This is a genomic window from Paraburkholderia dipogonis (genome assembly GCF_042680985.1).
Classification (GTDB): domain Bacteria; phylum Pseudomonadota; class Gammaproteobacteria; order Burkholderiales; family Burkholderiaceae; genus Paraburkholderia; species Paraburkholderia phytofirmans.
Genome location: NZ_JBHUFR010000011.1, coordinates 288,357 through 344,632, shown reverse-complemented (window position 1 = coordinate 344,632; position 56,276 = coordinate 288,357). Strand labels below are relative to the sequence as shown.

Here is a 56,276-nt window from a genome sequence, read left to right as displayed (position 1 = left end):
CCGCCCCGGCGTAAAATGACGCCCTGCCTCGTCAGCTTGTCAGCTCGCCTCCTTCACGAGTCGACGCTTCACAGGCTCACATTCAACGCCCCACTCAACGCACCGGTCTCACGATGTTCAATCCCAGCCGCGACGAAGTCCGTCTCTTCTTCACCGACACCTGGCGCAAGCAGCGCAAAGGCGAAATTCTGACGCCGCTGGAGGCCATTGCCGCCGACTGGATCGTCGAACATCCCGAATACCACGCCGACCTGACCGACGGCGACGCCGCCCAGGCTCAGGATTACTCGCCCGAACGCGGCCAGACCAACCCGTTTCTGCATCTGTCGATGCATCTGGCGATCACCGAACAGTTGTCGATCGACCAGCCGCCCGGCATTCGCGCGGCGCATGAACGGCTCGCCGCGCGCCTCGGCTCGACCCACGAGGCGCAGCACGCGATCATGGACTGCCTCGGCGAAACCATCTGGGAAGCGCAGCGCACGGGTACGCCGCCGGACACGGAGGCGTATCTGCAACGCATCGAGCGGCGCGCCACGCGCGACTGAGACCGGCGTCGCGCGCACACACGCGAGCCGGGCAAAGACCGCGCCTCCAAAAGCACAACACCCCGCCAAAGCGGGGTGTCGTTCAATCAGAAATCGGCGCGAAGGATGTGCGACGCGCTTACTTCTTCTGCACCAGATCGCCGTTCAGCGATTCGACATAAGCCGCGATGTCTTTCATATCGCTTTGCGACAGGCTTTGCACCTGCGCCTGCATGATCGCGTTATTGCGACCGAAATGCGGGTTGCCATTACCCATCTGATACTGACGCAGCGCGAAGTAGACGTAATCCGAATGCTGGCCCGCGAGCTTCGGATATTCCGGGCTCACCGGCTTGTTCAGGTTCACGCCGTGGCAGGCCGCGCAGTTGTGGCTTTCGGACAGCACCTTGCCGTTGCCGGCGTCGGCCGCGTGCGCGAGGTTCGCTGCAACCAGACCGATCACTGCCGCCGACGCGCATGCAGCCTTGAACACCGTGTGGAGTGCCTGTTGTGGCTTATTCATGAATTCTCCTATCCCGCGAATTTATTTGCCGAGTGACTGGATGGACGAGCCGCAGCCGGTCACTTGTCGGGATTGCTCTTCGAAGAGGAATTTTGCGCTGCGTAGTAGGCCGCGATGTCGGCGATATCCTGATCCGACAGCGACGCGGTGATGGCGCGCATGGTTTCGAAATGGCGGTCGCCCTTCTTGTAGCCATGCAGGGCGTTCTCGAGGTACGCCTGGTTCTGCCCGCCGAGCATCGGCACGCGGTAGACCTCAGGGTAAGCCGTGCGGTATTCAGGGATGCCGTGGCAGCCAATACACATCGCGACCTTGCCTTGGCCCGCCTTCGCGTTGCCGACGACATCCGCTGCCTGCGCACTGGCCGTATAGCCCGCGAGCACCGACAGCGCTGCGATCACGACGTTTTTGCCAACGAATTTATTCATAGCATGTAACCTGGCTTGAGGGGAAACGGGCGACCAAGAGGCAACGGCCCGCGCCGTTATTCTTATAGGGTAGCCACGCAGGCCAAAAAAATCGGGCTAATTGTACCGCGACGCCGCGCCGAACGTCCACCGCGCGGGGCCGCGGCGCTTCCGGCCGCCGCAAAGCCACGGCTAGCGCCGCTTTGCCCCGCCGCGCCCGGTCCGCAAGGCATGGCGGCCGCCGTCGCATCCGGGCCGCTCGCGCAGGTTGCACCGTTCGACTCCACGGCCGGCACGGCAACCGACGCCGCATTCACCCGCTCGCGCCCGGCGGGCCCGCCCACCGAGCCCGCCGGGCGAGCCTCCGGCCCGTTCGCCGATGCCGCATGCGCACTCGCTGCACGCCACGGCACCGCGGATGACACCTTACGCGAGGCGGTTTCAGGCCAACAGGTCTTCTGACTTATACTGGGTTTTTTCCCGAAAAAAGAGCATCTCGCCATGCGTTTCGAAGGCTCATCGCAGTACGTCGCCACCGACGACCTCAAGCTCGCGGTCAACGCCGCGATGACGCTCAAGCGCCCGCTGCTGATCAAGGGCGAACCCGGCACGGGCAAAACCATGCTTGCCGAAGAAGTCGCCGCCGCGCTCGGCATGCCGCTCCTGCAGTGGCACATCAAGTCCACCACCAAGGCGCAGCAGGGTCTGTACGAGTACGACGCGGTCTCGCGCCTGCGCGATTCGCAGCTCGGCGACGAGCGCGTCAAGGACATCCGCAATTACATCGTCAAGGGCGTGCTGTGGCAGGCGTTCGAGTCGGACCAGCAAACCGTGCTGCTGATCGACGAGATCGACAAGGCCGACATCGAATTTCCGAACGATTTGCTGCGTGAACTCGACCGCATGGAGTTCTACGTGTACGAGACGCACGAGCTGATCCGCGCGAAGCAGCGCCCGCTCGTGATCATCACGTCGAACAACGAGAAAGAGCTGCCGGACGCGTTCCTGCGCCGCTGCTTCTTTCACTACATCAAGTTCCCCGATCCGGTCACCATGCAGCAGATCGTCGAGGTGCACTATCCGGGCATCAAGAAGGAACTGCTCGCGGCTGCCATGCAAAGCTTTTTCGAACTGCGCAACGTCGCCGGATTGAAGAAGAAGCCGTCCACCTCGGAACTGCTCGACTGGCTCAAGCTGCTGCTCGCCGAAGACATTCCGCCCGAAGCGCTGCGCTCGTCCGACCAGAAGCAGATCATTCCGCCGCTGCATGGCGCGCTGCTGAAAAACGAGCAGGACGTGAGCCTGTTCGAGCGGCTGATCTTCATGAACCGCAATAACCGTTGATCGAGCGCTGATTGAGCGTTGATTGGGCGCTCAACAAACGTTCAATGAGCGCGTATTGATCGTGACCAGGAGCCGGAGGGTCGCGAAGCCACCGCAGAAACGCGCGCCGCCCCGACCAACCGCCGCCGCAGAGGACCCAGCATGCTGATCGACTTCTTCTACTCGCTGCGCGCCGCCAAACTGCCGGTGTCGGTGAAGGAATACCTGACGCTGCTCGAGGCGCTCAAGGCCAACGTGATCGCGCCGTCGCTCGACGAGTTCTACTATCTTGCGCGCATCACGCTGGTCAAGGACGAGCAGTATTTCGACAAGTTCGATCAGGCGTTCGGCGCGTATTTCAAAGGCGTCGCGCAAGCCTCCGAGCTCGCTTTCGACGTCCCCCTCGACTGGCTGAAGAAGAAGCTGCAGCGCGATCTGTCGCCCGAAGAAAAAGCGCAGATCGAAGCGATGGGCGGCCTCGACAAGCTCATGGAGCGCCTGAAGGAACTGTTCGACGAACAGAAGGAGCGCCACGAAGGCGGCAGCAAGTGGATCGGCACAGGCGGCACGTCGCCGTTTGGCAATGGCGGCTACAACCCGGAAGGCGTGCGCATCGGCGGCGATGCGTCAGGCAAGCGCACTGCCGTCAAGGTCTGGGAAGCGCGCGCCTATCGCGATTACGACGACCAGGTGGAAATCGGCACGCGCAACATCAAGATCGCGTTGCGGCGCTTGCGCCGGTTCGCCCGCGAAGGCGCCGCCGAAGAGCTCGATCTGCCCGACACGATCCGCAGCACCGCCGCGAACGCCGGCTGGCTCGATCTGAAGATGGTGCCCGAGCGGCACAACAAGGTGAAAGTGTTGATGCTGCTCGACGTGGGCGGCTCGATGGATGACCACATCAAGCGCACCGAAGAGCTGTTCTCCGCCGCCAAAGCCGAGTTCAAGCACCTGGAGTTCTACTACTTCCACAACTGCGTGTACGACTTCCTGTGGAAGAACAACCGCCGCCGTCACGCCGAGCGCATGCCGACGTGGGACGTGCTGCACAAATTCACGTCGGACTACAAGCTGATCTTCGTCGGCGACGCGACCATGAGCCCGTACGAAGTGCTGCAACCGGGCGGCTCGGTGGAGTACAACAACGCCGAAGCGGGCGCAGTATGGCTGCGCCGCCTCGCCGATCATTTCCCGCATCACGCGTGGCTCAATCCCGAACCGGAAGGCTTGTGGGCGTACCGGCAGTCGGTCAGCGCGATCCGCGAAGTGCTCGGCCATCGCATGTACCCGCTCACGCTTGCCGGCCTTGAGGCCGCCATGCGCGTGCTGAGCAAGTAGTCAGTCCGGGTTTGACCTTCGTTTTACCCTCGTTTTACCTTTAACGATAAGAAGCAACTGCATGAGCCCGTCTTCCACGCCCGATTTGTCCCCTGCCGTCACGCCGCCCGGGCGCCTCAATCCGTTTGCCGACACTTCGCTGTCCGCCATCGTCGCCGGTTTCGTCGCGATGATGACCGGCTACACCAGTTCGCTCGTGCTGATGTTCCAGGCGGGCCAGGCCGCGCATCTATCCGGCGCGCAGATTTCGTCGTGGATCTGGGCCTTGTCGATCGGCATGGCCGTCTGCACGATCGGCCTGTCGCTGCGCTTTCGCGCGCCGATCGTGATCGCCTGGTCGACGCCCGGCGCCGCGCTGCTGGTGTCCTCGTTGCCGCATGTGGCGTATGCGGAGGCGATCGGCGCGTTTATCGTCTGCGCGCTGCTGCTCACGCTGGTCGGCCTGACCGGCTGGTTCGACACGCTCATGAAGAAGATTCCCGCGGGCATCGCCTCGGCCTTGCTGGCGGGCATCCTGTTCGAGATCGGCATCGAGATATTCCGCGCCGCGCAATTCCAGACCGCGCTCGTGCTGACCATGTTCTTCACCTATCTGATCGTCAAACGGCTCGCGCCGCGCTACGCGATCGTCACGACGCTGATCGTCGGCTCGGCGGCTGCCGGCGGGCTCGGGCTGCTCGACTTCAGCCGCTTTCACGTCGCGCTGGCGCATCCGGTGTTCACGATGCCGGTGTTTTCGGTGGCGGCAAGCGTCAGCATCGGGATCCCGCTTTTTGTCGTGGCAATGGCCTCGCAGAACGTGCCAGGCATCGCTGTACTGCGCGCGGACGGTTACACCACGCCCTCGGCGCCGCTGATTTCGACCACCGGCATCGCCTCGCTGCTGCTCGCGCCGTTCGGCTCGCACGGCATCAATCTTGCGGCCATCACCGCGGCGATCTGTACCGGCCCCGAAGCGCACGAAAACCGCAACAAGCGCTATATGGCCGCGGTGTGGTGCGGCATCTTCTACCTGATCGCCGGGATTTTCGGCGCGACGATCGCCGCGCTGTTCGCGGCCTTGCCGAAGGCGCTGGTGGTGTCGGTCGCCGCGCTGGCGTTGTTCGGCTCGATCATGAGCGGGCTCGCCAATGCCATGCAGGACCTGAAGCAGCGCGAGGCGGCGCTGGTCACGTTCATGGTGACGGCTTCGGGGCTGACTTTGCTGTCGATCGGCTCAGCTTTCTGGGGGCTGGTGGCGGGTGTGCTGACGCAAGTGGTGTTGAATGCGCGGCGCGCTTGATGCGATTGCTGCGCGAGGCGGCGGCCCGGTGTTCTAGTGGCGGGTAACCGGCCGCGCTGACGCAAATGGTAAGAGCGCGCCCCATGCCTGACGGCCCTTCAACGCGAAGCAGCCACGCGCGGTCCCGCCGCCGATTGCCGTCAAAATCAATCGGCAAAAACCGCTCGGCAGAATCGATCGGCGCCGGATCAATCGATGGAAAATGCCGTCTGAAATTGGTGTGAACCGATCGACTTGGGCAAGTGTCAACACTGCATTAGCCGATCCGCCATAGAATAGAAGCATCCGGCAGCGCTTTCCGTCAAAATTCCCCAGCAGAATGACGGGCAGCGCTGCAGCGTGACCCGCGGCCGCCGGATCTGGTTTGCGTTTCAAGCCGGCGGCAACCTCATTTCTCCCGAACCACGGCGCGCACGCGCCCTGAAGGCCCGAACATGACAACCGCACTCGATCAACTCAAGCAATACACCACCGTCGTGGCCGATACCGGCGACTTCCAGCAGCTCGCCCAGTACAAGCCGCAGGACGCGACCACCAATCCGTCGCTGATTCTGAAAGCGGTGCAGAAAGACGATTACAAGCCGCTGCTCGAAAAGACCGTCAAGGCGCACGCGTCGAAGCCGGTCGGCGCGATTATCGACCAGTTGTTGATTGCCTTCGGCACCGAAATTCTCAAGATCATTCCGGGCCGCGTATCGACAGAAGTGGACGCGCGCCTCTCGTTCGACACCGAAGCGTCGATCGCCAAGGGCCGCGAACTGATCTCGCTGTATAAGGAGCACGGCATCGGCCGCGAACGCGTGCTGATCAAGCTGGCCTCCACGTGGGAAGGTGTCCGCGCGGCGGAAGTGCTGCAGAAGGAAGGGATTCACTGCAACATGACGCTGCTGTTCTCGCTCGCTCAGGCGGCGGCCTGCGCTGAAGCTGGCGCGCAGTTGATCTCGCCGTTCGTCGGGCGGATTTACGACTGGTACAAGAAGAATGCCGGCAGCGCGTGGGATGAAGCGAAAGATGGCGGCGCTAATGATCCGGGCGTTAAATCGGTGCGCCGCATTTACGCGTATTACAAGAAGTTCGGCTACAAGACCGAGGTGATGGGCGCGAGTTTTCGCACGCCGGGGCAGATTCTCGAACTGGCTGGGTGCGATCTGCTGACTATCAGTCCGGATTTGCTGCAGAAGCTGAGTGAGAGCACGGAGAAGGTGGAGCGCAAGCTGTCGCCGGATAGCTCCAAAGATGCGGATATTGAACGCGTGCCGGTTGATGAAGCGTCGTTCCGGTTTCTTGTTAATGATGAGGCTATGGCGACTGAGAAGCTCGCTGAAGGGATTCGTGCGTTTGCTGCTGATGCGGTTAAGTTGGAGAAGTTGATCGAGGCATTGCGGTAAGAGTCGCTTGCGCTGCTTCTAGCCGCTGCGCCACATACACGGCCCTGGACTCCACGGTTCAGGGCCGTGTGCCGTTTACTCACCTGCGGCACGTGTTTGCTGCTGCATTTGAACCGCGTCGCGCGCCGTCGCGTCTACGACATTTAGTCACAATTGCCGCCTGATCGACGACTAGAATCTTTTGCAAGGGCATTTCTCGGTGGTCTATTGGCGTCGCCCCTGTGCGGGGCGGCACCTACTTTCTTTGCCGCGGCAAAGAAAGTAGGCAAAGAAAGCCGCTTTGCACCGCCAGCTCTTAAGCGGGCACCTCGCGCAGTTGCGGTAGTGGTGTATCTGGAATCTGTGTTCTCGCACATTCCGCGTTCGTGACAAGGCACTCATTCTTCCGGCGGCGCTGCGCGCGCCGACGCGGTACTTCTTCAACCCGTGGGCTCTTGCGGGATGTCGCGCTGCTCACACCTTCCGGAGACGATCATGGTCGTTCAACCTTACGTATTTTTCAACGGACGTTGCGAGGAAGCGCTCGACTATTACTGCGCTAAGCTCGGCGCGCAAGTCACCTTCAAGATGCGCTATAAGGAGGCGCCGCCCGATCCGCAAAATCAGCCGCGACCCGGTCTCGAAGAAAAAATCATGCACGCCAATGTGCGCATGGGCTCGACCGACTGGATGGCCTCCGACGGTCATTGCGATCCCGCCGCCACCATGAACGGCTTCAGCCTCTCACTAACCGCCGACGACGACGCGTCCGCCAAACAGTTCTTCAATGCCCTTGCCGACGGCGGCCAGGTAACGCTCCCGTTTCAACCTACCTTCTGGAGCAAAGGCTTCGGCATGGTGGTCGACCGCTTCGGTCTCATGTGGATGGTCACAGTGCCCGACAGTTGAGCGCCACGGCACAGCGGACCACAATGAGCGTGCACACCAGCGGCGGTTGCTGCCATTGGGGCGCTCGCGGCAGCGCTGCGGTATTCGTGACGGTGGCGGCGATTGCGCTCGTCGCCACTCTCAATTCGGCCAGCCCGCCGCGCCGCCCAGGAGCGGGAGCCGACCCATCAAGCCTTCAACAAAGGCCACGCGCGCCGTTCGATGTTCCAGTTCGGCTCGGTTTCCAGTAACCGCTCGCGCAGTCGGTCCACCTGTTCGGCAAGCCGCTGCCCGAGCCAGTAAGGTCCCTGAAATTCGGGCGGCAGCTTCAGCGCCGCGTCGCCGTGCCTCTGCGCCAGCGCCGACGCGGACGGAATACCAAAGTGCGTCGCCCGGCCAAAGCGCAGCCCGCGCGCCATCGCCAGCAGAATCGCGCGCACGCTGCGCACCTCGGCGCCGCATTGCTCGGCGTACGCGGCGCGCGCCGCGGCGTCGGCGTGCATCAGCGGACCGGTGGCGAGCAACTCCAGCGAACTGAGCACCGAGCGGTGCAGCCGCTGAATCTCCTCGAGCTTCGATTGCGGCACCTCGATTTCCTTCGCCACCGAAGGCATCAGCGAGCGCAATTGCACAAGCCGCTTGTTGATCGCCAGAAAGCGCCTGACCTGCTCTTCCTCGCTGATCGTCTCTCCTTCCAGGAGCCGCGTGTAGATGCGCGCGCATTCGCGCAGATTGATTGCGAGCCCGTAGCGCCATGAATAGGTGGCATGCAGCGGCAACGCGAACGAAAACGCCAGCGCGATCACGATGCCGATCAGCACGTTCGCCGTGCGCCACAAGCCGACGTCGATCTGGTTATCGCCGTGGCCCGCGACGATGCACATGGTGATCGCCGTCAGGAGCCCGATATAGCCCGAGGAGCCGATCGCGAACCACGCGCAGATGCCCGCGACGATCGACATCAGCACATAAGTGAGCGGCGGCGAGTCGGTCAGGTTCTGCAGCACGATCAGCGCGAGTCCGATCGATGCCCCGAGCAGCGTGCCCGCCGCCCGCTCCGCCGCCTTCTTGCGGATATTGCCGTGATGCTGCAAGCCGCCGATCACCACCAGCAAAGTGACCGACGACCAGATGCCGTGCGGAATGTCGATGCCGGTGGTCGCCAGAATCGACACCAGCATGGCCAGCCCGACACGCAGACTGTGCAGCACCTTGGCGTGGCGATAGCGGTAGTAAGGCGACGTCACCGCGCGGATCATCCGGCTGAGCGCCGAGCGGCGTGGAATCACGGTGCGGGAATCGGCAGAAGCCATGGCGGCGCGCTCGATACGGTGAAGGACGGTTCCGCTATCCTGCCCTGGAGTGCCTCATCAAGACAAACGCCCGCACATTCTGGTGTGCGGGCGTCGCGGTTTTCAGGCTGTCGCACCACGTGGAGCGGCACGACATGAAGCAGCGATGATCAGCCTTCGACCACGTCCAGATAGTCTTCCGGACGGGTACGGTCTTCGGCGTGCTGCATGCCGAAGGCACGCACCAGAAGACTCACCACCACCGACACCACCAGGTTGACGATCAGCGACCACACTGCGGCGTAGCCCGGAATCGCCATGCCGAACAGATGGATCGTGAAGATCGAGCCGGCCAGCTTCAGCGAAATCGCCATCCACGTGCCAGTCGCAATGCCGACCGCCCAGCCGGCCAGCAGGCCGCGGTAGTCGAGCACACGCGTGTACAGGCCCAGCACGATCGCCGGCAGCGTCTGGATGATCCAGATCCCGCCGAGCAGCTGCAACTGGATCGCGTACGTGAGCGGCAGGCCGAGAATGAACGCCACCGCGCCGACCTTGACGATCAGCGAGACCAGCTTGGCGACATTGGTCTCTTGCTCATGCGTCATGCTGCGATTGACGAACTCCTTGTGGATGTTGCGCGTGTACAGGTTAGCGGCCGCGATCGACATGATCGCCGCCGGCACCAGCGCGCCGATGCCGATCGCCGCGAACGCCACGCCGACGAACCACGACGGGAAGTAATGCAGGAACAGCGCCGGCACCGCGAAGTTCGGGCCGAACGCCTTGAAGTACGGCGCGAATTCCGGCATGTCCTTCACGCCCGAAGCCAAGGCCATGAAGCCGAGCAGCGCGAGCAGGCCGAGCACCAGCGAGTAAGCCGGCAGCATCGCCATATTGCGGCGGATCGTGTTACCCGACTTCGACGACAGCACCGCTGTGATCGAGTGCGGATACAGGAACAGCGCGAGCGCCGAACCCACCGCGAGCGTCGCGTACGCGCTGTAGCCGTTCAGGCTCGAGACGTCCGGCGCCTTCAGCAGCAGCTTGGCGGGCGGCACCACGCTGAAGATATGACCGAAGCCGCCCAGTTGCGGCGGAATCACGATGACCGCGGCGAAGATCGTGATGTAGATCAGCACGTCCTTGACCACCGCGATCATGGCCGGCGCGCGCAAACCCGAGGTGTACGTGTAGGCCGCCAGGATCGCGAACGCGATGATCAGCGGCAGGTCGCCGACAAAGCCCTTGGTGTCGAAACCGAGCGCGCCGATCACCACTTCGATACCGACCAGTTGCAACGCGATGTACGGCATGGTCGCGACGATGCCGGTCACGGCGATCGCCAGAGCGAGCATCCGGCTGCCATAGCGCGCCGACACGAAGTCCGCCGACGTCACATAGCCCTGACGTTTGGCGATGCTCCACAGTTTCGGGAACACCACGAACGCGAACGGATAGATCAGGATCGTGTACGGCAGCGCGAAGAAACCCGTTGCGCCCGCACCGAACACCAGCGCCGGCACGGCGATGAAGGTGTACGCGGTGTACAGGTCGCCGCCCAGCAGGAACCACGTGACGATGGTGCCGAAGCGCCGGCCGCCGAGGCCCCACTCTTCCAGATGCGCGAGATCGCCGCGCCGCCAGTGGGCCGCGATAAAGCCGAGAATCGTGACGCCGATGAAAAACAGAACGAAGACGAAAGTTGCTATGGCGTTCATTATCGTGCGCCCCCCTGCGGACGGCCATTGGAACGCGAGCGCGTCTTGGTCTTGAAGTACACGAGCGCTGTGATGACTGCGCTGATCAGCACCCACAGGAGCTGATACCAGTAGAAGAACGGAAAGTCGAACAGCACCGGTTCGACCTTGTTATATGACGGCACCCAGATCATCGCGATCCAGGGCAACAGCAGCAACCAGAGCCAGTGCTTGCTGGCCTTGTTCGCGTCGGCGTCGTGAGCCATGACGTCTCCTCTTCCCTATTATTGAAATGTTGGCCCGTGTTTGACGGGTGGTGGATCCCACAGCGGATGGCCACGGGCGCCCCGAAAGCTTCGAAAGAGTATAGGAGCGGCGAGATCGCGGTCAAGCAGGGACGACCCCAGCACGAACGTGCTTTCAGCGTCGGCGCGAAGGTGTTTCAGCAGGAGGCGTTCAAGCGCTGTGGCGAGGCGCATCGGGGCGTACCGCTTGGGTCTGACAGACTGGCCCGCTTCGCGAGGAAGAGGACCGGCTGTTCAATGCGCGATGGATAAAGGCGGCGAACGTCGCGTGGGCGCAACGGCGCGTGGCGCGTCGGCGACGACATTCAGTCCATGAACTGCTTTGGATCGGGCCGGCTTGCGCGGCCCGATCGCATGAGTCGTTGCAATCAGATCGAGAACGAGTCGCCGTTCTGCCCGGTCGATTCCTGCAGACCCTTGATCCACTTACGCGCGGGCAGACCGAGTTCGGCTTCGATCAGTTTGGCGCGTGCTTGCAGCGCCGTGAACGGCACCTCGAGCGCCGGACCCGAGAACGCGATCGCGATGCGGTTGCCGTCGTGCACTTCCGGCAGCGCGACCACGCGGCCGTCGAAGGCTTCGTTCAGACGCTTCATGTTGCGCACGAAGCTCGGGTGATCGCCGAACAGATTCACCGTCGCCACGCCCGCGTCGGTCAGGCACGCGCGCACCGCGCGATAGAAGCCGACGCTGTCGAGCACCGGACCGCGCGCGGTTGCGTCATAGACGTCGATTTGCAACGCGCCGATCGTGCCGTGGTTGGCGCGATCATTGACGAAGTCCCACGCATCCATTTCGTGCACCGTGAGACGGGCATCGTCGTGCGGCAGCTCGAACATCGTGCGCGCGGCCACCACGACCGCCGGGTTCACTTCCACCGCCTCGACCTTCGCGCGCTTCAGGAAGCGGTGCGCGAACTTGGTCAGCGCCGCGGCGCCCAGACCGAGTTGGACGATGCGCCTGGGCGTTTCGATAAACAGCAGCCAGGCCATCATCTGTTGCGCGTATTCGAGTTCGATGTGATCCGGCTTGCGCAGACGCATCGCGCCTTGCACCCACTCCGTGCCGAAATGCAGGAAGCGCACGCCGCCCTCTTCCGAGAAAGTGACCGGCGCAAAACGCGGCTTGCGCGGCGCTTCGATTTGCGGCGCGTCGTGCAGATCGTCGTCGTGCGAAACGCGCGTTTTGTTGCGCGTGGCGTTCTGCGATTTGTGCGGTTTTTGTTTCCCACCGGCGGCGTCAGCGTCGCGGTTGCGGAAGGCACGCGCTTCAGCGGAAGCGCGCTTGATCAAGTTCGTCATGTAAGGATGTCGCGCCAAAGACGCAATTTTTGGTCGAACGAGAGCATAGCATTCGCCGGACTGGACGAAGGCAATACGAGGGTGGCGTAGCCTGCCGCGCCGATCACCGGCGCAAAGCGGCCCGCCGTCTTGCCGTTGAAGCAGACTTTCGCGAGCTTCGGCGCGTGCGCGCGCAACGAAGCGAAATCGTTCGGGCTGGCATTGCGGATCGCGGCGTCGAGACTGCCTTCGCGCGTGCAGGCGGCGAGCACGTCCCATACGCCGATGCCATGCGCGAGCACGCGGCGCAAGCGCTCCTCGTACGTGAGTTCGGCGAGCGGTTCGTCGAGCACGGCGCCGAGCAGGCGCCAGAACTGGTTGCGCGGATGCGCGTAGTACTGCGTCGCGGCAAGCGATGCCTCGCCGGGAAAACTGCCGAGAATCAGCGTATGCGTATCCGCGGCGGCGACCGGTGGAAAACCGCGCAGCATCAGCGGCTCCGTTCGTCGGGCGCGCGCGCGGCGGGATGCGCGCGCGATGCGGTGTGTTCGAGCGCACGGCCGTGTTCGCGCACCCGCGGATGCGCGAGCCACTCGTCCGATCGGCTCGCGCCTGACAAGCTCGCCAGATGTATCCATAACGCCGGCAACATGCATTCAGTGACCATCAGCGGCGCGCCGTGGCGCTCGAACACCGAGCGGCGCGCGACCAGCGCGTGCGGCGGCAACCCTTCGATTTCACGCGCGGCCAGACGATAGAGCGCATGCCGCGCGCTCAACCTGCGGCTCACCAGCGACGACCGCGCCACACTGCTATCGCTATACAGCAACTCCGCCAGTGGCCGCGTGCGCAGTCGCCGTATGGCCTGCCACACCCCGGCGCTCGCCGCGAGCGGCGCGACACTATGCGCCGCCACGAACGGCACGCCGTCGACCGATAGCGAGACTTCCCGAACCCAGACCGGCGCACGCGGCACAAGGCCGAGCGCGGCGCTCTCGTCGGCCCACGGCAGCGCGACGCCTTCGTGCGTGACGCGTACCGCGACGGCGCCGAGCGCACGCAGATGCGCGGTCAGTGAACCGCCGCGGGTCAGCCAGTCTTTCTGGGCGGCGGTGAAGCCGGGTAAGGGCGCGACGCGCCAGTGGGCGTCGGCGGCATCGAAACGGATGGACATGGTGTCGGATTATAACGGCGCGGCTGTCGGACCATTCGCCAACGCGCAGGTCTCGCCCTTCAGCGGATTTCATCGACTACGACAGCGGTGGTGAAGCACTTCCACTGGCGCGTCGATTTCAGATAGTTCCGATTCTCCGCGGCTCGCGTCGCGCGATAAAAACTCCGTGCTTTGCAAAGCCGGCCGCTGCGATCAACGGCGCGCCACATGAACGAACAGTCAAGGAAAAGACATGAAGATGAGGAACATTCTGAGCACAACCGCATGCGCGATCTCGGTCCTGCTGGTGACAGGTTGCGCGGCGCAACTGAACCGCGATACGGAGACATCGCTGAACAAGGCTGTCGGTATCGAGGTGGCGCCGGTCGCCGGCGGTGTCGCGGTCAAGCTGCCCGAAACCGCCCTGTTCGATTTCAACAAATCCGACGTGCGCAGCGACGCGGCCGCGGTCATCGATCGTTCGGCCGTGCTGCTCAAGCGCAGCAAGAAACCGATTGTCGTCGAAGGCTACACCGACAATGTCGGCACGCTCGACTACAACCAGCAGTTGTCCGAAGCGCGCGCGAGCGCGGCGGGTTACGCACTCGTGGCGCGCGGCATCGCCATGGACCGCATTCGCACCAAGGGCAACGCGTACAACAATCCGGTGGCGAGCAACGATACGCCCGAAGGCCGCGCGCTGAACCGTCGCACCGAGATCGTCGTGCGCGGCGAGACGATGGATACGTTGATGGGCAAGAAGTAATCGACCGCCATTTCGCGACCGCCTTCAACCGAAAAACTGGGCGCGTGTGAGGCGCCCGGTTTTCATCCAGCGACAAAATCGCGCAATGCTCTTGCGACCTCGTCGAGCACCGTATCCCAACGCCCCAACTCGTGCTGTCTGAACAGTCGCGCGGACGGATACCACGGACTATCGTCGCGCGCCGTCAGCCAGCGCCAGTCGGTGAACGTCGGCACCAGCACCCAGACCGGCGTGCCGCATGCGCCGGCCAGATGGGCGACCGCCGTGTCCACCGTAATCACCAGATCGAGCGACTGCACGATCGCCAGCGTGTCGGCAAACGTGTCGATCTCCGGCCCGAGGCTGTGCATTCCGGTATCCGCATACGACGCCACTGCTTCGTTCTGTGTCTCACCCTTTTGCAGCGCGAACCAGTGCACGCCGGTCTGTTGCAAAACCGGCAGCCATTGGCGCAATGGAATCGACCGATACCGATCGAGCTCGTACGCCGGATTACCGGCCCAGACAATGCCGACGCGTTTTCCGGGCGCTTCGCGTGCATCGGCTGCACAGATTGTGTCGAGCCGGCTCCGCCAGCTTTGTACCTGCGCGGGTTCCGCTCGCAGATACGACGTCGCGAGCGGCAACATCGGCAGGTCCAGCTTCATCGGCTCCGGCATGCTCAGCATGCGGCACCAGTAGTCGTACGGTCCGGGCGGCGCGGTCGTCCACGCGGCACGCACGCCGGCCGCGCTTCGCGCCACTTCGCCAAGCGGAGCTTCGACCCAGACGTCGACCTGTGCGCCGCGCTTATTCAACCAGTCGGCCATACACAAGAACTGCAGTTGATCGCCCAGCCCCTGCTCGCCGACGAGCAGAAAGCGGCGGCCCGTCACCCGTTCGCCTTGCCATTCCGGATAAGCCGGGCGAACCAGGTCGTGATTTTCCGGCAGGGCTTCATGCCACCGATATTGCTTCCAGCCGTTTTCGTAGTCGCCGGCGCGCAGTTGTGCGGCTGCGAGGTTGAATTGCATCAGCGGATGATCGGGCATCAGCCGCGCGGCTTCGACGGCATGCGCATGCATGGCCGGGAAGTCGCCCAGCATGTTGAACGCAAACGACGCGTTGTGATGTAGCCAGCCGTTGCGCGGATCGACGCCGAGCGCTTCGATGGCGACGCTGATCGCATCGCTGAAACGCTCCGCGTTGTTCAATGCGAAGGTCACCTGTTGCAACGCGGATGCGTCCGAGGCGAAACGAACGCGCAGTTCGGCGAGCACGCTGTCGATCCCCTCGCCGCGCTGTGCTCTCGACATCGCGGTAATCAGGTCGAGCGCGTCCGGCAGATGCGCCGGGTCGAGCGCCCATGCACGCAGCCAGTAGTCAGCTGCGTCCTGATAGCGTTCGAGCTCGGTACTGATTCGTGCGAGCGAGCGAACGGCGTGATGCAACGTCGGTTCGAGCTGAAGCGCTTTGAGGTAGTGGCCGCGCGCTTCGACGAGACGCTTCGACAGCGTCAGGCAATCGCCCAGATTCCGATGCAGGCTCACGGTGCCGCCACCGAGGCCCACCGCGCGATGATAGAACGCTTCGGCGGCGATCAGCTCGCCGTCCAGCGCGGCGATCAAACCGCGATGCTCCCAGATGTCCGCGCGCTCGGGCGCGACGTGCAACGCCTGATCGAAGTGCTCGCGCGAACGGTCGGGCCGATCGACGCAAAACATGGCGAGGCCGAGCCGATGCAGCGCGTGTACGTTGTGCGGCTGTTCGGCGAGAACGCGCTGGTAGTCGGCAATTGCTTCGTGATGACGCCCCGCGGCGAAGCAGGTGTCGGCATGTGCGGCAATGGCGCCGAGATCGTTGGAAACGCTGGTGGGGAATGGGAATTCGTGTTCGTGCATCAAAGTCGATCAGTTGCGTGAGTTGCTCTGAACCTTGCGTGGTGTGGTGTGCGCCGCTCAGGCCGTCTGGTGCGGCACGAGCATCGTCTTCAGACGCGCGGCCACCCGCTCGACCACCGGCGCCCATTGCGCAGGCTGCGGCTGCCGGAACAGTTCGACCGAGTCGTACCAGGGCTGCGCCTCTTCGTTGCCCCACGACCAGTGGGAGACGTGATCGAGCATGGCCAGCACGCGATGCCCTAACGCGCCGCCAAGATGCAACGGCGCGCTGTCGATCGTCACCAGCGCGTTCAGCGCGGTGAGATGCGCCGCTACGTCGTCGAAGCCGTCTTTGTAATCGCCGGTCAGATCGCACAGGCGATATCCTTGCGCGGCGAGCACGGTCACATCGGCATGGCGTCCGGGCGTAAGCGGATGGAAGACGACATCTTGAAGCGCCAGCAGCGGCGCCAGCGCGGCAAGCGGAATCGACCGCTTGGCGTCGCGCCGATGCGTCGGGCTGCCCGACCAGACGAGACCGACGTGCCACCTCGCAGCCGGTGCGTGCGCGCTGATCCGTTCGCGCCAGGCCGCAGCCTTCGTTGTATCGGCCTGCAGGTAGGGCGAGCCGCGCACCTGCTCCGGCTCGAGACCGAGCACGAGCGGCAGGCTCATGAGCGGCAACGCGTAATCCGGCGAGCCGAGCGGGCCTTCTTCGATCGACACGCAATTCGCATAGAAACGCGCAAACAGCGGTTGCAGCGCCCGACGCACGGCAAGCACCAGCCGTCCGCCTTCGTCATGCACACGCGCCGCCAGCTGAGGGACGAAGCGCACCATCTGGATGTCGTCGCCGCTGCCCTGTTCGCTGTGCACGACCAGGGTCTTGCCGGCGAGCGCTTCGCCACACCAGCGCGGGCACAAACGTGTCATTACGCTGACGACGTTGTTCTGCTCGCGGTCTTCGCGCGCGAGGCGCGCCTCGAAACGCGGCCACGCGCTCGACCAATCGCCGCGCCGCAGTTCCAGGTCCGCCAGATCGACCGCTGCCTGCACCGCTGACGGATCGATCGCGAGCGCCGCTTGCAGCGCGGCTTCGCTGTCCGCATAGCGCGCCTGCTCGTTCAGATACATGCCGACAGCCGCCAGCGCGTCTGCATTGCCGGGCGCGACGGCGTCCACGGCGCGCATGGTGACCTCCGCCGCGGCTGCGTCGTTGCACTGCCATTGCGCGTGACTGAGTTGCCACGCCATCTCCGCATCGGCGGAATTGCGCGCAAGACTTTCGCGGCAGATACGCTCGACCATCGGCCAATCGCGCATCTCCCGCAACGCCAGCACGAGTTGCAACGGCAACGCCGGATCGATCGCGGGATCGAGCGCATACGCCCGCGACAGCGCCGCGCGCCGCTCGTCCCGCGCACTCGCCTCCGGCAGCGCCGCCAACGCGATCGACAACCACCACGGCGCGCGCGCGTCCTGCGGCGCTCGACGCTCGTAAGCTCGCAAGATTCGCGCGGCTGCCGAGTGGGCGCCACACGTGCCGATCAGCCACGCGACCCAGTCGATCGTCGTCTCGACCGGCTGCGCGGCCACCGCCCGCTCGCTGTTGCGCTGCGCAGCGCCGGCGTAGCCGAGGGCATCGGCGAACAGCGCGACCCGCGCATGGCGCGCTCCGTTCGCGCACGCTTGCGCCTGCGACGCGCTGTGATACGCCTCTTCGAAACGCCCTGCGCTCGCGCACAGGTCGGCGTGCAACTGCGGCGTCCCGCCTGCCACGGCGAATTCGACCGCGCGACGCGCGGCGGCATCGAAACCTTGCTCACGCAAGATGGACCACAGGAGATGAACGGAATCGAGAGGTACTGCCAGAGCGGAATCGGACATGGGAATTCAGAGCGTTGTTGTTGTCATGCGCGAAGGCGTAATTACAAAAATCGGACCCGGTGCTTTCAATGCTTAGAGCATTGGAAATAATGCTTCAGGCCTCCGAATAAAATTCGCGCGAGCATAAGACAAAACCGCGCTTTTACATCTCATAAATTAATCTCAATTTAATATCATTGATTCTATTTATTTAGTTAACCATAATTAATTTTAATCGACTACGAGCAACGCCCATTAGTCGACCAGATCGATCAACTACAACATGGAGCAAGCTTTGAACACTGGAAAATCGAAGAAAACATCCGACAGCATCGCTCATCTGGCTGCGGTCGTTTTACGGCGCGCGGGCGTCGCGCAACTGGAGAAAGAACTGGCGGGCTCGGCGCTGGCGCAACACCACACGTCGAAACAGACCAGCAAGGCGATCGGCAGTCTCGCCGCCAAAGTGCTAGCCGATCACACTTCATGTCACGAGGCGAAGGAATTGGCCGGTAGCGTGCTCTCGCAAGTGCGTCATCTGGAGGGGCCGGCGCCGGCGCGTTAAGCGCTCGGCCGGAAGCGGCGAAGCGGAGCGGCCGCGCTTCGCTGAGTCATGCCGCCGCGCGCTAAAAGGCAAAAAAAATGCGCTGCCGAAGCAGCGCATTTTCAACCTCGAGCGTCAGAACGACGCCGTGGCATCAAGCTCGACCCGCGCTCAGTTCGCGCGCGCAAGCAGCAGCGCATTGGTGCGCTTCACGAAGCTCGCCGGATCGTCCAGCGCGCCACCTTCGGCGAGCAATGCCTGATCGAACAGCAGATGGCACCAGTCGTCGAAGTTCGCGCTGTCCGCGTGCAGGCCCTTCACCAGTGCGTGCTCCGGATTCACTTCGAGAATCGGATGGAACGCCGGCGCCGTCTGGCCGGCGGCCTTGAGCATGCGCTGCAGATAGCCGCTCATTTCGCCGTCGTCGGCAACGAGGCAGGACGGCGAATCGGTCAGGCGGAACGTGAGACGCACGTCCTTGGCCTTGTCCTTCAGCGCTTCCTTCATCTTCTCGACAAGCGGCTTGAACTCTTCGCCGACCTTCTCTTGCGCCTGTTTTTCTTCGTCGTTCAACGCGCCCAGATCGAGATCGCCGCGCGCCACGCTTTGCAGCGGCTTGCCTTCGAATTCGTTCAGGAACGACAGGATCCACTCGTCCACGCGATCGGTCAGCAGCAGCACTTCCACGCCCTTCTTGCGGAACACTTCGAGGTGCGGGCTGTGGGTCGCCGCCTGCCAGGTGTCGGCGGTCACGTAGTAGATCTTGGTCTGCTCGGGCTTCATGCGCGCGACGTAGTCGGCCAGCGACACGGTTTGCTCGGCCGTCTCCGTATGCGTCGACGCAAAACGCACGAGCTTCGCGATCCGCTCGCGGTTGGCAAAGTCTTCGCCGATGCCTTCCTTCAGCACCTGGCCGAATTCCTTCCAGAAACCGGCGTACTTTTCCTTGTCGGCCTCGTTATCCGAGTTGGCCAGCTCTTCGAGCATGGACAGCGAACGCTTGGTCACGCCTTCGCGGATCGCCTTCACGTCGCGGCTTTCCTGCAGAATTTCGCGCGACACGTTCAGCGGCAAATCCGCCGAATCGACCACGCCCTTCACGAAGCGCAGATACGCAGGCAGCAGTTGCTCGGCGTCGTCCATGATGAACACGCGCTTCACGTACAGCTTCAGGCCGCCGCGATAATCGCGATTGAACATGTCGAACGGCGCGTGGGTCGGCACGTACAGCAACTGCGTGTACTCGCTGCGGCCTTCCACACGGTTATGCGTCCACGTGAGCGGATCCTGATGGTCGTGCGAGAGGTGCTGATAGAACTGCTTGTACTGCTCGTCGGTAATCTCGTTCTTCGAGCGCGTCCACAGCGCGCTGGCCTGATTGACGGTCTCGTCCTCGTCCTTCGTGACCATCTCGCTCTTTTCCGCGTCCCACTCTTCTTTCTGCATCAGGATCGGCAGCGCGACGTGGTCGGAGTACTTCTGGATGATCGACTTCAGACGGTGCGACGACAGCAGCTCATCTTCATCCGCACGCAGATGCAGCGTGATGGTCGTGCCGCGCGCGGCGCGCTCGATCTGCTCGACGGCGAAATCGCCTTCGCCCGCGCTTTCCCAGCGCACGCCTTCAGAGGCCGGCAGGCCGGCGCGGCGCGTCTCGACCGTGATCTTGTCCGCGACGATGAAGCCCGAATAAAAGCCCACGCCGAACTGGCCGATCAGCGCCGCATCTTTCTGCTGGTCGCCGGAGAGCTTGCCGAAGAATTCCTTGGTGCCCGAGCGGGCGATCGTGCCGAGGTTCGCGATCGCTTCGTCGCGGCTCATGCCGATGCCGTTGTCGTCGAGTGTGATGGTGCGCGCGGCCTTGTCGTACGACACGCGAATCCGCAAGTTCGGATCGTTTTCGTACAGCGCATTGTTTTCGATCGCTTCGAAGCGCAGCTTGTCGGCCGCGTCGGAGGCGTTCGAAATCAGCTCGCGCAGGAAAATTTCCTTGTTGCTGTACAGCGAATGAATCATCAGGTGCAGAAGCTGTTTCACTTCTGCCTGAAAGCTCATGGTTTCTTGTGCCATGGTCGGACTTCCTCTCTGTTGCGAATGGGGGTTCAAGGCGGGCGCGGCGTCGTGCGTTGCGGTTCGCCGGCGACGTCGGCTTGCCGTCGGCGTGCCGCTGGGCCGAAGCGTCTGACGCCGGATGCGTAGCCCGCCGGATTGTCCGCCTAATTGGGGGCAAGCCGGCGCGGTTTCAAGAGGCGCGGCGCGCCACGCTGTCGAGATAACGGCACAAAAAGGTGGCCAGTTCCGGATCGCCGCAATTGGAAATATTGAAGCGCATCCAGGTGGTCGACGATTGCTGCGGAGAAAACAGGCTGCCGGGCGTCAGCAGAAAGCCGGCTTCGTGGCCGGCGGCCGCGAGCGCGTCGGCGTCGACGCCCGTGTCGGCCCACAAAAACATGCCGGCCATGGGTGTCAGGAACAGCTTCAGGCCGGTCTTCTCCAGCATCCGCGCGGACTTCTCGCGCACGCCGTCGAGCCGCACGCGCAGCCGTTCGACATGCCGCCGGTAGTGGCCTTCGGTCAGAATCTTGTACAGCACACGCTCGTTCAGTTCCGGACTTGTCATGCCAACCAGCATTTTCTGGTCGCTGACCGCCCTCGCCACTTCGGGCGCGCAGGCAATGAAACCCACGCGCAGATTCGGCGCGAGCGTCTTCGAAAAACTGCCGAGATAGATCACGCGTTTCAACTGGTCGAGACTCGCGAGGCGCGTGCCCGGATAGCTCGGCGGACACAGATCGCCGTAAATATCATCCTCGACGACGATGAAATCGTACGCTTCGGCCAGGCGCAGAATACGGAACGCCTGGGCCGCCGTGAGCGACGTGCCGGTGGGGTTCTGCAGCACCGAATTGATCACCAGCATTTTCGGCCGCCACGTCTGCACGAGCGACTCGAGCGCGTCGAGATCCGGGCCGTCCGGCGTGTACGGCATGCCGACGAGCCGCGCGCCCTGCGACGCGAAACGCCCGAACATCTGAAACCACGCCGGATCGCCGACGATCACCGCATCGCCCGGCTTGACATAGATGCGCGAGATCAGGTCGATGGCCTGCGTGATGCCGGACACCATCACGATCTGATCCGGCGACGCACCGATCTCCAGTTCTTCGAGCCGCGTCTGCAATTGCTGACGCAGCGGCAGAAAACCCTGCGGCGTGCCGATGCCGAGCATCTGCGCGCCGCTTTGCCGGCCGAGCGTGCGCAGCGCATTGGTGATCAGGTCGCCGTCGAGCCAGCGCGCCGGCAGATAACCGAGCCCAGGACTGCGCTCGGGACGCGCGCCGGTGTGCAGCATATTGCGCAGCAGCCAGACCACATCGATCGTGGCAGGCGCCGGCGCCGCCGCGGTGAGCGGATGAATCTCGGCGCTAGCACTGGCCGCGCCGCCCAGCCGTTCGCGCACATAGAACCCGGAGCCGCGCCGCGACTCCAGAAAACCCTGCGCCACCAGCCGTTCGTACGCCTCGACCACCGTGAAGCGCGACACGCCCTTGTCGAGCGCCAGCTTGCGGATCGACGGCATGCGCATGCCGGGGCGGAACACACGCTCCTCGATACGGCGGCGCGCCCACTGGACGAGCTGCTCGACCAGCGTTAGCGAAGCGGTGTCATGCGGGGTGGGAATCTGGGCAAGCGGGACGGACATGGCGGGCTCCAACTGTACCGAACAGTATCGAATTGATTGTACCGTTACTGTGCCGGTCGGCGTCGCTACATTCGAGAGAAGTAACGGATGGGATGGCGGCACGGCGACTCTCAGCACGCCCCACGCGCTCTCCGGCAAAACCCTGCCGAACACCATCCGGATGGCCCGCCGATCCGGCAAACGGTTATGCTTACGGCCCCGGCAGCGTTCCCGCGACACCCGGCCCGTCCCCGGTTCACCGCAGAAAACCCGCAGAAAACCGTTCATCGCTCCGTCATGACTGCTCATCCGCTCCGCCTCGATCACCTCGTGATTTCCGCCCGCACCCTCGACGAGGGCACGCAGTACGTCGCCGATACGCTCGGCGTCGCACCGGCCGGCGGCGGCGCGCATGCGCTGATGCGCACGCATAACCGCCTGCTGAACCTGTGGGGCGGCGTGTATCTGGAAGTGATTGCGGTCGATCCGCAAGCCGCAGCCGTTGACAACGCGCCGGCCGACGGCAGCGCGCCGCGCCCCCGCCTGTTCGCGCTCGACGACCCGGCAACACACGCGCGGCTCGAAAACGGGCCGTATCTGTCGCACTGGGTCGCCCGGGTCGAGCGGCCGAAACACCTGCCGACATGGCAGGCGCAATATCCGCAGCGCATTCCCCCAGTCGTGCCGATGACGCGCGGCGATTTCACGTGGGGCCTGACCGTGCCGGACGACGGCGCGTTCCCCGCCTGGCAAGGCATCGGCGACGGCGTGCTGCCCTCGCTGATTCAGTGGGACACGACGAAGCATCCGTCCACATCCTTGCCGGAAACGGAGGTTTCGCTGAAAGCCTTGAAAGGCGCGCACCCGCAAGCCGACACGGTCGCGGCGCAACTGCGCTGGCTCGGCGCGGCGCATCTGATCGAGTTGCAGCCCACCGAAGGCGCGCCGGCGCTCGTCGCCGAGTTCGAAACACCCAACGGTCTACGGACCCTTAAATAAGCAGCGCGCGCGGGTCGCCGACTCGCGCGATAATCGAAGTTTTGACCGGTTCCAGTACTAGCAGAGGAGACCATGGACCAAAGCGACCTGAAAGCCCCCACGTGGCAATTGTCCGAACGCGCACGCAAGCTCACTAGCTCGGCGATTCGCGAGATTCTGAAGGTCACGGAGCGGCCCGAAGTCATTTCGTTCGCGGGTGGCTTGCCCTCGCCGGCTACGTTCCCGGCCGAACGCATGCGCGCCGCGTCGGACCGCATTCTGCGCGACGAGCCCGCTGCGGCGCTGCAATACAGCGCAACCGAAGGTTTCCTGCCGCTGCGTGAATGGGTCGCGAAGCGCTATTCGGTGAACGGCGCGCAGATCCGTCCGACTCAGGTGCTGATCACCACCGGCTCGCAACAGGCGCTCGACCTACTCGGCAAGGTGCTGGTGTGCCCGGACAGCCCGGTGCTGGTCGAAACGCCGACCTACCTCGGCGCGCTGCAATCGTTCTCGATGTACGAGCCGCGTTACGTGCAAGTGCCGACCGACGAACACGGCCTCGTCCCCGAAGGCCTCACGCCCGAGCTGACGGCCGGCGCCCGCCTCTTGTACGCGCAGCCGAATTTCCAGAATCCGACGGGCCGCCGCTTGCCGATCGAACGCCGCCGCGCGCTCGCCGCGTTCGCGAAGACCGCGCCGTTCCCGGTGATCGAAGACGACCCGTACGGCGCGCTCGACTACGCCGGCGAACCGTTGCCCACCATGCTGTCGATGGCGCCGGACCACATCGTCCATCTCGGTTCGTTCTCGAAGGTGCTGGCGCCGGGCCTGCGGGTCGGCTACATCATCGCGCCCGAAGAGTTGATTTTCAAACTCGTGCAGGCCAAGCAAGCGACCGATCTGCACACGCCGAGCTTCACGCAGCGCATCGTGTACGAAGTGATCAAGGACGGCTTCCTCGACACGCATGTGCCGACCATCCGCGAACTGTATCGCGATCAATGCGCGGCCATGCTGGCTTCGCTCGAACGTTACATGCCCGAAGGCGTAAGCTGGAATCGCCCGGAAGGCGGCATGTTCGTGTGGGTGAATCTGCCCGCGCAGATCGACACCATGAAGCTGCTGGAAGAAGCGGTTGCGCAGAACGTCGCGTTCGTGCCGGGCGGTCCGTTCTTCGCGAACGAAGCGCAACACAACACGCTGCGGCTGTCGTTCGTGACGGTGCCGCCGGCCAGGATCGACGAAGGCGTGTCGCGTCTCGGCGCTCTGATCCGCGCGAAGATCTGAAGTCTGCCGCGCGCTGATTGTGTGTTTCATGCGCGCGGTCTGCATGATTTCGCCCGACCGCATCCACCGAATTCCACTACTGATCAAGGACACACCATGGCTCAAACGAATGTCTACGACAAGCTCAAGGAAATGGGCATCGAACTGCCGACCGCCGGCGCGCCGGCTGCCGCGTATGTGATGAGCGCACAAAGCGGCAACACGGTGTATCTCTCCGGACACATCGCCAAGAAGGACGGCAAGGTGTGGAGCGGCAAGCTCGGCGCCACCCTCACCACCGAGGAAGGCAAAGCCGCCGCACGCTCGATCGCCATCGACCTGCTCGCCACGCTGCACGCGCATGTGGGCGATCTGAACCGCGTTACGCGCATCGTCAAGCTGATGAGTCTCGTCAATTCGACGCTCGAGTTCACCGAACAGCATCTGGTCACCAACGGCGCGTCCGAACTGGTCGCCGACGTGTTCGGCGAACGCGGCAAGCATGCGCGCTCGGCATTCGGCGTCGCGCAGATTCCGCTCGGCGCGTGCGTCGAGATCGAGATGATCGCCGAAGTCGAGTAACGCAATAGAGCAGTAACGCAGTCGAAGCCGCCGGTTCGTCCGGCGCAGCGAGACAGGAACGCGTCGCGAGGTGTCAGCCACCCGCGGCGCGTTTTGCATTTGTGCAAAGGTAGATCGTTACGTCGTCAACGGATAGAATCCGCCAACCCTATCCATTCGTTTGATTCGCTGGACCGCGCCCGATGCCCGCCCACACTGTCCGTTTCAAACAAGTCGACGTATTCACGGCGGTGCCGTTCAAAGGCAATCCGCTTGCCGTCGTGTTCGATGCCGACGCACTCGATGCGACACAGATGCAGGCCATCGCTCACTGGACCAACCTGTCCGAAACGACGTTCCTGTTGAAGCCGACCGACCCGGCCGCCGACTACCGCGTGCGCATCTTCAGCACGCATGGCGAAATGCCGTTCGCGGGTCATCCAACGCTCGGCACGGCACACGCGTTGCTCGAAAGCGGTTATCAGCCGAAGCAGGCCGGCAAGCTCGTGCAGCAATGCGGCGTCGGACTCGAGGCGCTGCCGGGAGCGGACGGCGCGTGGGCCTTCGCCGCGCCGCCCGCGCGCGTCACGCCGCTTGCCGAGGATCGCTACGCGGCACTCTCTTCGGCTTTGCGTAGCGACGCGATCGATTTCAGCACGACGCCCTGCGCGGTCGACAATGGTGCGCCGTGGCTCGTGGTGCGCGTCAACTCCGCGCGTGAATGCCTCGCGTTAGCACCCGACGACGCCGCGCTCGCCGACCTCGTGCATTCGGTGGGCACGCACGGCCTCGCTGTTTACGGTCCGCACGAGGCCGGTGGCCCGGCCACCTTCGAGGTGCGCTGCCTGATGGCCGGCGGCAATTTCGGCGTCGGTGAAGATCCGGTCACGGGCAGCGCCAATGCCGCGCTTGCAGGCCTTCTGAGCGCCCAGCAATTGCGCCCGGGCACGCACTATTCAGCCCGTCAAGGCACCGCGCTGGGCCGAGCCGGCCGCGTCTGCGTGCACTACGACGACGCACGCGGCAAGACATGGATTGGCGGTGCGTCGGTGACGATTGTCGACGGCACCTTCCGCTTGCCCTGACCGGCACGCCCCTTGCCTCGCTCATGCGTCGGGCTCGCAATCGGGAGTGGCATAGGGTTCGCCCTGTCTGGCCGCGCCTGACCACAAAACGCCGCATCGTTTGCACTATTAAATGCGCCTTGCATCGGAAGAGGCCTGCTAAAGGCCTGGCACACCTGAATGCTGGCGCGCCTCGCCGCCGATTCCCGATGAAATACCCGACTATGACCGCGATGCGGCGGCCTCAAGCGCGGCTGCACAGGATGCCAAATTCATCGCAACGGGCATCTTGCCGCGCCCTCGTATACCCGATGTCGGGCCTCTTCCTTAATCCAGTGGCATTAAGTAATATCAAGACGTACCCGATGACCTGCGGATGGTCAGGCACGGCGCCACGCTTATTTCTTCTGCGCAGCAGTTCCGGCACCTTGGTCACCATGCAGCCACTCATGAAATCAGCGCAGTCGACGCTCGCTCGTTTGCAACCGGCCGGCACACAGGCACGGGCCGCCCGATGAGTCAATCCCGCTTCTCCGATCAGCGCGATGCCAAACCCCGCCGCGACCCCGCAGTGTCGCGCCGGCGCGCGTTGCTCGCCATTCCCGCGCTAGGCGTATTGGTCCTGATCCTGCTTTGGACAGTGATCTTCGCGCGCCTGTCGGTCGAGAAAGAAGCGACCTACCGCGAGGCCATGGCCTCTGCTGCAATTCTTTCCGCGGCGCTGGAGCAGCACACCGTCAAGGCGATTCACCAGGTCGATCAGATCACCCGCTTCGTCAAATTCGAGTTCGAGAAAACGCCGAGTCATTTCGATCTTGCGAGCACGGTGGAAAAAGGCGTCGTGCAAAGCGAGACACTGGTGCAGGTGTCCTTGATCGACGAACACGGCACCTTGGTCGCCAACACGGCCGAACTCAACCCCAAGCGTATCGATCTGTCCGACCGCGAACACTTCAAGGTCCACGAACACGAGAACGACGATCAGTTGTATATCAGCAAGCCCGTGCTCGGCCGCGTGTCCGGCCACTGGACCTTGCAGATGACGCGGCGTCTGAATCATCCGGACGGCTCGTTCGCGGGCGTCGTGGTGGTCTCCGAAGATCCCAGCTACTTCACTACCGACTTCTACAACAACGCGGCGATCGGCCGCGAAGGCGTGATCGCGGTGATCTCGGACAACGGCACCGTGCTCGCGCGGCGCACCGGCAGCACCGAGACCGCCAACGGCGTGTTCTCGGCAAGCGGTTCGTATCCGACCTCGGAGCACGTGTCGGGCACCTATGTCGATTCGATCGACAACGTCACGCGCATCGTGTCGTACCGGCATATCGACGGTTATCCGCTCGGCGTGCTGGTGGGTCTCTCGCAAGCCGAAGAATTCGCCGACTACAACCACACGCGCAACGTCTATCTGATGATGGCGGGTTTCATCTCGCTCGCCATGCTGAGTTTCTTCGCCGTGGCCACCGGCCTGATCGGCAAGCTGCTCGGCCGCGAGCGCGAGATGACGCACCTGGTCGAATACGATCTGCTCACCGGTTTGCGTAATCGCTACGCGACGCTGCAGACCCTGCGGCACGATGTGGCGCAGCAGACCAACCTCGGCCGCCTCGCGATTCTCTTTATCGACCTCGACAACTTCAAGACCGTCAACGACACGCTCGGCCACAACGCCGGCGACATCGTGCTGCAAATGACGGCCTCGCGGCTCGCCACCGCGGTCGGCGAAGGCGGCGCCCTGAGCCGCATCGGCGGCGACGAGTTCGTCGTCGTGATCAAGGGCGACGACGTCGAGAAGCGCGCCGTCGCGCTCGCCGAAGCCGCGGCCGAAGCGTTCGCCAAGCCGTTCGAAGTGCGCGGCAGTTCGTTCGTGCTGCATGCGAGCATCGGCATCGCGCTCTACTCGGTCGCCAACGAAAGCGAGATCGACCTGCTGAAAAAAGCCGACCTCGCCATGTACAGCGCGAAAGACGCAGGCAAGAACTGCTATCAGTTCTATTCGCCGCAGTTGTCGCATCGCGCGGATCATTTGATGAAGTGGGAACAGCAGTTGCGCGTGGCGCTCGCCGAAGGCCAACTGTTCCTCACCTATCAGCCGAAGATCGATCTGACGCGCCGCTGCATTACCGGCTTCGAGGCATTGGTGCGCTGGAATCATCCGCAGCACGGTTTGATTCCGGCCAACGAGTTCATTCCGGTTGCGGAATCGACCGGGTTGATCGTGCCGATCGGCGACTTCGTGATCGAGACCGCCTGCCGTCAACTCGCGCTGTGGCAGCAACAGGGCTACGACACGCTGTCGCTCGCGGTGAACATCTCGGCGGTGCAATTCTGGCGTGGCGACCTGTACGAAACGATCTCGCACGCCATCGAGGAAAGCGGCATCTCCGCGCGCCGCCTCGAACTCGAAATCACCGAAACGGCGATGATGGAGTACCCCGAACTGGTCTCCGAGAAGATCTTCGCGTTGAAGCGCCTCGGCGTGCGCATCGCGCTCGACGATTTCGGCACCGGCTATTCGTCGCTGTCCTATCTGAACCGCTTCTCGGTGGACACGTTGAAGGTGGACCGTTCGTTCATCCAGGCAATTCCGGGCGACCGCAGCGTCTGCGTGATGGTCACCGCGATCGTCAATCTGGCGCGTTCGCTCGGGCTCACGGTGGTGGTCGAAGGCACGGAGACCGAAGAGCAGATTGCATGGCTCGCCGCGCTCGGCCATATCGAGGCGCAGGGCTTTCTATTCTCGCGTCCCGTGCCGGTGGATGCGATTCCGGCGCTGCTGGAACGCTTCGGCGTGTGCGGTATGACGGGCCGCCGCATCGCTCACGAAGCCGACAGCACCAGCAGCGTATCCAGCACCAACACCTGAGCGCGGCGCCCGTTGCGGGTCGTTACCGGTCATCCCCCGCAGCGCCGCAAAACCGGCTACATTCTCGCTGTACCGCATCACAGCGCGACGCCGCCGGCCGGCCGCGCAGACCACTAAACGATGATCTCAAAGGACTAGCGCCCGCGTACCGGGCGCGTTTGGCGCCATGCAGACGATCACGAGCCAGGATGCTGCCAGACGAGGCGAACGGGAACCGCTATGGACGCTGTTCCGGGTCGTATTCGGCCTGTCTGCATTGTCATGGGGCGGCCTCGCGCTCATGGCGCAACTTGAGAACCATTATGTCGAGCGTGAAGGACGTCTCTCGCGCGTCGCTTTCTCCGATCTGATCGCGCTCGCCTGGATGGTGCCCGGCCCGGTAGGCTGCAACGTCGCCGTGCAACTCGGGCATGCGCTGCGCGGACGCGCCGGCGCCTGGGTCGCGGGCATTGCCAGCGTCTTGCCCTTCTTCATGCTGATGACGCTGTTCGCGATCTTCTACCGCACGCCGTTCGTTCGTGCCGCCGCCTCGCAAACCTTGCTCAATCACTTCAGCGTCGTGCTGGCCACGCTGATCGCGATCACCTGGTATAAACAGACGCGTGCGCTGGTGCGCGGCAAACTCGAATGGGTCGCGGCGGTGCTGGGTTGCATCGCGCTCTTCTATGCGCGCAGTCCGGCCGCTTATGTCGTCATGCTCGGGGCGGCCTTCGGCACCGGCTGGTTCGTGAGCCCGGTGCGCAATTCGCGCGTCATCGTTTCGTTCGCGCGCGGCGACTGGCAGATGCTGAGCGCTCTGTCCATCTTTCTCGCGTTGTTCGCGATGCCGTTGCCGCATCGCTATGAACTGGCGCTATTGTGGCCGCGGCTTGCGGGTGCCGGCATGACGTTGTTCGGCGGCGGCTTCTCGGCGCTGCCGGTGCTCAAGACGCTATTCGTTACGCCGGCGATCGGCGTCTCCGATAACGACTTCACGCTGGCGTTTTCGCTGTCGCCGCTGTCGCCCGGACCGCTGTTGAACGTGGTGCCGTTCTTCGGCTATCTGGTGGATGGCTGGGTGGGCGCGCTGATTGCCACGCTCGCGCTGTTCGTGCCGTCCGGATGCCTCGTCGTGCTGGCGCAGCGGCACCTGCATCAATTGAAGGCCAATCCGCGCTTCGAGCACGGCATGCGGATCCTGCGCGCCGTCACCACCGCGTTTCTCGCGGTGGCCGTGCTGCGCATTGCCGCGCATGTGCCGTTCAAACCGATTTATCTGTTGACCGCACTGTTCTCCGCCATGTGCTTCGCCAAGCTGAAGGTGCCGGTGTACGTGGTGTACGGGACGGTAGCCGTGGTGTGCGGGCTATGGCTCGCTTATGGCGCGCTGATCTAGACGAAGGCGAGGCTTCGCTCAATGATGACGAGCCTTCGAGAGTGCGCCGCGCGGCGCCATCACCACGCGGCTATCGGCTTTCAAACGGGCAATTGCAAAATTTCAGAAACCGCGCGAGAGCACCGCGACGCCAATCGTCACCACGCCGAGCACGATATTGATCAGCACCAGACGGCGGATCGTGCCGACGGCGCGCGCGCCGTCCGGCCATTTTTGGGCCTGCACCGCGCGTCGGATGCGCGGAAATACGGCAAAACGGATATGCCCGAAGATCAGCATCATCACGATGCCGAGGCCGGCCATGGCATGCAGCGGCCAGGTGGCATGGCCGCCGCCGAATTGCATCAGCAGGAAGCCGCCGGTGAGGAGAATCACCAGCACCGAGGCCGCGACCCAATTGAAGAAGCGGCCGAACACCGATTCCCACAACGGCAAGCGTAATTGCGGCGAGAGATCGGCAATGGCCGGGCGCAGACAGAAATGCGCGAACACCATCCCACCTACCCACACGGCAACGGCGAGCAAATGAAGAAAGAGCGCGAGTTCGATAGCCTTGTTCATGTTGTTTTCCTCTCCCGACGACACCACGCCGCTTATAACGAGTGCTATGAGCAAGCGGCTATTGAGCGCATTCGACCACGCGCTATGCGCGCAGTTCCATGACACCCGTGGCTTTCGCGCCGTTTTTGTAGTTGTTATCGCAGCATGTCCATCGTATTGGCCATGCTGCCCCCCGGTTTTGTACTCTCACTACGCACGGACCACGCACGGCAAGCGTCCCACATGCTAGCAGACGCTTGCCGCGTTCCAACGTCAAGCTTCGTTAAGTGGCCAGCACCGGACGCATGCCTTCGAGCTTCATCTTGCTCTCAGGCGCGCGGCCTTTGCGCGCCCGCTTGCCGATATGCGGCGCGAGCGCCGCGCCACTCACCTTCTCTTCATCGACACGGCCACCACGGCGCGTGCCGATCAACATGACACCCGCGTTGTTGATGGCGAGCGCCTGTACGAGAGTTTCCTTGTCGTCGAGACCCATCAGCGTGACGCCGCGACCGCCGCCCGAGAGTGTCTTCATCTCGTCGAGGCCGAACACCAGCAAACGTCCGCCCGAGGAAAGACACGCAATGTGCGTCGCGTCCGGCAGCATCGGCATTGGCGCGAGCGGCGCGGCGCCGGCATCGATCGTCATGAACGACTTGCCGGCCTTCACGCGGCTCACCATGTCGCCGACCTTCGCGACAAAGCCGAAGCCGTTGCTCGAAGCAAGCAGCAACGCCTGCTCCGCGGACGCCGCGTAGTAATGCATCAAATGGCTGCCCGACTCCAGTTCGATCAGCGACGTGACCGGCACGCCGTCACCGCGGCCGCCCGGCAGCATCGCCACCGCGACCGAATAGACACGTCCGTTGCTGCCCCACGCGACCAGCGTGTCCGGCGTGCGGCACTGGAACGCCGCATAGAGCCCATCGCCGGCCTTGAACGTGAAGCCCGCGACGTCGAGCCCGTGGCCCTTCAGCGCGCGCACCCAACCCTTTTGCGACACCACGACCGTGACCGGTTCGTCGACCACACGCGCTTCGAATGTCGCGCGCTTTTCCTGCTGGATCAGCGTGCGGCGTTCGTCGCCGTACTGCTTGGCGTCGCCTTCGATTTCCTTGATGAGCAGACGCTTCATCGCCGATTCGCTGCCGAGCAGTTCTTCCAGCTTGGCCTTCTCGTCTTTGAGTTCGGCCAGTTCCTTCTCGATCTTGATCTTCTCGAGCCGCGCCAACTGACGCAGCCGGATTTCAAGAATGTCTTCGGCCTGACGGTCGGACAAGCCGAACGCGGCCATCAACGCGACCTTCGGTTCGTCCGATTCGCGAATGATGCGGATGACTTCGTCGATATTCAAAAAGACGATCATCCGGCCTTCGAGAATATGAATCCGGTCGTCGACCTTGCTCAGACGATGGCGCGTGCGGCGCGTCACCGTGGCGAAGCGGAACGCGATCCACTCGTGCAGGATTTCGCTCAAGCCCTTCTGACGCGGCCGGCCGTCGCCGCCGACCATAACCATATTGAGCGACGCATTCGATTCGAGGCTCGTATGCGCGAGCAGTGTGTTGACGAAATCGGTTTGATCGATGCGGCTGGACTTCGGCTCGAACACGAGACGCACGGGCGCGTCGCGGCCCGATTCGTCGCGCACGGCATCGAGCAGCGCCAGCATGGTCTGCTTGGTTTGCAGTTGTTCGGGGGTGAGCGCTTTCTTGCCGAGCTTGATCTTCGGGTTGGTCTGTTCCTCGATTTCTTCCAACACCTTCTGCGCGGCCGTGTTCGGCGGCAATTCGGTGATCACCAGTTGCCACTGACCACGCGCGAGTTCCTCGATCTTCCAGCGCGCCCGCACCTTCAGGCTGCCTCGGCCGCTTTCGTATGCGGCGGAAATCTCGGCGTCGCTCGAAATGATCTGCGCGCCGCCCGGAAAATCCGGCCCGGCGATGTGCTGCATCAACTCCGCGTGTTCGATCTTCGGATTGCGGATCATCGCGACCGTCGCCGCCGCGACTTCGCGCAGATTGTGCGAGGGAATTTCCGTGGCCAAGCCGACCGCAATGCCCGATGCGCCGTTCAGCAACACGAACGGCAAGCGCGCGGGCAACAGTCTCGGCTCCTCGGAAGAGCCGTCGTAGTTCGGCATGAAATCGACCGTGCCCTGGTTGATTTCATCGAGCAGCAGTTTCGCGATCGGCGTGAGGCGCGCTTCCGTGTAGCGCATGGCCGCCGCGCCGTCGCCGTCGCGGGAACCGAAGTTGCCCTGGCCGTCGATCAGCGGATAGCGCATCGAGAAGTCTTGCGCGAGACGCACCAACGCGTCGTACGCGGACTGGTCGCCGTGCGGGTGATACTTACCGAGCACGTCGCCGACCACGCGCGCCGACTTGACCGGCTTCGCGTTGTCCGACAGACCCATGTCGTTCATCGCGAACAGGATGCGGCGCTGCACCGGCTTCTGGCCGTCGCACACATCCGGCAGCGCGCGGCCCTTGACCACGCTCACTGCATAGTCGAGGTACGCGCGTTCCGCGTAATTGCCGAGCGTAAGAAAGTCGCCTTCGGGGGGCGGCGGCTCGGTGAAAAGATCGAGAGTGTTATCGTCGTCCATCTAGATTCCGTATCCGTGTTTGGCGTGAAGTTTTCGTGCGAAGTCAGAGCGCGGGCAACAGTGCCCCAAAAAAAGCGCTCGCTTAGATATCCGCTTCCACTTCGTTGCCCTTTTCTTCCAGCCAGCTGCGGCGCGACGCCGCTTCGCCCTTGCCCATGAGCATCGTCATGCGCGCGACCGTGGCGTCGTAGTCGAGTGCACCGAGCGCCACCGGACTCAAGCGCCGCGTGTCGGGGTTCATGGTGGTGTCCCACAACTGTTCCGCGCTCATTTCGCCAAGGCCCTTGAAGCGGCTGATCGACCACTGCGTGTCGCGCACGCCGTCCTTGCGCAGCTTGTCGAGAATCGCTTCGAGTTCGCCTTCGTCGAGTGCATAAAGTTTTTGCGCCGGCTTCTTGCCACGCGCGGGCGCGTCGACCCGGAACAGCGGCGGACGCGCCACGCACACGTGTCCACGTTCGATCAATTGCGGGAAATGCTTGAAGAACAGCGTGAGCAGCAAAACCTGAATGTGCGAGCCGTCGACGTCCGCGTCCGACAGAATGCAGATCTTGCCGTAGCGCAGGTTCGACAGATCGACCTTGTCGTCCGGGCTATGCGGATCGACGCCGATCGCCACCGAGATGTCGTGCACCTCGTTGTTGGCGAACAGGCGGTCACGCTCGGTTTCCCACGTGTTCAGCACCTTGCCGCGCAGCGGCAGGATGGCCTGATATTCCTTGTCGCGGCCCATCTTCGCGGAGCCGCCCGCCGAGTCGCCCTCGACGAGAAACAGTTCGTTGCGGCCGATTTCCGTCGATTCGCAATCGGTCAGCTTGCCCGGCAACACCGCGACGCCCGAGCTCTTGCGCTTCTCGACCTTTTGCCCGGCGCGCGTGCGCGCCTGCGCCTGCTTGATGACGAGGTCGGCGAGTTTCTTGCCGAGCTCGACGTGCTGATTCAGCCACAATTCCAGCGCCGGCCGCGCGAACGACGACACCAGCTTGACCGCGTCGCGGCTATTCAGCCGTTCCTTGATCTGCCCTTGGAATTGCGGATCGAGCACCTTCGCCGACAGCACGAACGACACGCGCGCGAACACGTCTTCCGCGAGCAGCTTGACGCCCTTCGGCTGCAGATTGTGCAACTCGACGAAGCTCTTCACCGCTTGATACAGACCGTCGCGCAAGCCGGACTCATGCGTGCCGCCCGCGGGCGTCGGAATCAGGTTCACATACGACTCGCGCATGAGCGTGCCTTCCTCGCTCCACGCGACGACCCACGCGGCGCCCTCGCCTTCGGCGAAGGTCTCTTCGCTCGCGCGCGAGTTTTCGACGTAGCGCTCGCCCTCGAACAGCGGAATCAGCAGATCGCTGCCGTTCATGCCTTCGAGCAGATAACCGCGCAGACCGTCTTCGTATTTCCAGGTTTGCTGTTCGCCGGTTTTCTCATTGACCAGCGTGACTTCGACGCCCGGCAGCAAGACAGCTTTCGAGCGCAGCAGGCGTTGCAGTTCGCCGAGCGGCAGGTTCGGCGAATCGAAGTATTTCGGATTGGCCCACGCGGTGACGCGCGTGCCGGATTTCTTGTCGCCCTTCGCGGCGGGCCGCACTTCGAGTTCCTTGGCGACGTCGCCATTGGCGAAACTCAGTTCGGCGATCTTGCCGTCGCGCCACACGGTGACGTCGAGGCGCGTGGACAGCGCGTTGGTGACAGACACACCGACGCCGTGCAAGCCGCCCGAGAACGTGTACGCGCCGCCTGCGGCTTTATCGAACTTGCCGCCCGCGTGCAGGCGCGTGAATACGATTTCCACGACCGGCACGCCTTCTTCCGGATGCAGACCGAAGGGAATGCCGCGGCCGTCGTCTTCGACGGAAACCGAATGGTCCGCATGCAGCGTCACGGTGATTTGCCGGCCGTAGCCGCCGAGGGCTTCGTCCGACGCGTTGTCGATGACTTCCTGAATGATGTGCAGCGGATTCTCGGTGCGGGTGTACATCCCGGGCCGTTGCTTGACCGGCTCCAGGCCCTTCAACACCTTGATCGACGCTTCGCTATACGCGGCGTTTGGCTTTTTCGTAGACATGGTTGACTCGGATGCGTCGGTTCATCGTTGTCCACAGGTCCTGTTCAAAGGTCTGTGGACAATGCGTTGAGTTTTCAAAAAAAGCGAAACGAAACAACGGGGTTAGGTGGGGTGCCCGCAGTGCGGGCAAGCTGTTTTGTCGCATGGCCTCCCGTTGGCGCGCTCGACGGCGGCTCGAAGCCTGCCCGCCAACCGGGCGAGGCGACGTCGACGCTGGTGCGAACGCCGGGGAAGCCTGTTCGCGGGGTATTTTACTGATTTCGACCCGGGCGGCAATTCACGACGCGCAGGATTGGCCGTCCGGATAAGGGACGGCGGTGGCGCAGCCGGTTCCGGCGCCACGCGCACGCCTCATTTGCGCCGGTTTTCCAGTTCGTCCCAGCGTTCCAGCGCGAGCAGCAGTTCTTCGTCGATCGCGGCATAGCGCTCTGTCAAACGCGTGCCTTCCTGCGCGTCTTTGGCAAACACCGAGCCGTCTTCGAGTTGCGCGCCGATCGTTTTCTGCTCGGCTTCGAGCGCGGCGATCTTTTCCGGCAGCGCCTCCAGTTCACGCTGCTCCTTGAACGACAGCTTCGCGGCGCGTTGCGTATTGCGACCCGCCGCGCTGTCTTTGGCCGCTGCGGTCTCTTTGCCCGCGTCCTTGCCGGCTTCTTTCTGCGCGTCCGCCGCCATTTGCTGCGAACGGTCGCGCTGGATCTGCCAATCGGTAAAGCCGCCGACATACTCGCGCCACTTGCCGCCGCCTTCGGACGCGATCACCGAGGTCGCGACGTTGTCGAGGAACGCGCGATCGTGGCTGACCAGCAGCACCGTACCGTCGTATTCCGTGAGCAGTTCTTCGAGCAGTTCGAGCGTGGGGATGTCGAGGTCGTTGGTCGGCTCGTCGAGCACCAGTACATTGGCCGGACGCGCGAACAGACGCGCCAGCAGCAGGCGGTTACGCTCGCCGCCCGAGAGCGACTTGACCGGCGAACGCGCGCGTTCCGGCGCGAACAGGAAGTCGCCAAGGTAGCTCATGACGTGCTTCTTCTGGCCGTTGACTTCGACCCATTCGCTGCCGGGGCTGATGGTGTCGGCGAGACTCTTTTCCAGATCGAGCTGCGCGCGCATCTGGTCGAAATACGCGACCTGCAGATTCGTGCCGATGCGCACCGTGCCTTCGTCCGGCGCCAATTCGCCAAGGATCATCTTGAGCAGCGTGGTCTTGCCCGCGCCGTTCGGACCGACAAAGCCGATCTTGTCGCCGCGCATGACCGTGGCCGTGAAACTGTCGACCACCGTGCGGGCACCGTAACGCTTGGTCACGTCGGTCAGTTCGGCGACGATCTTGCCGGACTTTTCGCCCTGCCCGACGTCGAGCTTGACGTTGCCCAGCACGTTGCGGCGTTCCGCGCGCTCGTTGCGCATCTCCACGAGCCGCGCGATCCGGCCGACGCTGCGTGTGCGGCGCGCCTCGACGCCCTTGCGGATCCACACTTCTTCCTGCGCGAGCAGCTTGTCGAACTTGGCGGCTTCCACTTGCTCGATTTCGAGCTGCTGCGCCTTGCGCGTCTGATAAGCGCTGAAATTGCCCGGATACGAAAGCAAACGCCCGCGATCCAGTTCGACGATGCGCGTGGCGACGCGATCGAGAAACGCGCGATCGTGGGTAATGAAGAGCAGGCCCGCGCGCAGCGAGACCAGCAGGTCTTCGAGCCAGCGGATGCCGTCGAAATCGAGGTGATTGGTCGGCTCGTCGAGCAGCAGGACGTCGGGCTGCACGACCAGCGCGCGCGCCAGCGCGACGCGCTTTTGCATGCCGCCCGACAGCGAGCCCACGCGCGCCTCGCCGTTCAGGCCGATCTGTTGCAGCGTGGTAGCCACGCGCGTGCTCCAGTTCCAGGCGTCCGAATGGTCGAGCGACGATTGCAGCGTGTTCATGCGCGACATCAGCGCGTCGTGCTCCGCGCCTTCCGGCTCGTCGGCGAGCTGGTTGGCGACCGCGTCGTATTCGTCCAGCAGCGCGCGGGCGTGCGTGAGGCCGGCGGCGACCGCTTCGAACACCGTGTCGTCCGTGTCGAACTCCGGCTCCTGCGGCACGTAGACCGAAGTCAGGCCCTGCTGACGCGTGACGAGGCCGTCGTCAGGTTTGCTCAGATCGGCAACGATCTTCAGCAGCGACGACTTGCCCGCGCCGTTGCGGCCGATCAGGCCGACGCGTTCGCCCGCTTCGAGAGAGAAATCCGCGTGATCGAGCAACGCGACGTGACCGAACGCCAGTTGGGCCCCGGTAATGGTGTAAAGCGACATGGAGATTTGGAGAAGACAGCGATGAGTCGGAACTGCCCATTGTACCGGGCGCACGGGCGGGTGCCCGTATGCCGGAAGAGATAGATCGAATGGCCGGCTTGCGGGCCGCGAACAGGCCCGCTGCGCATGGTGAGGAAGCCAGAGCGCGTTGGCACGCGCCCGGCTGTCTCGTGCGGCGGATTATTTCACGTGCACCGTGATTGTCTTGCTCATTTCCGGACCGTACGAACGATGCGCGCCGTCGCCGAATTGCAGCGTCAGCGTGTGGTCGCCGGGCGGCAGCGTCAGATCGGTTTCGGTCTGTCCCTTGCCGAAGTGCAGCGACTTGTCGTTCGCGGGAATGACCTCGCCCTTGGGCAGCGGCTTGCCGTCCACCAGCAGATGATGATGGCCCGTGCCTTCGGTCATCGTGCCGGCCGGCGCGATCTTCATGCCGTCGACGCCGAACACCACGTGGACTGGATTGCTGACGGTGGCGCCGTCCGCCGGCTGCACGAACGACACGCTTGCGGCCTGCGCCGCGCCGGATACTGCGAGCAATCCGGCCAATGCCGCTCCGACCAACCATTTGTTTTTGAACATCGTTTTTCTCCTTTTTGGGAAACGAGAGTCTGCGCGGGCCACGGCGACGACGACGGCGCCTCATTGCGCCTGAGGCCGATCGTCGCAGTTCATGCCCGGCGCCCCGGCGCACCGGTCCAAAAGATCAGCTGCGGATCAAAGCATACACGCTGTGTGTGACGGGGTCCGGCAAGTGGGTACGGAGTTTGTCACGGGCGCTTTGCGCGCGTCGCCGCGTCGGCCGTTTTCTGTGGGATTGACAAATTCCGGTAATATTGCGGGTCGCCGCCGTGCCCAAAAAAGGGGCAGACTGAGCGGATTTTGCATCGAACTAGAGAAGAGTGCGTCGTGAGCGAAGTAATTGAAGTGACTGAATATAAGAGCTGGGTCTGCCTGATTTGCGGCTGGATCTACAACGAGGAAGAAGGCCTGCCCGAGGAAGGCATCGCACCGGGCACGCGCTTCGCCGCGATTCCCGAAGACTGGCGCTGCCCGCTGTGCGACGTGGGCAAGGCCGAGTTCGCGGTGGTGGAGTTCTGAGGCGAATTCGGCGGATTGCCGGCGTGCTGCGCTAGTTCGTTGCACGTATCGACAGTTTCATGCGGCCCAGCAGGCGTTGACTGCTGGGCCGTTTGCTTTTTGGGGCGGTTTGTCGGGGCTATCCGCTATCTGCTCGATCGACCTCCCCCCAACGCGCCATGACTGTTCTGCCAGTCGAGGATGCCGGATCGACAAGCCGCCTAGCGGCCAACATTTGTCCGGCCGCGCCAGGCATCATCCCGAAGCCTGTGCCTATTCCGCCATCGCCCCGCTCTGCGCGGCGCAGCGCACATTGCGCGGCGCATCGCCCCCGTAAAACACTCGACTAGGTGACGACGCAGTACGGGTTTCGGCCCGGTGCGCGTCCCCATAAAAAATCAAGTCGAAAAACAAACGGGGAGTAACACATGACAACGACATGGAGACACGGCATCGCGCTCGCGATGCTTCTTGCGGCAAGTACCGCGGCGCACGCCGGGGTGGACTGCGATGGCGGACGCGGCGGATACCGTTTCCAAACATCGGATGGCTGGTTTCAAAGCGACAAGCTGGAACATTTCGCGGTCTCCGCACCTTTCGGCGCGCTCGGTGCTTACCTGACGCGCGACACCGAGCATCCGGTCATTTACGGCACACTCATCGGCACGATACCTGGCTTGATCAAGGAAGGCATCGACGGCACCTGCCGTAGCAGCGGCTTTTCTTACAAGGATCTGGCCGCGGATATAGCGGGCGCGTTGTCGGGGGCATTGCTGACTCACTGGGTTATCAGCCTGAGTCGTGATGCGCGCGGACACACTGTCGCGATCTCGTATCGGAGTCGCTTTTGAGGGGGATGGGTTCGTGCTCGCGTTGCGTCGTCGGGATCTGGAAATGTCTTGAGAGCGCGGATAAGCGATCCGTGACGTGTTGCTGGCTTTCTTCTGTCTTGCCCAAATCTGACGACGCGCTGCGTCGTCAGATTTGCTGGTGCGTTAGTTTCGGACACATCGTGCGGGCGCTGCGGGATGTCGTCTGCATCGACTGGCTGGCGACGCGCAGAACGGACTCGGCAGGGCCTCGTGGTACTTTTATGGTAAGTGGGCCGACGTCGATACGGTGCCGTCAACGGCCGCTTGGCCGCTGTCGATTTCGACCTGTCTCATCGGCTTCCGGGCCTTTGCGGCATCTCTGGTTTTAATCGCTTTTTGTTATACTCTGCGCTCGCTCGCATACCGGGCACGGCAGAGACTGCTGTAAACTCGGTTCATGGGCTCGCGGCGCTTCATTTAGGAAGAAGCAGAAAGGCCGGAAACGCCCACGGGTCAGACTGAAGTTGATAGTAGCGAATGCTCAGTCGTCCCATCGCAGATATCCATCTCCCTGTAGTTCAATGGATAGAACAAGTGCCTCCTAAGCGCTAGATACAGGTTCGATTCCTGTCAGGGGGACCAGGAACTCGGCGGCAGCTCGGCCGAAATCCTTTCCCAGCAAGGCCTTCAAGGTCCAATTGGTGCCCGTGGTGTACCCAAAACTGTACCAACGGGTGTACCGGCGATGCTCACCGGCGAAGAGCAGCCACTTGCAGCATCGCCGGCGCAGAGCCGCGTCGAACCCGTGAATTGCCTGCCATGCAGAACGCAGTTTCATATCCCAATCGACGAAAGTGCGCACTAGCAGCGCGCACCACGCACATCATCGACCAAAGGCACAGCAGCTAGCGTCAGCAGAACAATAGCGAGCGGCACGCTCGCTATAAATCCGAGATATTTGAACCCGATGGCCCCCGCCAGACCGCCGGCAATAAACGAAAGAAGCAGCGAACCGAGCAGCGCGAGCTTCTGCTTATCCGCCCTGACGGCCCCTTCCCCCGTAATCGACGGTGAATTCCAATAGAGCATCTTGCCCAGTTCGATACCGACATCCGTCACCAGGCCGGTGACGTGGGTCGTACGAATCTCCGATCGCGAAATCTTCGTGATCATCGCATTCTGCAGACCCATGACAAAGCACAGGACGCAAACGGTGGCAGGCACGAAAAGAACCCGATGGTGTTCAAGGTTCGAGCCGAGCAACCCGAAGCACAGCAGCAGAATGGCTTCAATCGCGAGCGGTGTCGCGTAGATGCTGTGCAGATTTCGCCGACGCCCCCAATTGATCAGGATTGCAGACGCAGCCGCGCCGACAAGGAACGAAAAAAGCGAACTGAGCCCCGAAACGAAGAGGCCTGCCTCGCCAAGCACGGCATTATCAGCCAGCGACGAGACGATCCCGGACATGTGCGAAGTGTACTGACCAACGGCCAGAAACCCGCCCGCATTAGCCGCCCCGGCGACAAACGCCAGTGAACGCCCCAAACGACGGTTCGTCACATCGGTACGTTCCGGTGCCGTAAAGCCACGAAGATAATTGATGGGCATTCTGAGCGCTCAATTGTGCCGCTTGTGCGTACCGTCCGTCGGACGGCCTGGCGCTGAAGATCGTAGCATGCGCGAGAATGACATCCGGCATGGCGCTCTGCTGCCGGCCCGGCCCCCGCCTCTACAAAGAAGCAATGGCTCGTGAAATGTCCGTACGCACGACGCGCCGCGCCATCCCCTTCAAACGCGCGGCGCTTCCTCGCGAACGGCCCCAACTCCCACGTCACGACCAGCTGAAATAGCCGAATTCCCCGACAGCATGCAGTCGATGAACGTCTGCGCCCGCTTCTCGGCGTACCTGAAAGCATCTTGCTCAGACATAAATTCCAGTTGCTCTGGAAAACTTGCAACCTTCTGTGCGGGCTGACTGGACGAACTGATAGTCCAGGACACCCTGTACCGGCGTCCGACATTGTGCAAACACAAAGTCTTCCCGGTGGTGACCTGAACATCGATCCCGAACCCGCGATACGGTGCATAGGATTGGGAAGCCATCATCACTCTCCTGACGCGACGGTCCGCGTATGCAGTGAACATCGCGCAACCACCATGCCCCAAGACGAAACGCCAGGGAAAACACCATTCCCGCTCAGAGACGTCCCGCGAAAAAACTGAGCAAAAAAAAGCCGCAGCAATGCTGCGGCTCAAAACACACACACCGCGCTCGGGGCGCTGATGCGAATCGTTATCTTACAGACACCTGTCGTCAAATATAACCAGGGATTTCGTATGATGGTTGCGGTCGGCCGGCCATACGGTCGCATCATTTCGTTGCGCGCGGCGCGGGCACATCGGTGATAGAGGCAATGATCCGCTACTGCTCGATATACATGCGCCATTCCGGAAACTGCTCGAAAAAGCTTTGGCTCACGTAGATCTGATACAAGACCGGCAAGCTACTGTCGGTCGCGGACCCAGGCTCGCTCAGTACAGTCAGTCCGGGATCGACCCCGGAGACGCTGGCCCACGCAGTGAGATCGTCCGGCAGGTCGGCGGCTTCCTCGCGCGGCACACGCAATTTGATCGGTTTCATTGCAACTCCGACAAATGGTGAAGGGTGTCTAAGGAAATATCATACAAAAAAGCGGTGTACTGGTGCCAGCAATCTCACGCGAGGACACTGTGCGTCGATCGCGGGACGGCAATGAGCCACAGAAAATCGACAACCTGGCCCGCGCCACCCGCACATTCAATACGATATGTCGCGCCCTTTCGAGCCGAGCCCTCGAAGCCTGGTCACCGCGGCGCGCAACGGCGCCGTGATTCGCCAGGATGTCGACGACTCGAGCGCCCTGATCGTCGAAGTCCTCGATGCAATCTCCTCCTGCATCGCGACAAGCTTTTCCTGCATGGCTGCAACCGTCTCCTGCATTGTCACAACCTGCTCCTGGGTCGCCACAACCTTCTGCCGCGCTTCCTCAAGGGCTGCCTCGGCCTCAGCGAGACGCGCCGCTGTCTCGACCGCGCGTGCCGCCATCTCGGCATCCACCGGGGCGCGGTAGAACTCCTCGGTCGTGAGTTCCACGCGAGGCGTTTCCTTGCGAAGCACTATGATCATCTCTCCGCCGGTTTCGCCGAGTGCCGGCACAAAATCGACGAGATTGAATTCGAGGAAACCCATCGTCAGGATCGGCTTCAGGACTTTGGACACGATCGTGCCGCTCTCGAAAACGTGGCTATGAATACCGACATGCGGCGGCGCCTGCAGCTTGTGCCGGATACGATTCATATCGAGCTTATCGGCCACATCCATTGGTTTGTTGACGAATGCTTCGTCGTAATAGATCTCGCATTCGATTTGATGTTCGCGCGGAATGTCCTCGACACCGGCGACATACTCGGCCACGAAATGACTTAGCGCCGTGTCCGGTCTGTATTTGTCGAAACTGAACTTCTTGTCGGGCAGTGCTAAAAACAGCACTCCGCCGGGCCGCATCATGTCACATAGATCGGCTAGCCATTGAATCATGTTGGGCGCGTGCTCCATCACGTGATTCGCGATAACGTAGTCAAACTTATCGCTGATGTACTCGCCGTACCGATTCGAATGAACCACGTAGTCGATTTCGGGTATGTCGACGATCATGTCCGGGTGCGTGCACTCCCGGACCAGTTGCTCCCTGTCTTTCCAGTCCAGATATCGCACGTCCGCTTCCGACTTGAAGACGGTCGGCTGATCATACGGTCCTATCTCGAGACCGATTCCCGATAGATCGATATGTTTCAGGAGATGCCCGCGGCGCAGCGTCGTAACCAGATTCATGAACTACCTCTCGGCGTTAGAACAGGCAACAGTGCAACTTAGCACGTCTTACACGGCCGCCGATGCAATCAACTCGCTGCTGACTTTATTTTCGCCACGGCGGCAACCCACGCCATCGTGATGTTCGTCGCCACGCAAACCGCAATCGCATCGCCCATTTTTCGACCTCAAATAGGGGCCAATGCAAGCGCCATTGATATGACAAATGTAGTGATCGCTATGGCGGAATTCGGGTGAGTGAAGCGACCGAAAAATGCGCTCGTCGGCTCATGCTCACCGTAAAGCATCGACTAAAGGACAACGCAGTGCCGCATCGAGCGCCCGCACAACATAGACTGCTGAGCCTTGAAAACCTTCGCAATAGTGAGCGCTGCGGCTAACGGCGTAAGTGGGTAACCCAACGTCTGCAATGAAAAGTCGAGCCGGTCTCGCTACCGCGCGCAAATCTTTGCTACCTCGCTGAGGGATGGGCGAAAAGCTGCGTGCCCCAAGTAGAGTCACCCATAGTTGCCATCAGCGTCTCGCGATCAGTGCAAATCACGCACAGACTTTGTCTCGCCCGTAGCGTTGTTGCGATGCCGCTCCCACCCTAGACTCGGTTCCTTTCCAACCACGACCAAAAAGAACCGTTATGTCCAGCCGCACACTTCGAAGCATTCTCGGTGCCTGCCCGCCCGCTTCGCTGCCTGCTCGTACCACCGCATTGCTTTTGATCGACTTTCAGAACGAATACTTCACGGGCTCGCTACCCATTCAGGATGGCCCGGCAGCATTGCGAAACGCGCAATACCTCGTCGAATGCGCTGAGCGCTATGGCTGGCACGTGGTCCACGTACAGCACGTTGCACCGGCCGACTCCCCACTATTTGCCGCCGGCAGCCGGCAGGTCGAATTTCACGCCGAGATGCAACCGAAGCCCGCTCATCGCGTGGTCGAGAAAAGCTCGGTGAGCGTGTTTGCCGCCACCGACCTCGCGCAATCGCTGAAAGACGATGGCATCGCGCATCTCGTCATTTGTGGACTCATGACGCACGCCTGCGTCGCGGGCGCTGCACGAGACGCGGCGCCGGCGGGCTTTGAAGTTGTGGTCGCCGCCGACGCATGCGCGACCCGCGACATCGTCGTCGACAGCGAGCGGCGCGTCGGGCACGACACGTTGCATCTGTCGGCTCTGGCTGAAATCGCGGATACCTTCGGCTCGGTGATGAACACGAGCGAAGTATTATCACTGGCTGCTCGATAGCCGCCAGAGCGCCCATCAAGTTTTTGCGCTTATCAGGCTTCCTAATGAAGATACACGCTGATAATCCGCGCCTGCGCAGCAACGCGCGGCGCGGTACGAAGCGGCGATCGCGTCGTGGTAGCATCGGGCGCCTTGGCAACGCGTCGAAGCGGACACGCGGACACGATCGAAAAGAATGCGTCTCGTCGCGCGTCGCCAGCCGAAATCGAAGCTCCGTTTGTCGACGTGGTAAGCACGTCGAAAATCATTCACTTACCGTCGCGCTAAGCATTGGCCCGATTCATCTGCGTGGTGATGCGGCATAGCGCCAATCTCGCCCATGGACCAGTTGCTTGCAATGCGCGCCTTCCGCTTCATCGTCGAAGCGCAAGGTTTTTCGGCTGCGGCCGAGCGGCTCGACACCACGCATTCGAGCGTGTCGCGTCAGTTGAAACAGCTCGAGGTTTCGCTCGGCGTTCAGTTGCTCAACCGCAATACGCGGCGCTTTACGCTGACCGCCGCGGGCGAGCGCTACTACAAGGCCAGCGTCGATATTCTCGATCGCGTGGCAGCAGCGGCACAGGCCATGGCGAACGAACATCAACAGGCCGCCGGCTTGCTGCGCGTCACCGCGCCGCTTGCCATCGGCACGCTGGAACTGGCCGACTGGCTTCCGGCGTTCCAGAAGCGTTACCCCGACATCCAACTGGAGTTGTCGTGCAGCGATCAGTTCGTCGACCTCGTTGCTCAGGGCTTCGACGTAGCGCTACGCATCAGCGGCCCTCTGGCTGACACGACGCTGGTCGCGAAAACCCTGACTGTCGCCGACGTCGTGCTGGTCGCAGCGCCAGCCTATCTGGCGCGACATGGGCTTCCGCAGACGGCCGGGCAACTGGCCGGGCATGAGTTACTGTCTTTTACCGGCGCGCTCGAAGCGGCCGAATGGGTGCTGACGTCCGAGCAAGCTTCGCCGATCCACGTCGTGCCGCGCAGCCGGCTGAGAACGGACGCTATCACCGCGCTTTACTCCGCGGCGCTGGCGGGCGCGGGGATTGCCGCTTTCACGGTGCAGACAGTTCAGACAGACTTCAGAAGCGGCCGTCTGGTTCAGGTCTTGCCGGGCTGCACGCTCGGCAGCCGCCACTACTACGCGCTGTACCCGCAAACGCGGTATGTGGCGCCGAAGGTGCGGGCGTTTGTCGATCACATGGCCGAGCACTATCGCGGCCGATGATGACACCATCGACGCGCCACCAGGCGAACGCCAACAGAAGACAGAAAGGCAAAGACATCCACGCAGAAGAACGCGCGGCGAGTCCAGGCTAAACGACGGCCGGCCGACAAAACTCGCCGCCCGGCCGCATGAATCGATTACGACGGACGCTTAGGAATATCCAGTCCCTTCGCCACGGCCGGACGCGCGACGAACGCGGCCAATACGCGCGTCACGTTCGGGAAGTCCTGAATGCCGACGAGATCGCCTGCCTCATAGAAGCCGATCAGATTGCGCACCCAGGGAAACGTGGCGATATCGGCGATCGAGTAAGCGTCGCCCAGAATCCAGTCACGTCCTTCGAGTTGCCGATCCAACACGCCGAGCAAGCGCTTCGCTTCGCCGATATAGCGATCGCGCGGACGCTTGTCTTCGTACTCCTTGCCGGCGAACTTGTGGAAGAAGCCGACCTGGCCGAACATCGGTCCGATGCCGCCCATCTGGAACATGACCCATTGGATCGCTTCATAGCGGCCGGCGGCATCCTGCGGAATCAACTGGCCGCTCTTGTCCGCGAGATAAAGCAGGATCGCGCCGGATTCGAACAGCGGCAACGGCTTGCCGTCGGGCCCGTTCGGATCGATGATCGCCGGAATCTTGTTGTTCGGATTGAGCGACATGAACTCCGGCGACATCTGATCGTTGGTATCGAAGCGCACGAGATGCGGCTCGTACGGCAGGCCCGTTTCTTCGAGCATGATCGACACCTTCACGCCGTTGGGCGTGGGCAGCGAGTAGAGCTGAATCCGGTCCGGATGCTCGGCAGGCCATTTCTTCGTGATCGGAAAAGCGGATAGTTCGGTCATGTGGCGGTGTAACCCTTGTGCGAATGTGTCGGCTTGAAAAGGGAATCGGGCCTCGGCAGCCGGCCGGACGACCGGCGGCAAAGCTCCAACGCAAGATCGCCAAATATAAACCGACTCGGCGCAACGCGTGCGGGCGTGGCCCAACGCTCATATCGACACGCAGGGTTTTACAGCTGACCTGTACTCGGCGGCTCGCGAACGCCAAACGCGCACGCTAACGGCACTCACCACAAATCTTTGGTCGCCGTACCGGCGCGCAAGTTATAACCTTCGCGCCACAAGGAGGCGCCGACGCTCAGCAACAGCGTCTTCTGCTCGCCGTCTAGCAGGTCCCAAGCCGCCGCCAGCCAACTGGCGAAGCTCGCGCAGGTCTGCTCCAGGTCGACGGGCGTTTTGCCCTCGAGGTATTGCCGTTCGAACATCGAAAGAATCTTTTCGGGTGTCATGGGCGCGTCTCCGTATTGGATGCGCCAAGTCTAAAGGCGGCGCACCGCATGCGGAATGCTCCCGACGCCGACCCCGGGTTACTCCCAGGCAAAATCCGCCATCGGTCGAAAAAATGCGCTATACGACGCAAAAGCGTCGGCAAAAAGAAAAGGCGCCGTAGCGCCTTTTCCGCCCCCCGTCGCAAGCCTGATTACGGCGCGTTGCGCTTGGCGTTGTCCTTGGCGTCTTCCTTAGCGTCGCCATAGGCCTTCTGCGCCTTGCCCGCGCCTTGTTGCAGGTCGCCCTTGATTTCCTTGCCCGGGTTGTCCGTGGCCTTGCCGACCGCTTCGTTGACCTTGCCCTTGACTTGCTCGGCCACGCCCTTCACCTGGTCCTTATTCATTTTCGGCTCCACTATTTGGAATGCCGGCGCGACATTACGCCAGTACCCATACCCAGCAACGGGTGTGCCCGTGCCTGCGCATGGCCTGGTTTTCGCCAGCGCGCGCCGCGAAAAAATATTTTCAACGAGGCCTAAAGTCCCGCCGCAGCCTGCCGTAATGGTGCCAAGGAGAAGCCATGGACCGCACACCCATCACGCTTTCGGGATCATCCCAAGCCGCACTGATCGATCGCGACATTGCGCACATTGCGCGTGTGATGCGGCCGTCTTTACACGGCGATCTGGGCGGCCCGATCCTGCCGGCCGGATATTGGCGCAAGCGTCTCTATCAGTTGCTCGACGCCGGCAGCTTGTCCCACGCGCAACTGTGCACGGTCGACAGCCTCCTGCTTCAGCTCGATCAATACGAAGCCGAACCTCAACTGGCGTGGGACGCATTGGCGCCAGCCACTGCCGCATTGTTCGCGCCGCCCTACCCGGCTAGCGCCAGCCACCCGGCCTGACACGCCGGGAGCCTGAACCCCGGCTCTTTCCGGGCCGGCGGCATTCCATACACGCGAGTTAAAAAAAGGCCGCGAACCAGGTCGCGGCCTCAACACGTCGCAACGCGGGGATTCGCGTCACGCTGCAAGCGTACACGCGCAACTGTGACAGCCACGTTTAGCCGTGGACCTGTTCTGTGCGGGCGTTTCAGACCCGGAAATTTTCTGCCCAAGCGACGCAAAAAATAGGGAAATGGGACGACCTTAGGTCATAATGTCCGCAAAAATTCCCAGCAAGGACACCCGTGACCCTCGCCGCACCGCTCGCACTGCTCAAGCAAGCGCGCGCCCGCTTCACTCAACGCGAAATCGCCGCGCATGTCGGCAAGGACATCAAGACGGTACGTCGCTGGGAAAAAGGCGAAACGCAGTGCCCGGCGATGCTGGAACCGGCCTTGCGCGATCTGCTGCAAAACCGCGCGCGGACCCGCGGCAGCGTGGGCGGCGACGCCCAGTTCCGCTTCATCGATCTGTTCGCGGGAATCGGCGGGATTCGCATGGGCTTCGAGGCGCACGGCGGCGACTGCGTCTTTACGAGCGAGTGGAACGACTTTTCGACCAAGACCTATCGCGAGAATTACCCCGCCGGCGGTGAGCATGCGCTGATTGGCGACATCGTCTCGTTTCCGGCTGAAGAGGTGCCGAGCCACGATGTTCTGCTGGGCGGTTTCCCGTGCCAGCCGTTTTCGATCGCCGGGGTGAGCAAGAAGAATGCGCTGGGCAGGCCACACGGTTTCGAATGCACGACCCAAGGCACACTCTTTTTCGACGTCGCGCGGATCATTGCCGCTAAACGCCCCGCCGCGTTCCTGTTGGAGAACGTGAAGAACCTGCTCTCGCACGACAAGGGCCGCACCTTCGACGTGATCCTGCAAACCTTGCGCGACGAACTCGGTTACGAAGTGCACTATCGCGTGGTCGACGGCCAGCATTTCACGCCGCAGCATCGGGAGCGGATCATCATCGTCGGCTTTCGCGGCAAGACTGCGTTCTCGTGGGACGACCTGCGCCTGCCGCAAGACGGCCCGCGTCTCGGCTCGATCCTGCATCGCACTGATGGCAGCGAGCCGGTGCTGCCGTGGGACCACGACCGTTTCTTCGATCACACGAGCCGGCGCGTGCAACCCAAGTACACGCTCACGCCGAATCTCTGGACTTACCTGCAGAACTACGCGGAGAAGCATCGCGCGGCGGGCAACGGCTTCGGCTTCGGCATGGCTTATCCGACTAGCGTGACGCGCACGCTGTCGGCGCGTTATCACAAGGACGGCTCCGAGATTCTCGTCTATCAAGGCGAGTCACTGCGCCCACGCCGCCTCACGCCGCGTGAATGCGCGCGGCTGATGGGCTTTCCCGATACCTTCCGGATTCCGGTGAGCGACACGCAGGCCTACCGGCAGTTCGGCAACAGCGTCGTGATGCCGGTGATGCGCGAAGTGGCGCGCATCATGCTGCCGCATGTGCAAGCCCTGCTCGCCGAGGAGACTCGCCATGGTTCGAAGCAAACGCTCTCGCTCTACGCGTAAGCGGTCGGCCGGCATGAATAGCCGGCGCATCGACCCGTTCTGCAAGCGCTAGAAGAGATGGTCGATATTGTCGATAGCGCAACCCGCAGCCGGATGATGTCCGGCATTCGCGGCCGCAACACCAAACCGGAAATTCTGATCCGCAGCCTGCTGCACCGGCAGGGCTTTCGCTTCCGGCTGGATGCGCGCGATCTGCCGGGACGCCCGGACATCGTCTTGCCGCGCTATCGCGCCGTGGTGCTGGTGCACGGCTGCTTCTGGCACGGCCACGACTGTCATCTCTTCAAATGGCCGCAAACGCGGCCGGAGTTCTGGCGCGACAAGATCGGCCGCAATCGCAGCAACGACGACAAGGTTTGCGCGGCGCTGCTCGCCGGCGGCTGGCGCGTCGCGGTGGTATGGGAATGCGCGTTGCGTGGCGCCAATCGCGATATCGAAGGTGTCTTGCAGCGGCTCGTCGAGTGGTTGAAGAGCGACGCGCCGAGCTTCGAGGAACGCGGCTGAAAGCCGCCTGTAGTCCGCCCGGCTCTCACGAATTCGAAGGCCGCTGGTGATACACTCGATTGGCTAACTCGGGGTACTTCCGCACGGCGCCCTGCCCTGCAAACCGGTTGCAAAACCGCACGCCCCGACCATCCCAGAACCACTCAAGAAGGGAGGCACATCATGGCAGATTTCCGTCTCTGGTCCGACGAATTTCCCACCAACGGCTTTATGCCGAAAGCCCACGAATATCACGACAAGGCCTTCGGCGTAGACGGCGAGAACATCTCTCCAGCGTTGCAGTGGGAGGCGCCGCCACCCGACACGCAAAGCTTCGCGCTCACCGTTCATGATCCCGACGCGCCCACCGGCAGCGGCTTCTGGCACTGGATCGTGGTGAATATTCCGGGTGACGCCCGCTCGCTGCCGCGCAACGCCGGCAAGGCGGACGGCTCGCTGCTGCCGCAAGGCGCGCTGCAGGTGCGCAACGACTACGGCACGGTCGGCTTCGGCGGCGCCGCGCCGCCGCGCGGCGACAAGGCGCATCGCTACATCTTCCGTCTGCATGCGCTGCGGGTGCCGAATCTGCCGATCAACGCGGACACCACCAACGCGGTGGCGCGCTTCATGACGCATCTGAACGAACTCGACTCGACCACTCACACCGGCCTGTACGAACTCAAATAACGCGGAAGATGCGCCGGCCGGCGCGCTCAGGCGGCACCGGCCGGCTCCTCGACGACGGCACGCGGCGCGCGCGAGCGGCGAACCGCTCCACTACAACTCGAACAATCGATGCACGCACAACCACCGCGCAAGGACAGCGCCGACGGCACCATCGCCGCCGAAGCGGCCGACACACTCGCCCCCGACGCATCGCTGCGCGACGACACCGAACAAGGCTTGCCGATTCCGCAGCGCTACTGGGCGATGCTGGTTATCGCGCTCTCCCTCACGCTCGCGGTACTCGACAGCGCGATTGCCAACGTGGCGCTGCCCACTATCGCGCGCAACCTGCACGCGAGCGCGGCCGGTTCGATCTGGGTCGTCAACGCCTATCAGCTGGCGATCACCATCTCGCTGTTGCCGCTCGCCTCGCTCGGCGACCGCATCGGCTACCGGCGCATTTATCTGGCCGGGCTGATTCTGTTCACGGTGGCGTCGTTTGGTTGCGCGTTGTCGACTTCGCTGCCGACCCTCGCGCTCGCTCGCGTGATTCAGGGCTTCGGGGCGGCAGGCATCATGAGCGTGAATACGGCGCTGGTGCGTATGATCTATCCGCCCGCGCAGCTCGGGCGCGGCGTCTCGATCAACGCGATGGTGGTCGCGGTGTCGTCGGCGGTGGGGCCGACTGTCGCGTCCGGCGTGCTCGCTGTCGCCTCGTGGCCGTGGCTGTTCGCCATCAACGTGCCGATCGGCATCGCGGCTATCGTCGGCGGCTTCAAGGCGCTGCCGATGAACCCCGGCCACGAATCGCCCTACGACTATCCGAGCGCGGTGATGAACGCGTTTGTGTTCGGCCTGCTGATCTTTGCCGTCGACGGCCTCGGCCACGGCGAGGGATTCGGCTACGTCGCGCTGGAAGCGCTCGGCGCGGTCGTGATCGGCTATTTTTTCGTGCGCCGCCAGTTGACTCAGCCCGCTCCGTTGCTGCCGATCGATTTGCTCAGGATTCCCATCTTCGCGCTCTCGATCGGCACCTCGGTGTGTTCGTTCTGTGCGCAGATGCTTGCCTTCGTGTCGCTGCCCTTTCTGTTGCAGGACACACTGGGCTTATCGCAGGTAGAGACCGGGCTGCTCATGACACCCTGGCCTGCCGTCATCATCATCGCGGCGCCGATTGCCGGCGTGCTGTCGGACAAAGTGTCGTCGGGATGGCTGGGCGGCGTCGGCCTTGCCGCGATGACGGCCGGGTTGTTGCTGCTCGCCACGCTCGGCGCGCATCCGGACGCCATGCAGATCGCGTGGCGCATGGCCCTGTGCGGCGCGGGCTTTGGTATTTTCCAGTCGCCGAACAATCGCACCATGCTGTCCGCGGCGCCGCGCGAGCGCAGCGGCGGCGCGAGCGGCATGCTGGGCACCGCGCGCCTGACCGGCCAGACGCTCGGCGCGGCGCTGGTCGCGCTGATCTTCGGCATCGCGCCACAACATGGACCGACCGTCGCGCTCTACGTGGCCGCGTGCTTTTCGGCGCTCGCCGCGGTGATCAGCACGATGCGCGTCATGCAACGGGCCAACGTGCAACCGGCGTGAGTCCGCACTAGAGACTTTTCCCGTTACACCGATACACCAATACAAAGAGGGCGTGGCTCGCGTCGTGCGGGCCACGCCCTTCTCCACTAATTTTCACATCCGCCAATCAAACGACGTGACCAGCACGCGCGGCTGCGAAGCCAGCCGCCCGACCGTTAATCCCGCAACGACGACGCGGTCACGTCAGCGAGCTTTACCGCTTTGGCCGTCACCGAAGATGCCGTCGCGACATTGCGCAGATCCGCAAGGAAGGTATCGCGCCAGACGGACAGATTGTTCTCGCGCATCGGTGCCATCATGTCGGCATGGCGCGCCTGACGCTCGGCGAGCGGCATCGACAGGGCGCGTTCCAGCGCCTCGGCCATCTGCGACAGATCGAACGGATTGACGACCAGCGCGCCCGGCAGTTGCTCGGCGGCGCCGGCGAATTGCGAGAGCACCAGCACGCCGGGATCGGCCGGATCCTGCGAGGCAACATACTCCTTCGCGACGAGATTCATGCCGTCGCGCAGCGGCGTCACATAGCCGACCTGCGATTGACGGAATAGCGCCATCAGCAGATTGCGCTCGTATTTGCGGTTCAGGTACTGGATCGGCGTCCAGTCGAGTTGCGCGAACCGGCCGTTGATGCGGCCCGCTTCGCCCTCGAGCGTCTGACGAATCCGCTGGTAGGTCGACACGTCCGCGCGCGTCGGCGGCGCGATCTGCACCAGCGACACGCGCCCGTGCCAACCCGGCGCGTTCAGCAGCAGCCGCTCGAACGCCTGGAAACGCTCCACAAGACCCTTCGAATAATCGAGCCGGTCCACGCTCATGATCAGCTTGCGTCCGCGCATGCCGTCGCGCAGGCTGCGCACCGGCTTGCGGTCGGTGAACTGCTCGGCGGCTTTGGCGATCGCATCCGGATAGATCCCGATCGGATACGCGCCCACTTTCAGGAAGCGGTTATACGCGTGCACCATGCCGTCCTCGCTCGAGGTGCCGTGCTGGCCGCGCTCGATAAAGTCGACGAACGACTGGCGATCCGCATCGGTCTGGAAACCGATCACGTCATAGCTGCACATGGCCTTGACCAGTTCTTCGTGCGGCGGAATCGTGCGCAGCACTTCCGGCACCGGAAACGGAATATGCAGGAAGAAGCCGATCGGATTCTTCACGCCGAGTTCGCGCAGGCAGCGCGCGAACGGCAGCAGGTGGTAATCGTGAACCCAGATGATGTCGTCGGGCTTGAGCAGCGCCTTAAGCTGCTTCGCCAGCGTTGCGTTGACACGCTGATAGCCGGCGTATTCCTGACGGTCGTAGCGCGACAGGTCATTGCGATAGTGGAACGTCGGCCACAGCGTCGCATTGGAAAATCCGCGGTAATACTGGTCGTAGTCGCGCTTGGTAAGGCCCACCGTCGCGTACGTCACGTTGCCTTGTTTTTCTATCACCGGAGCGCTCGGCTCGCTCACCGTCTCGCCGCTCCAGCCGAACCAGACGCCGCCGCTTTCTTTCAGCGCGTCCAGCACGCCGATAGCGAGGCCACCCGCTGCGGGACGGCCTTCCTGGGTCGGCGCGACACGATTCGATACCACGATCAGTCTGCTCATTGGTGCTCCACCTAGTTCAGTTGTTTCGTTGCATACGGATATGTGCCGAAAAGGTGCATGCAAGTCGCGTGCCGTTTTTAGAGACGCTGAAAATAAAAATGTATGTAAATGTGACGAACGAGCACAAACGCGCGGCGCTATCTCACCGCGAAGAAATTTTTTCTGCTTTGCATGACAAAACCGGATGGCCTCTTACCGGTCGTTACCTCGGCTCAGGCATCCTGTTCCGAGCCGAGGTCGCGCTGGTATTCCAGGCCTTCCTGGCGCACGCCGCCCTGGTTGTGCTCGCCGTCTGGTGGGGCATCGGGCGCAATCCGGTTCTGCCCTGCCGGATCGTGCTGCTCCGGCGGGCTGTCTTTGCTGCCGCTCGGCCGGGAATCGCGCTTCGAATGGCGCGCTGAACGTCGCAGTGCTGGATGTCTCATGATCCACGCCTCCAGGGGAAGCCCGCCGCTGGTTCGCGGCACTAATACAGTCTAGGGGTCGCCACGGTAAATTGCCGGTAAAAGATGCGCCGGCTTTGTAACAAGTACATAAATTCACTGCGCCGCACTGTGGCGCGATGCCTAGCAAGCGTCAGAATTGGATTCGTAGCGTTTGGGACGGCTGGCGCTGACCGGCTTGTGGCGTTTGCGTGGGCTGCGGCGGCGGATCGCCAATCGGCGGAGCGACCGGCTCGATGGGTTCGATCGGCTGCGGACTCGGATCGGGACTGGGACCTGGAACCGGAATGGTGTCGGGCTCACCGGGACTCGGCGGCGCAATCGGAGGCGGAGACGGCGGCTCGATCGGCTCGGGACGGTGAGCGTGGATCGGCAGAGAAAGCGCGGGAGCGGCAGCGTAGTCCGGCATGTTTTTATCCTCGTTTGCGTTTCACTGAATCGCAGCAAGGCCTGTGCCGTTACGGATGCGCCCCCGGCTGGATGGCGTCTATCTTGTGAGCGGTGTGGGCGGCGTCAAGCGTCCGCGCCGCCCAATGCGCGCGATTCGTCGGCAGCGTCGCCGTCGTCACGCGCGTCGTTGCCGTACTCGACGAGGCGGTTATACAGCGTCTTCAGGCTGATGCCGAGAATCTCGGCGGCCCGCGTCTTCACGCCGCCGCACTGCTCGAGCGTGGCCAGGATCAGCTGACGGTCCGCTTCGGCGAGCGACGTGCCGAATGGAATCGTGATCGCCGTGCCGGCCGCGGGCTTCGACAGCGTGATCTGCAACGGCACCGTTGCCGTGCTGTCCGAATCCGCACCCGACATGATGTGCGCGCGCTGCACGTAGTTCTTCAATTCGCGCACATTGCCCGGCCACGGATAGGACATCAGCATGTCCTTCACTGCCGCGGGGAAATGCTTCTTCGTGCTGTGGCGTTCATTGAGTTCGTCGAGGAACGCCTGGGCCAGCAGCTCCACGTCCTTGCCCCGCTCGCGCAACGGCGGCAGGCTGATCGGGAACACGTTCAAGCGGTGGTACAAGTCGAGCCGCAGCTTGCCTTCGAGCACGGCCTGCTCGGGATCGCGGTTGGTCGCCGCGATCAGACGCACGTCCGTTTCGATTTCCTTGGTCGTGCCGACCCGCATGAACATGCCGGTTTCCAGCACGCGCAGCAGCTTCACCTGCAACTCGATCGGCATCTCGGTGATTTCGTCGAGGAACAGCGTGCCGCCGTTCGCGCGCTCGAAATAGCCCTTGTGCTGACGATCCGCGCCGGTAAACGAGCCGCGCTCGTGGCCGAACATTTCGGATTCGATGAGGTTTGGCGAGATCGCGCCGCAGTTCACCGCGAGAAACGCGTGCTTGCGACGCAAGCTGAGCTGGTGCAGCGTCTGCGCGGCGACTTCCTTGCCGGTGCCCGACTCGCCCACCAGCATGACCGAGGCCGCCGTCGGCGCGACGCGCCCGATCTGGTCGTAGACCTCCTGCATGGCCGGCGAATTGCCGAGCATCAGGCCGAAGCGGCCCATGCGGCGCAACTCGCCGCGCAACGTCCCGATTTCCGCCTTCAGGTCGCCGGCGCGCGGCAGGCGCGAGAGAATCGCCTTGACGCGCTGCATGTTGATCGGCTTCACCAGATAGTCGGTGGCGCCCATCTTCAGCGCATTGACGGCCGACTCCACCGTGGCATGGCCGGTAATCACGATCACTTCCACGCCGGAGCGCGGATCGAGATCTTCGAATAGGTCGACCCCGCTGCCGTCCGGCAGTTTCAGGTCCGTAAAAACGACGTCCGGCATCTGCCGGACCAGTTGAATGCGCGCTTCGCGCAAATCGCC

52 protein-coding genes and 1 tRNA gene (1 of these 53 only partly in view) are annotated in these 56,276 nt (G+C 62.9%); 24 read left to right on the top strand and 29 right to left on the bottom strand.

The window, feature by feature from the left end:
• The first annotated feature begins 113 nt into the window (after positions 1-113).
• Positions 114-548 (top strand): DUF1841 family protein, encoded by a 435-nt coding sequence (locus ACFSNN_RS17000; RefSeq protein ID WP_134456745.1) that lies wholly within the window; start codon positions 114-116, stop codon positions 546-548.
• A gap of 118 nt (positions 549-666) precedes the next feature.
• On the opposite strand, the gene ACFSNN_RS16995 is transcribed toward ACFSNN_RS17000, so the two are convergent.
• Together ACFSNN_RS16995 and ACFSNN_RS16990 are read right to left on the bottom strand one after the other, a co-directional pair.
• Positions 667-1,050 carry a c-type cytochrome gene (locus ACFSNN_RS16995; RefSeq protein ID WP_134456746.1) on the bottom strand — a complete coding sequence of 128 codons (384 nt, stop codon included), beginning with the start codon at positions 1,048-1,050 and terminating at the stop codon, positions 667-669.
• Between the two features lie 59 nt (positions 1,051-1,109).
• Positions 1,110-1,478: a c-type cytochrome gene (locus ACFSNN_RS16990; protein ID WP_106280215.1), complete on the bottom strand. Its 369-nt coding sequence runs from the start codon at positions 1,476-1,478 to the stop codon at positions 1,110-1,112.
• A 480-nt stretch (positions 1,479-1,958) separates the two neighbouring features.
• Here ACFSNN_RS16990 and ACFSNN_RS16985 point away from each other — a divergent pair, with 480 nt between their 5' ends.
• The 3 genes from ACFSNN_RS16985 to ACFSNN_RS16975 all read left to right on the top strand — a co-directional run bounded on the left by ACFSNN_RS16985 (position 1,959) and on the right by ACFSNN_RS16975 (position 5,400).
• On the top strand, positions 1,959-2,801 hold the full coding sequence (locus tag ACFSNN_RS16985; RefSeq protein WP_134456747.1) for an AAA family ATPase: 843 nt from the start codon (positions 1,959-1,961) through the stop codon (positions 2,799-2,801).
• A gap of 141 nt (positions 2,802-2,942) precedes the next feature.
• On the top strand, positions 2,943-4,118 hold the full coding sequence (locus ACFSNN_RS16980) for a vWA domain-containing protein (RefSeq protein WP_134456748.1): 1,176 nt from the start codon (positions 2,943-2,945) through the stop codon (positions 4,116-4,118).
• Between the two features lie 61 nt (positions 4,119-4,179).
• Positions 4,180-5,400, top strand: a complete 1,221-nt coding sequence (locus tag ACFSNN_RS16975) for a benzoate/H(+) symporter BenE family transporter (RefSeq protein WP_134456749.1) — start codon at positions 4,180-4,182, stop codon at positions 5,398-5,400.
• A gap of 33 nt (positions 5,401-5,433) precedes the next feature.
• Here ACFSNN_RS16975 and ACFSNN_RS16970 read toward each other — a convergent pair whose 3' ends face one another.
• Complete coding sequence (locus tag ACFSNN_RS16970; RefSeq protein WP_377747266.1) at positions 5,434-5,775, bottom strand: hypothetical protein; 342 nt, start codon at positions 5,773-5,775, stop codon at positions 5,434-5,436.
• Positions 5,776-5,834: 59 nt separating this feature from the next.
• On the opposite strand from ACFSNN_RS16970, the gene tal reads away from it, so the two are divergent.
• Together tal and ACFSNN_RS16960 are read left to right on the top strand one after the other, a co-directional pair.
• The gene (gene tal / locus ACFSNN_RS16965) at positions 5,835-6,788 is read left to right on the top strand and encodes a transaldolase (RefSeq protein ID WP_134456750.1); all 954 of its coding nucleotides are present in this window, start codon (positions 5,835-5,837) and stop codon (positions 6,786-6,788) included.
• Between the two features lie 474 nt (positions 6,789-7,262).
• Complete coding sequence (locus ACFSNN_RS16960) at positions 7,263-7,676, top strand: VOC family protein (protein WP_012432263.1); 414 nt, start codon at positions 7,263-7,265, stop codon at positions 7,674-7,676.
• A gap of 167 nt (positions 7,677-7,843) precedes the next feature.
• Here ACFSNN_RS16960 and ACFSNN_RS16955 read toward each other — a convergent pair whose 3' ends face one another.
• The 6 genes from ACFSNN_RS16955 to ACFSNN_RS16930 form a co-directional block, all read right to left on the bottom strand.
• Positions 7,844-8,968, bottom strand: a complete 1,125-nt coding sequence (locus ACFSNN_RS16955) for an FUSC family protein (protein WP_134456751.1) — start codon at positions 8,966-8,968, stop codon at positions 7,844-7,846.
• A 149-nt stretch (positions 8,969-9,117) separates the two neighbouring features.
• Positions 9,118-10,668 (bottom strand): monocarboxylate uptake permease MctP, encoded by a 1,551-nt coding sequence (gene mctP, locus ACFSNN_RS16950; protein WP_134456752.1) that lies wholly within the window; start codon positions 10,666-10,668, stop codon positions 9,118-9,120.
• Entirely contained in the window at positions 10,668-10,913 is a 246-nt protein-coding gene (locus ACFSNN_RS16945) for a DUF3311 domain-containing protein (protein WP_012432260.1), read from the bottom strand. Before ACFSNN_RS16945 ends, mctP begins: the two co-directional genes overlap by 1 nt.
• 407 nt (positions 10,914-11,320) lie before the next feature.
• The gene (locus tag ACFSNN_RS16940; protein WP_134456753.1) at positions 11,321-12,253 is read right to left on the bottom strand and encodes a class I SAM-dependent methyltransferase; all 933 of its coding nucleotides are present in this window, start codon (positions 12,251-12,253) and stop codon (positions 11,321-11,323) included.
• A complete protein-coding gene (locus ACFSNN_RS16935) occupies positions 12,250-12,723 on the bottom strand; it encodes a DNA-deoxyinosine glycosylase (protein WP_134456754.1) in 474 nt (157 codons plus the stop codon). The genes ACFSNN_RS16940 and ACFSNN_RS16935 overlap by 4 nt, the downstream gene beginning before the upstream one ends.
• Positions 12,723-13,406: a chorismate--pyruvate lyase family protein gene (locus ACFSNN_RS16930; RefSeq protein ID WP_134456755.1), complete on the bottom strand. Its 684-nt coding sequence runs from the start codon at positions 13,404-13,406 to the stop codon at positions 12,723-12,725. The genes ACFSNN_RS16935 and ACFSNN_RS16930 overlap by 1 nt, the downstream gene beginning before the upstream one ends.
• A 238-nt stretch (positions 13,407-13,644) precedes the next feature.
• Here ACFSNN_RS16930 and ACFSNN_RS16925 point away from each other — a divergent pair, with 238 nt between their 5' ends.
• Positions 13,645-14,151: an OmpA family protein gene (locus ACFSNN_RS16925; RefSeq protein ID WP_134458948.1), complete on the top strand. Its 507-nt coding sequence runs from the start codon at positions 13,645-13,647 to the stop codon at positions 14,149-14,151.
• A 62-nt stretch (positions 14,152-14,213) separates the two neighbouring features.
• On the opposite strand, the gene ACFSNN_RS16920 is transcribed toward ACFSNN_RS16925, so the two are convergent.
• Positions 14,214-16,031, bottom strand: a complete 1,818-nt coding sequence (locus ACFSNN_RS16920) for a tetratricopeptide repeat protein (protein ID WP_134456756.1) — start codon at positions 16,029-16,031, stop codon at positions 14,214-14,216.
• A 57-nt stretch (positions 16,032-16,088) separates the two neighbouring features.
• Positions 16,089-17,897, bottom strand: coding sequence for a YbbN family protein (locus ACFSNN_RS16915; RefSeq protein WP_134456757.1), 1,809 nt, complete (start codon positions 17,895-17,897; stop codon positions 16,089-16,091).
• A 262-nt stretch (positions 17,898-18,159) separates the two neighbouring features.
• Here ACFSNN_RS16915 and ACFSNN_RS16910 point away from each other — a divergent pair, with 262 nt between their 5' ends.
• On the top strand, positions 18,160-18,441 hold the full coding sequence (locus ACFSNN_RS16910) for a hypothetical protein (RefSeq protein ID WP_134456758.1): 282 nt from the start codon (positions 18,160-18,162) through the stop codon (positions 18,439-18,441).
• A 150-nt stretch (positions 18,442-18,591) separates the two neighbouring features.
• Here ACFSNN_RS16910 and htpG read toward each other — a convergent pair whose 3' ends face one another.
• The gene (htpG, locus tag ACFSNN_RS16905) at positions 18,592-20,490 is read right to left on the bottom strand and encodes a molecular chaperone HtpG (RefSeq protein ID WP_134456759.1); all 1,899 of its coding nucleotides are present in this window, start codon (positions 20,488-20,490) and stop codon (positions 18,592-18,594) included.
• Positions 20,491-20,662: 172 nt separating this feature from the next.
• Positions 20,663-22,123, bottom strand: coding sequence for an aminotransferase-like domain-containing protein (locus tag ACFSNN_RS16900; RefSeq protein WP_134456760.1), 1,461 nt, complete (start codon positions 22,121-22,123; stop codon positions 20,663-20,665).
• Between the two features lie 276 nt (positions 22,124-22,399).
• Between ACFSNN_RS16900 and ACFSNN_RS16895 the strand changes: the two genes are divergently transcribed.
• The 6 genes from ACFSNN_RS16895 (at position 22,400) to ACFSNN_RS16870 (ending at position 30,218) form a co-directional block, all read left to right on the top strand.
• Complete coding sequence (locus tag ACFSNN_RS16895; RefSeq protein WP_134456761.1) at positions 22,400-23,101, top strand: VOC family protein; 702 nt, start codon at positions 22,400-22,402, stop codon at positions 23,099-23,101.
• A gap of 72 nt (positions 23,102-23,173) precedes the next feature.
• Positions 23,174-24,370: an aminotransferase-like domain-containing protein gene (locus ACFSNN_RS16890; RefSeq protein WP_134456762.1), complete on the top strand. Its 1,197-nt coding sequence runs from the start codon at positions 23,174-23,176 to the stop codon at positions 24,368-24,370.
• Positions 24,371-24,466: 96 nt separating this feature from the next.
• Entirely contained in the window at positions 24,467-24,931 is a 465-nt protein-coding gene (locus ACFSNN_RS16885; protein WP_134456763.1) for a RidA family protein, read from the top strand.
• Positions 24,932-25,113: 182 nt separating this feature from the next.
• Entirely contained in the window at positions 25,114-25,995 is an 882-nt protein-coding gene (locus tag ACFSNN_RS16880; RefSeq protein WP_134456764.1) for a PhzF family phenazine biosynthesis protein, read from the top strand.
• A 493-nt stretch (positions 25,996-26,488) separates the two neighbouring features.
• Positions 26,489-28,843 (top strand): bifunctional diguanylate cyclase/phosphodiesterase, encoded by a 2,355-nt coding sequence (locus ACFSNN_RS16875; RefSeq protein ID WP_134456765.1) that lies wholly within the window; start codon positions 26,489-26,491, stop codon positions 28,841-28,843.
• A 166-nt stretch (positions 28,844-29,009) separates the two neighbouring features.
• Positions 29,010-30,218, top strand: coding sequence for a chromate transporter (locus ACFSNN_RS16870; protein ID WP_134456766.1), 1,209 nt, complete (start codon positions 29,010-29,012; stop codon positions 30,216-30,218).
• Between the two features lie 102 nt (positions 30,219-30,320).
• Here the strand turns inward: ACFSNN_RS16870 and ACFSNN_RS16865 are convergent, their stop codons facing one another.
• The 5 genes from ACFSNN_RS16865 to ACFSNN_RS16845 form a co-directional block, all read right to left on the bottom strand.
• Complete coding sequence (locus ACFSNN_RS16865; protein ID WP_012432243.1) at positions 30,321-30,779, bottom strand: CopD family protein; 459 nt, start codon at positions 30,777-30,779, stop codon at positions 30,321-30,323.
• A gap of 262 nt (positions 30,780-31,041) precedes the next feature.
• A complete protein-coding gene (gene parC / locus ACFSNN_RS16860) occupies positions 31,042-33,366 on the bottom strand; it encodes a DNA topoisomerase IV subunit A (RefSeq protein ID WP_134456767.1) in 2,325 nt (774 codons plus the stop codon).
• A gap of 82 nt (positions 33,367-33,448) precedes the next feature.
• On the bottom strand, positions 33,449-35,434 hold the full coding sequence (locus tag ACFSNN_RS16855) for a DNA topoisomerase IV subunit B (protein WP_134456768.1): 1,986 nt from the start codon (positions 35,432-35,434) through the stop codon (positions 33,449-33,451).
• 351 nt (positions 35,435-35,785) lie between these two features.
• Entirely contained in the window at positions 35,786-37,723 is a 1,938-nt protein-coding gene (locus tag ACFSNN_RS16850; protein ID WP_134456769.1) for an ATP-binding cassette domain-containing protein, read from the bottom strand.
• Between the two features lie 180 nt (positions 37,724-37,903).
• Positions 37,904-38,305, bottom strand: a complete 402-nt coding sequence (locus ACFSNN_RS16845; protein WP_134456770.1) for a DUF4399 domain-containing protein — start codon at positions 38,303-38,305, stop codon at positions 37,904-37,906.
• 327 nt (positions 38,306-38,632) lie between these two features.
• Here ACFSNN_RS16845 and ACFSNN_RS16840 point away from each other — a divergent pair, with 327 nt between their 5' ends.
• From ACFSNN_RS16840 to ACFSNN_RS16830, 3 genes are all read left to right on the top strand, one after another.
• The gene (locus tag ACFSNN_RS16840) at positions 38,633-38,824 is read left to right on the top strand and encodes a rubredoxin (RefSeq protein WP_007175738.1); all 192 of its coding nucleotides are present in this window, start codon (positions 38,633-38,635) and stop codon (positions 38,822-38,824) included.
• 407 nt (positions 38,825-39,231) lie between these two features.
• Positions 39,232-39,654, top strand: coding sequence for a YfiM family lipoprotein (locus ACFSNN_RS16835; RefSeq protein WP_134456771.1), 423 nt, complete (start codon positions 39,232-39,234; stop codon positions 39,652-39,654).
• A gap of 528 nt (positions 39,655-40,182) precedes the next feature.
• Positions 40,183-40,257: transfer RNA gene (locus ACFSNN_RS16830), tRNA-Arg, on the top strand.
• 219 nt (positions 40,258-40,476) lie between these two features.
• Here ACFSNN_RS16830 and ACFSNN_RS16825 read toward each other — a convergent pair.
• The 4 genes from ACFSNN_RS16825 to ACFSNN_RS16810 all read right to left on the bottom strand — a co-directional run bounded on the left by ACFSNN_RS16825 (position 40,477) and on the right by ACFSNN_RS16810 (position 43,486).
• Positions 40,477-41,223: a YoaK family protein gene (locus ACFSNN_RS16825; RefSeq protein ID WP_134456772.1), complete on the bottom strand. Its 747-nt coding sequence runs from the start codon at positions 41,221-41,223 to the stop codon at positions 40,477-40,479.
• Between the two features lie 180 nt (positions 41,224-41,403).
• Positions 41,404-41,721, bottom strand: coding sequence for a hypothetical protein (locus ACFSNN_RS16820; protein WP_208949478.1), 318 nt, complete (start codon positions 41,719-41,721; stop codon positions 41,404-41,406).
• A gap of 316 nt (positions 41,722-42,037) precedes the next feature.
• On the bottom strand, positions 42,038-42,256 hold the full coding sequence (locus ACFSNN_RS16815; RefSeq protein ID WP_012432189.1) for a hypothetical protein: 219 nt from the start codon (positions 42,254-42,256) through the stop codon (positions 42,038-42,040).
• 156 nt (positions 42,257-42,412) lie between these two features.
• A complete protein-coding gene (locus ACFSNN_RS16810) occupies positions 42,413-43,486 on the bottom strand; it encodes a class I SAM-dependent methyltransferase (RefSeq protein ID WP_134456773.1) in 1,074 nt (357 codons plus the stop codon).
• Between the two features lie 631 nt (positions 43,487-44,117).
• On the opposite strand from ACFSNN_RS16810, the gene ACFSNN_RS16805 reads away from it, so the two are divergent.
• Both ACFSNN_RS16805 and ACFSNN_RS16800 read left to right on the top strand, forming a co-directional pair.
• On the top strand, positions 44,118-44,729 hold the full coding sequence (locus tag ACFSNN_RS16805) for an isochorismatase family protein (RefSeq protein WP_134456774.1): 612 nt from the start codon (positions 44,118-44,120) through the stop codon (positions 44,727-44,729).
• 319 nt (positions 44,730-45,048) lie between these two features.
• Complete coding sequence (locus ACFSNN_RS16800) at positions 45,049-45,942, top strand: LysR family transcriptional regulator (protein WP_134456775.1); 894 nt, start codon at positions 45,049-45,051, stop codon at positions 45,940-45,942.
• A 137-nt stretch (positions 45,943-46,079) separates the two neighbouring features.
• On the opposite strand, the gene ACFSNN_RS16795 is transcribed toward ACFSNN_RS16800, so the two are convergent.
• From ACFSNN_RS16795 to ACFSNN_RS16785, 3 genes are all read right to left on the bottom strand, one after another.
• Positions 46,080-46,787, bottom strand: a complete 708-nt coding sequence (locus ACFSNN_RS16795; RefSeq protein WP_134456776.1) for a glutathione S-transferase N-terminal domain-containing protein — start codon at positions 46,785-46,787, stop codon at positions 46,080-46,082.
• A gap of 224 nt (positions 46,788-47,011) precedes the next feature.
• Positions 47,012-47,233, bottom strand: coding sequence for a hypothetical protein (locus ACFSNN_RS16790; protein ID WP_041758309.1), 222 nt, complete (start codon positions 47,231-47,233; stop codon positions 47,012-47,014).
• 191 nt (positions 47,234-47,424) lie between these two features.
• Complete coding sequence (locus ACFSNN_RS16785) at positions 47,425-47,616, bottom strand: CsbD family protein (protein ID WP_134456777.1); 192 nt, start codon at positions 47,614-47,616, stop codon at positions 47,425-47,427.
• Between the two features lie 176 nt (positions 47,617-47,792).
• Here ACFSNN_RS16785 and ACFSNN_RS16780 point away from each other — a divergent pair, with 176 nt between their 5' ends.
• From ACFSNN_RS16780 to ACFSNN_RS16760, 5 genes are all read left to right on the top strand, one after another.
• The gene (locus tag ACFSNN_RS16780; RefSeq protein ID WP_134456778.1) at positions 47,793-48,119 is read left to right on the top strand and encodes a hypothetical protein; all 327 of its coding nucleotides are present in this window, start codon (positions 47,793-47,795) and stop codon (positions 48,117-48,119) included.
• Positions 48,120-48,403: 284 nt separating this feature from the next.
• Positions 48,404-49,684: a DNA (cytosine-5-)-methyltransferase gene (gene dcm, locus ACFSNN_RS16775; RefSeq protein WP_134456779.1), complete on the top strand. Its 1,281-nt coding sequence runs from the start codon at positions 48,404-48,406 to the stop codon at positions 49,682-49,684.
• Positions 49,685-49,741: 57 nt separating this feature from the next.
• The gene (locus ACFSNN_RS16770; protein ID WP_134456780.1) at positions 49,742-50,188 is read left to right on the top strand and encodes a very short patch repair endonuclease; all 447 of its coding nucleotides are present in this window, start codon (positions 49,742-49,744) and stop codon (positions 50,186-50,188) included.
• Between the two features lie 162 nt (positions 50,189-50,350).
• Positions 50,351-50,854, top strand: coding sequence for a YbhB/YbcL family Raf kinase inhibitor-like protein (locus tag ACFSNN_RS16765; RefSeq protein ID WP_134456781.1), 504 nt, complete (start codon positions 50,351-50,353; stop codon positions 50,852-50,854).
• A gap of 108 nt (positions 50,855-50,962) precedes the next feature.
• Entirely contained in the window at positions 50,963-52,420 is a 1,458-nt protein-coding gene (locus tag ACFSNN_RS16760) for an MFS transporter (RefSeq protein ID WP_134456782.1), read from the top strand.
• Positions 52,421-52,575: 155 nt separating this feature from the next.
• Here ACFSNN_RS16760 and otsA read toward each other — a convergent pair whose 3' ends face one another.
• The 4 genes from otsA to ACFSNN_RS16740 form a co-directional block, all read right to left on the bottom strand.
• Positions 52,576-54,012 carry an alpha,alpha-trehalose-phosphate synthase (UDP-forming) gene (otsA, locus tag ACFSNN_RS16755; RefSeq protein ID WP_012432179.1) on the bottom strand — a complete coding sequence of 479 codons (1,437 nt, stop codon included), beginning with the start codon at positions 54,010-54,012 and terminating at the stop codon, positions 52,576-52,578.
• A gap of 212 nt (positions 54,013-54,224) precedes the next feature.
• Positions 54,225-54,437 (bottom strand): hypothetical protein, encoded by a 213-nt coding sequence (locus ACFSNN_RS16750; RefSeq protein ID WP_134456783.1) that lies wholly within the window; start codon positions 54,435-54,437, stop codon positions 54,225-54,227.
• A gap of 151 nt (positions 54,438-54,588) precedes the next feature.
• The gene (locus ACFSNN_RS16745; protein WP_134456784.1) at positions 54,589-54,864 is read right to left on the bottom strand and encodes a hypothetical protein; all 276 of its coding nucleotides are present in this window, start codon (positions 54,862-54,864) and stop codon (positions 54,589-54,591) included.
• A 104-nt stretch (positions 54,865-54,968) separates the two neighbouring features.
• On the bottom strand, positions 54,969-56,276 hold the 3' portion of the coding sequence (locus ACFSNN_RS16740) for a sigma-54-dependent transcriptional regulator (protein ID WP_134456785.1). 93 nt of this gene lie beyond the right edge of the window; the window shows 1,308 of its 1,401 coding nt (coding positions 94-1,401); the start codon falls outside the window, past its right edge; it ends in the stop codon at positions 54,969-54,971.

Bases quoted from the DNA above. Each gene is read 5' to 3' on its own strand.
- ACFSNN_RS17000 (WP_134456745.1), top strand. From the start codon at position 114: ATGTTCAATCCCAGCCGCGACGAAGTCCGTCTCTTCTTCACCGACACC.
- ACFSNN_RS16995 (WP_134456746.1), bottom strand. From the start codon at position 1,050: ATGAATAAGCCACAACAGGCACTCCACACGGTGTTCAAGGCTGCATGC.
- ACFSNN_RS16990 (WP_106280215.1), bottom strand. From the start codon at position 1,478: ATGAATAAATTCGTTGGCAAAAACGTCGTGATCGCAGCGCTGTCGGTG.
- ACFSNN_RS16985 (WP_134456747.1), top strand. From the start codon at position 1,959: ATGCGTTTCGAAGGCTCATCGCAGTACGTCGCCACCGACGACCTCAAG.
- ACFSNN_RS16980 (WP_134456748.1), top strand. From the start codon at position 2,943: ATGCTGATCGACTTCTTCTACTCGCTGCGCGCCGCCAAACTGCCGGTG.
- ACFSNN_RS16975 (WP_134456749.1), top strand. From the start codon at position 4,180: ATGAGCCCGTCTTCCACGCCCGATTTGTCCCCTGCCGTCACGCCGCCC.
- tal (WP_134456750.1), top strand. From the start codon at position 5,835: ATGACAACCGCACTCGATCAACTCAAGCAATACACCACCGTCGTGGCC.
- ACFSNN_RS16960 (WP_012432263.1), top strand. From the start codon at position 7,263: ATGGTCGTTCAACCTTACGTATTTTTCAACGGACGTTGCGAGGAAGCG.
- ACFSNN_RS16955 (WP_134456751.1), bottom strand. From the start codon at position 8,968: ATGGCTTCTGCCGATTCCCGCACCGTGATTCCACGCCGCTCGGCGCTC.
- mctP (WP_134456752.1), bottom strand. From the start codon at position 10,668: ATGAACGCCATAGCAACTTTCGTCTTCGTTCTGTTTTTCATCGGCGTC.
- ACFSNN_RS16945 (WP_012432260.1), bottom strand. From the start codon at position 10,913: ATGGCTCACGACGCCGACGCGAACAAGGCCAGCAAGCACTGGCTCTGG.
- ACFSNN_RS16940 (WP_134456753.1), bottom strand. From the start codon at position 12,253: ATGACGAACTTGATCAAGCGCGCTTCCGCTGAAGCGCGTGCCTTCCGC.
- ACFSNN_RS16935 (WP_134456754.1), bottom strand. From the start codon at position 12,723: ATGCTGCGCGGTTTTCCACCGGTCGCCGCCGCGGATACGCATACGCTG.
- ACFSNN_RS16930 (WP_134456755.1), bottom strand. From the start codon at position 13,406: ATGTCCATCCGTTTCGATGCCGCCGACGCCCACTGGCGCGTCGCGCCC.
- ACFSNN_RS16925 (WP_134458948.1), top strand. From the start codon at position 13,645: ATGAGGAACATTCTGAGCACAACCGCATGCGCGATCTCGGTCCTGCTG.
- ACFSNN_RS16920 (WP_134456756.1), bottom strand. From the start codon at position 16,031: ATGCACGAACACGAATTCCCATTCCCCACCAGCGTTTCCAACGATCTC.
- ACFSNN_RS16915 (WP_134456757.1), bottom strand. From the start codon at position 17,897: ATGTCCGATTCCGCTCTGGCAGTACCTCTCGATTCCGTTCATCTCCTG.
- ACFSNN_RS16910 (WP_134456758.1), top strand. From the start codon at position 18,160: ATGGAGCAAGCTTTGAACACTGGAAAATCGAAGAAAACATCCGACAGC.
- htpG (WP_134456759.1), bottom strand. From the start codon at position 20,490: ATGGCACAAGAAACCATGAGCTTTCAGGCAGAAGTGAAACAGCTTCTG.
- ACFSNN_RS16900 (WP_134456760.1), bottom strand. From the start codon at position 22,123: ATGTCCGTCCCGCTTGCCCAGATTCCCACCCCGCATGACACCGCTTCG.
- ACFSNN_RS16895 (WP_134456761.1), top strand. From the start codon at position 22,400: ATGACTGCTCATCCGCTCCGCCTCGATCACCTCGTGATTTCCGCCCGC.
- ACFSNN_RS16890 (WP_134456762.1), top strand. From the start codon at position 23,174: ATGGACCAAAGCGACCTGAAAGCCCCCACGTGGCAATTGTCCGAACGC.
- ACFSNN_RS16885 (WP_134456763.1), top strand. From the start codon at position 24,467: ATGGCTCAAACGAATGTCTACGACAAGCTCAAGGAAATGGGCATCGAA.
- ACFSNN_RS16880 (WP_134456764.1), top strand. From the start codon at position 25,114: ATGCCCGCCCACACTGTCCGTTTCAAACAAGTCGACGTATTCACGGCG.
- ACFSNN_RS16875 (WP_134456765.1), top strand. From the start codon at position 26,489: ATGAGTCAATCCCGCTTCTCCGATCAGCGCGATGCCAAACCCCGCCGC.
- ACFSNN_RS16870 (WP_134456766.1), top strand. From the start codon at position 29,010: ATGCAGACGATCACGAGCCAGGATGCTGCCAGACGAGGCGAACGGGAA.
- ACFSNN_RS16865 (WP_012432243.1), bottom strand. From the start codon at position 30,779: ATGAACAAGGCTATCGAACTCGCGCTCTTTCTTCATTTGCTCGCCGTT.
- parC (WP_134456767.1), bottom strand. From the start codon at position 33,366: ATGGACGACGATAACACTCTCGATCTTTTCACCGAGCCGCCGCCCCCC.
- ACFSNN_RS16855 (WP_134456768.1), bottom strand. From the start codon at position 35,434: ATGTCTACGAAAAAGCCAAACGCCGCGTATAGCGAAGCGTCGATCAAG.
- ACFSNN_RS16850 (WP_134456769.1), bottom strand. From the start codon at position 37,723: ATGTCGCTTTACACCATTACCGGGGCCCAACTGGCGTTCGGTCACGTC.
- ACFSNN_RS16845 (WP_134456770.1), bottom strand. From the start codon at position 38,305: ATGTTCAAAAACAAATGGTTGGTCGGAGCGGCATTGGCCGGATTGCTC.
- ACFSNN_RS16835 (WP_134456771.1), top strand. From the start codon at position 39,232: ATGACAACGACATGGAGACACGGCATCGCGCTCGCGATGCTTCTTGCG.
- ACFSNN_RS16825 (WP_134456772.1), bottom strand. From the start codon at position 41,223: ATGCCCATCAATTATCTTCGTGGCTTTACGGCACCGGAACGTACCGAT.
- ACFSNN_RS16820 (WP_208949478.1), bottom strand. From the start codon at position 41,721: ATGATGGCTTCCCAATCCTATGCACCGTATCGCGGGTTCGGGATCGAT.
- ACFSNN_RS16815 (WP_012432189.1), bottom strand. From the start codon at position 42,256: ATGAAACCGATCAAATTGCGTGTGCCGCGCGAGGAAGCCGCCGACCTG.
- ACFSNN_RS16810 (WP_134456773.1), bottom strand. From the start codon at position 43,486: ATGAATCTGGTTACGACGCTGCGCCGCGGGCATCTCCTGAAACATATC.
- ACFSNN_RS16805 (WP_134456774.1), top strand. From the start codon at position 44,118: ATGTCCAGCCGCACACTTCGAAGCATTCTCGGTGCCTGCCCGCCCGCT.
- ACFSNN_RS16800 (WP_134456775.1), top strand. From the start codon at position 45,049: ATGGACCAGTTGCTTGCAATGCGCGCCTTCCGCTTCATCGTCGAAGCG.
- ACFSNN_RS16795 (WP_134456776.1), bottom strand. From the start codon at position 46,787: ATGACCGAACTATCCGCTTTTCCGATCACGAAGAAATGGCCTGCCGAG.
- ACFSNN_RS16790 (WP_041758309.1), bottom strand. From the start codon at position 47,233: ATGACACCCGAAAAGATTCTTTCGATGTTCGAACGGCAATACCTCGAG.
- ACFSNN_RS16785 (WP_134456777.1), bottom strand. From the start codon at position 47,616: ATGAATAAGGACCAGGTGAAGGGCGTGGCCGAGCAAGTCAAGGGCAAG.
- ACFSNN_RS16780 (WP_134456778.1), top strand. From the start codon at position 47,793: ATGGACCGCACACCCATCACGCTTTCGGGATCATCCCAAGCCGCACTG.
- ACFSNN_RS16770 (WP_134456780.1), top strand. From the start codon at position 49,742: ATGGTCGATATTGTCGATAGCGCAACCCGCAGCCGGATGATGTCCGGC.
- ACFSNN_RS16765 (WP_134456781.1), top strand. From the start codon at position 50,351: ATGGCAGATTTCCGTCTCTGGTCCGACGAATTTCCCACCAACGGCTTT.
- ACFSNN_RS16760 (WP_134456782.1), top strand. From the start codon at position 50,963: ATGCACGCACAACCACCGCGCAAGGACAGCGCCGACGGCACCATCGCC.
- otsA (WP_012432179.1), bottom strand. From the start codon at position 54,012: ATGAGCAGACTGATCGTGGTATCGAATCGTGTCGCGCCGACCCAGGAA.
- ACFSNN_RS16750 (WP_134456783.1), bottom strand. From the start codon at position 54,437: ATGAGACATCCAGCACTGCGACGTTCAGCGCGCCATTCGAAGCGCGAT.
- ACFSNN_RS16745 (WP_134456784.1), bottom strand. From the start codon at position 54,864: ATGCCGGACTACGCTGCCGCTCCCGCGCTTTCTCTGCCGATCCACGCT.